The sequence below is a fragment of the Syntrophomonas palmitatica JCM 14374 genome, from assembly GCF_001311885.1.
GTDB lineage: Bacteria > Bacillota > Syntrophomonadia > Syntrophomonadales > Syntrophomonadaceae > Syntrophomonas_A > Syntrophomonas_A palmitatica.
Genome location: NZ_BBCE01000003.1, coordinates 115,343 through 173,013, shown reverse-complemented (window position 1 = coordinate 173,013; position 57,671 = coordinate 115,343). Strand labels below are relative to the sequence as shown.

The 57,671-nt window shown below is 44.1% G+C and carries 46 protein-coding genes, 2 tRNA genes and 4 pseudogenes (2 of these 52 running past the window's edge); 13 read left to right on the top strand and 39 right to left on the bottom strand.

The window, feature by feature from the left end; translation table 11 throughout:
• From JCM14374_RS02995 to JCM14374_RS02935, 16 genes are all read right to left on the bottom strand, one after another.
• Nucleotides 1–1,014, bottom strand: the 5' portion of a protein-coding gene (locus JCM14374_RS02995) for an exonuclease SbcCD subunit D C-terminal domain-containing protein (RefSeq protein ID WP_242848799.1). 267 nt of this gene lie to the left of the window's left edge; 1,014 of the gene's 1,281 nt are visible here — the first part of the coding sequence; the start codon lies at nucleotides 1,012–1,014; its stop codon lies off the left edge, out of view.
• A 367-nt stretch (nucleotides 1,015–1,381) separates the two neighbouring features.
• Complete coding sequence (locus JCM14374_RS02990; RefSeq protein WP_054693287.1) at nucleotides 1,382–3,214, bottom strand: acyl-CoA dehydrogenase family protein; 1,833 nt, start codon at nucleotides 3,212–3,214, stop codon at nucleotides 1,382–1,384.
• 617 nt (nucleotides 3,215–3,831) lie between these two features.
• On the bottom strand, nucleotides 3,832–5,565 hold the full coding sequence (locus JCM14374_RS14390) for a hypothetical protein (RefSeq protein ID WP_242848798.1): 1,734 nt from the start codon (nucleotides 5,563–5,565) through the stop codon (nucleotides 3,832–3,834).
• Nucleotides 5,552–8,119, bottom strand: coding sequence for a hypothetical protein (locus JCM14374_RS14385; RefSeq protein ID WP_242848797.1), 2,568 nt, complete (start codon nucleotides 8,117–8,119; stop codon nucleotides 5,552–5,554). The genes JCM14374_RS14390 and JCM14374_RS14385 overlap by 14 nt, the downstream gene beginning before the upstream one ends.
• Before the next feature lie 15 nt (nucleotides 8,120–8,134).
• Nucleotides 8,135–8,953: a DUF4007 family protein gene (locus tag JCM14374_RS02980; protein ID WP_054693284.1), complete on the bottom strand. Its 819-nt coding sequence runs from the start codon at nucleotides 8,951–8,953 to the stop codon at nucleotides 8,135–8,137.
• An 11-nt stretch (nucleotides 8,954–8,964) separates the two neighbouring features.
• Nucleotides 8,965–11,778: an ATP-binding protein gene (locus tag JCM14374_RS14380; RefSeq protein ID WP_054693281.1), complete on the bottom strand. Its 2,814-nt coding sequence runs from the start codon at nucleotides 11,776–11,778 to the stop codon at nucleotides 8,965–8,967.
• A gap of 128 nt (nucleotides 11,779–11,906) precedes the next feature.
• Nucleotides 11,907–12,236 carry a hypothetical protein gene (locus JCM14374_RS14375; RefSeq protein ID WP_242848796.1) on the bottom strand — a complete coding sequence of 110 codons (330 nt, stop codon included), beginning with the start codon at nucleotides 12,234–12,236 and terminating at the stop codon, nucleotides 11,907–11,909.
• A gap of 181 nt (nucleotides 12,237–12,417) precedes the next feature.
• Nucleotides 12,418–14,250, bottom strand: a complete 1,833-nt coding sequence (locus tag JCM14374_RS14370; protein WP_242848795.1) for a hypothetical protein — start codon at nucleotides 14,248–14,250, stop codon at nucleotides 12,418–12,420.
• The gene (locus JCM14374_RS02960) at nucleotides 14,207–15,559 is read right to left on the bottom strand and encodes a hypothetical protein (protein ID WP_207641572.1); all 1,353 of its coding nucleotides are present in this window, start codon (nucleotides 15,557–15,559) and stop codon (nucleotides 14,207–14,209) included. Before JCM14374_RS02960 ends, JCM14374_RS14370 begins: the two co-directional genes overlap by 44 nt.
• A 56-nt stretch (nucleotides 15,560–15,615) precedes the next feature.
• On the bottom strand, nucleotides 15,616–15,801 hold the full coding sequence (locus JCM14374_RS13960; RefSeq protein WP_207641571.1) for a hypothetical protein: 186 nt from the start codon (nucleotides 15,799–15,801) through the stop codon (nucleotides 15,616–15,618).
• Nucleotides 15,798–17,324, bottom strand: coding sequence for a hypothetical protein (locus JCM14374_RS02955; RefSeq protein ID WP_054693270.1), 1,527 nt, complete (start codon nucleotides 17,322–17,324; stop codon nucleotides 15,798–15,800). Before JCM14374_RS02955 ends, JCM14374_RS13960 begins: the two co-directional genes overlap by 4 nt.
• 53 nt (nucleotides 17,325–17,377) lie before the next feature.
• Nucleotides 17,378–19,978 (bottom strand): protein kinase domain-containing protein, encoded by a 2,601-nt coding sequence (locus JCM14374_RS02950; protein ID WP_172674133.1) that lies wholly within the window; start codon nucleotides 19,976–19,978, stop codon nucleotides 17,378–17,380.
• 319 nt (nucleotides 19,979–20,297) lie between these two features.
• Nucleotides 20,298–21,029 carry a phosphoadenosine phosphosulfate reductase domain-containing protein gene (locus tag JCM14374_RS02945; protein WP_242848794.1) on the bottom strand — a complete coding sequence of 244 codons (732 nt, stop codon included), beginning with the start codon at nucleotides 21,027–21,029 and terminating at the stop codon, nucleotides 20,298–20,300.
• Between the two features lie 72 nt (nucleotides 21,030–21,101).
• On the bottom strand, nucleotides 21,102–22,832 hold the full coding sequence (locus JCM14374_RS13955) for a hypothetical protein (protein WP_207641570.1): 1,731 nt from the start codon (nucleotides 22,830–22,832) through the stop codon (nucleotides 21,102–21,104).
• Nucleotides 22,769–24,493, bottom strand: coding sequence for a hypothetical protein (locus JCM14374_RS13950; RefSeq protein WP_207641569.1), 1,725 nt, complete (start codon nucleotides 24,491–24,493; stop codon nucleotides 22,769–22,771). The genes JCM14374_RS13955 and JCM14374_RS13950 overlap by 64 nt, the downstream gene beginning before the upstream one ends.
• 3 nt (nucleotides 24,494–24,496) lie before the next feature.
• Nucleotides 24,497–25,417 (bottom strand): DUF4007 family protein, encoded by a 921-nt coding sequence (locus JCM14374_RS02935; protein ID WP_054693263.1) that lies wholly within the window; start codon nucleotides 25,415–25,417, stop codon nucleotides 24,497–24,499.
• Between the two features lie 408 nt (nucleotides 25,418–25,825).
• Here JCM14374_RS02935 and JCM14374_RS02930 point away from each other — a divergent pair, with 408 nt between their 5' ends.
• Entirely contained in the window at nucleotides 25,826–26,062 is a 237-nt protein-coding gene (locus tag JCM14374_RS02930) for a hypothetical protein (RefSeq protein ID WP_054693261.1), read from the top strand.
• Nucleotides 26,063–26,069: 7 nt separating this feature from the next.
• The gene (locus tag JCM14374_RS02925; protein WP_207641568.1) at nucleotides 26,070–26,444 is read left to right on the top strand and encodes a type II toxin-antitoxin system VapC family toxin; all 375 of its coding nucleotides are present in this window, start codon (nucleotides 26,070–26,072) and stop codon (nucleotides 26,442–26,444) included.
• Between the two features lie 291 nt (nucleotides 26,445–26,735).
• On the opposite strand, the gene JCM14374_RS02920 is transcribed toward JCM14374_RS02925, so the two are convergent.
• The 14 genes and pseudogenes from JCM14374_RS02920 to JCM14374_RS02875 form a co-directional block, all read right to left on the bottom strand.
• Nucleotides 26,736–26,820 (bottom strand) — tRNA-Leu (locus JCM14374_RS02920).
• 99 nt (nucleotides 26,821–26,919) lie between these two features.
• Nucleotides 26,920–27,099, bottom strand: coding sequence for a hypothetical protein (locus JCM14374_RS02915; RefSeq protein ID WP_054693258.1), 180 nt, complete (start codon nucleotides 27,097–27,099; stop codon nucleotides 26,920–26,922).
• Nucleotides 27,100–27,271: 172 nt separating this feature from the next.
• Nucleotides 27,272–28,786 (bottom strand): ABC transporter substrate-binding protein, encoded by a 1,515-nt coding sequence (locus tag JCM14374_RS02910; RefSeq protein WP_054693257.1) that lies wholly within the window; start codon nucleotides 28,784–28,786, stop codon nucleotides 27,272–27,274.
• Nucleotides 28,787–29,022: 236 nt separating this feature from the next.
• Nucleotides 29,023–29,589: a lytic transglycosylase domain-containing protein gene (locus JCM14374_RS02905; RefSeq protein WP_242848793.1), complete on the bottom strand. Its 567-nt coding sequence runs from the start codon at nucleotides 29,587–29,589 to the stop codon at nucleotides 29,023–29,025.
• Nucleotides 29,590–29,620: 31 nt separating this feature from the next.
• Entirely contained in the window at nucleotides 29,621–30,235 is a 615-nt protein-coding gene (gene coaE / locus JCM14374_RS02900) for a dephospho-CoA kinase (RefSeq protein ID WP_054693251.1), read from the bottom strand.
• 23 nt (nucleotides 30,236–30,258) lie between these two features.
• Nucleotides 30,259–30,390, bottom strand: a complete 132-nt coding sequence (locus JCM14374_RS15110) for a hypothetical protein (RefSeq protein WP_278279221.1) — start codon at nucleotides 30,388–30,390, stop codon at nucleotides 30,259–30,261.
• An 8-nt stretch (nucleotides 30,391–30,398) separates the two neighbouring features.
• Entirely contained in the window at nucleotides 30,399–30,893 is a 495-nt protein-coding gene (locus JCM14374_RS02895) for an MntP/YtaF family protein (RefSeq protein ID WP_054693248.1), read from the bottom strand.
• Between the two features lie 125 nt (nucleotides 30,894–31,018).
• Nucleotides 31,019–31,825, bottom strand: coding sequence for a bifunctional DNA-formamidopyrimidine glycosylase/DNA-(apurinic or apyrimidinic site) lyase (gene mutM, locus JCM14374_RS02890; protein WP_054693245.1), 807 nt, complete (start codon nucleotides 31,823–31,825; stop codon nucleotides 31,019–31,021).
• Nucleotides 31,826–31,981, bottom strand: a complete 156-nt coding sequence (locus tag JCM14374_RS13720; protein WP_172674132.1) for a hypothetical protein — start codon at nucleotides 31,979–31,981, stop codon at nucleotides 31,826–31,828.
• A complete protein-coding gene (gene polA, locus JCM14374_RS14365) occupies nucleotides 31,978–33,225 on the bottom strand; it encodes a DNA polymerase I (protein WP_242848792.1) in 1,248 nt (415 codons plus the stop codon). The genes JCM14374_RS13720 and polA overlap by 4 nt, the downstream gene beginning before the upstream one ends.
• A gap of 173 nt (nucleotides 33,226–33,398) precedes the next feature.
• Nucleotides 33,399–34,061, bottom strand: a pseudogene (locus JCM14374_RS15910) (5'-3' exonuclease H3TH domain-containing protein); the annotation flags it as partial.
• The gene (locus JCM14374_RS14355) at nucleotides 34,061–34,609 is read right to left on the bottom strand and encodes a 5'-3' exonuclease (protein WP_242848791.1); all 549 of its coding nucleotides are present in this window, start codon (nucleotides 34,607–34,609) and stop codon (nucleotides 34,061–34,063) included. The pseudogene JCM14374_RS15910 and the gene JCM14374_RS14355, both read right to left, overlap by 1 nt.
• 112 nt (nucleotides 34,610–34,721) lie before the next feature.
• On the bottom strand, nucleotides 34,722–35,786 hold the full coding sequence (locus tag JCM14374_RS02880; RefSeq protein ID WP_054693241.1) for a zf-HC2 domain-containing protein: 1,065 nt from the start codon (nucleotides 35,784–35,786) through the stop codon (nucleotides 34,722–34,724).
• 33 nt (nucleotides 35,787–35,819) lie between these two features.
• Nucleotides 35,820–36,401, bottom strand: coding sequence for an RNA polymerase sigma factor (locus tag JCM14374_RS02875; protein WP_054693238.1), 582 nt, complete (start codon nucleotides 36,399–36,401; stop codon nucleotides 35,820–35,822).
• A gap of 449 nt (nucleotides 36,402–36,850) precedes the next feature.
• Between JCM14374_RS02875 and JCM14374_RS02870 the strand changes: the two genes are divergently transcribed.
• The 6 genes from JCM14374_RS02870 (at nucleotide 36,851) to JCM14374_RS02845 (ending at nucleotide 42,504) form a co-directional block, all read left to right on the top strand.
• Entirely contained in the window at nucleotides 36,851–37,618 is a 768-nt protein-coding gene (locus tag JCM14374_RS02870) for a 3-hydroxyacyl-CoA dehydrogenase (protein WP_054693235.1), read from the top strand.
• A 231-nt stretch (nucleotides 37,619–37,849) separates the two neighbouring features.
• Nucleotides 37,850–37,934, top strand: a tRNA-Leu gene (locus JCM14374_RS02865).
• A gap of 328 nt (nucleotides 37,935–38,262) precedes the next feature.
• Nucleotides 38,263–38,724, top strand: a complete 462-nt coding sequence (locus JCM14374_RS02860; RefSeq protein WP_054693232.1) for a hypothetical protein — start codon at nucleotides 38,263–38,265, stop codon at nucleotides 38,722–38,724.
• A gap of 78 nt (nucleotides 38,725–38,802) precedes the next feature.
• Nucleotides 38,803–40,464 carry a sigma 54-interacting transcriptional regulator gene (locus JCM14374_RS02855; protein ID WP_054693230.1) on the top strand — a complete coding sequence of 554 codons (1,662 nt, stop codon included), beginning with the start codon at nucleotides 38,803–38,805 and terminating at the stop codon, nucleotides 40,462–40,464.
• A 356-nt stretch (nucleotides 40,465–40,820) separates the two neighbouring features.
• Nucleotides 40,821–41,669: a 3-hydroxyacyl-CoA dehydrogenase family protein gene (locus JCM14374_RS02850; protein WP_054693323.1), complete on the top strand. Its 849-nt coding sequence runs from the start codon at nucleotides 40,821–40,823 to the stop codon at nucleotides 41,667–41,669.
• A gap of 37 nt (nucleotides 41,670–41,706) precedes the next feature.
• Nucleotides 41,707–42,504, top strand: a complete 798-nt coding sequence (locus JCM14374_RS02845) for an enoyl-CoA hydratase/isomerase family protein (RefSeq protein WP_054693227.1) — start codon at nucleotides 41,707–41,709, stop codon at nucleotides 42,502–42,504.
• 124 nt (nucleotides 42,505–42,628) lie between these two features.
• Here the strand turns inward: JCM14374_RS02845 and JCM14374_RS15570 are convergent, their stop codons facing one another.
• The 7 genes and pseudogenes from JCM14374_RS15570 to JCM14374_RS02820 form a co-directional block, all read right to left on the bottom strand.
• Complete coding sequence (locus tag JCM14374_RS15570) at nucleotides 42,629–43,255, bottom strand: pyruvate kinase alpha/beta domain-containing protein (protein ID WP_369397274.1); 627 nt, start codon at nucleotides 43,253–43,255, stop codon at nucleotides 42,629–42,631.
• Nucleotides 43,195–44,406 carry a pyruvate kinase gene (pyk, locus tag JCM14374_RS02840; protein ID WP_369397273.1) on the bottom strand — a complete coding sequence of 404 codons (1,212 nt, stop codon included), beginning with the start codon at nucleotides 44,404–44,406 and terminating at the stop codon, nucleotides 43,195–43,197. The genes JCM14374_RS15570 and pyk overlap by 61 nt, the downstream gene beginning before the upstream one ends.
• 147 nt (nucleotides 44,407–44,553) lie before the next feature.
• A pseudogene (pfkA, locus tag JCM14374_RS02835) lies at nucleotides 44,554–45,509 on the bottom strand (6-phosphofructokinase).
• A gap of 54 nt (nucleotides 45,510–45,563) precedes the next feature.
• Nucleotides 45,564–45,815, bottom strand: a complete 252-nt coding sequence (gene mtrB / locus JCM14374_RS02830) for a trp RNA-binding attenuation protein MtrB (protein WP_054693224.1) — start codon at nucleotides 45,813–45,815, stop codon at nucleotides 45,564–45,566.
• A 191-nt stretch (nucleotides 45,816–46,006) separates the two neighbouring features.
• The gene (locus JCM14374_RS14350; RefSeq protein WP_242848790.1) at nucleotides 46,007–47,281 is read right to left on the bottom strand and encodes a helix-hairpin-helix domain-containing protein; all 1,275 of its coding nucleotides are present in this window, start codon (nucleotides 47,279–47,281) and stop codon (nucleotides 46,007–46,009) included.
• A gap of 18 nt (nucleotides 47,282–47,299) precedes the next feature.
• Nucleotides 47,300–49,328, bottom strand: a pseudogene (locus JCM14374_RS14345) (hypothetical protein); the annotation flags it as partial.
• Nucleotides 49,329–49,404: 76 nt separating this feature from the next.
• Complete coding sequence (locus tag JCM14374_RS02820) at nucleotides 49,405–49,875, bottom strand: YbaK/EbsC family protein (protein ID WP_054693321.1); 471 nt, start codon at nucleotides 49,873–49,875, stop codon at nucleotides 49,405–49,407.
• A gap of 220 nt (nucleotides 49,876–50,095) precedes the next feature.
• Between JCM14374_RS02820 and JCM14374_RS02815 the strand changes: the two genes are divergently transcribed.
• Nucleotides 50,096–51,277, top strand: coding sequence for a hypothetical protein (locus JCM14374_RS02815; RefSeq protein ID WP_054693221.1), 1,182 nt, complete (start codon nucleotides 50,096–50,098; stop codon nucleotides 51,275–51,277).
• A 2-nt stretch (nucleotides 51,278–51,279) separates the two neighbouring features.
• On the opposite strand, the gene JCM14374_RS02810 is transcribed toward JCM14374_RS02815, so the two are convergent.
• Both JCM14374_RS02810 and JCM14374_RS02805 read right to left on the bottom strand, forming a co-directional pair.
• A complete protein-coding gene (locus JCM14374_RS02810) occupies nucleotides 51,280–51,942 on the bottom strand; it encodes a rhomboid family intramembrane serine protease (RefSeq protein WP_054693218.1) in 663 nt (220 codons plus the stop codon).
• A 60-nt stretch (nucleotides 51,943–52,002) separates the two neighbouring features.
• A complete protein-coding gene (locus tag JCM14374_RS02805) occupies nucleotides 52,003–53,781 on the bottom strand; it encodes a hypothetical protein (RefSeq protein ID WP_054693214.1) in 1,779 nt (592 codons plus the stop codon).
• Between the two features lie 779 nt (nucleotides 53,782–54,560).
• Here JCM14374_RS02805 and JCM14374_RS02800 point away from each other — a divergent pair.
• From JCM14374_RS02800 to JCM14374_RS02785, 4 genes and pseudogenes are all read left to right on the top strand, one after another.
• Entirely contained in the window at nucleotides 54,561–55,343 is a 783-nt protein-coding gene (locus tag JCM14374_RS02800) for a short-chain-enoyl-CoA hydratase (RefSeq protein WP_054693211.1), read from the top strand.
• Between the two features lie 30 nt (nucleotides 55,344–55,373).
• On the top strand, nucleotides 55,374–56,213 hold the full coding sequence (locus tag JCM14374_RS02795) for a 3-hydroxybutyryl-CoA dehydrogenase (protein WP_054693208.1): 840 nt from the start codon (nucleotides 55,374–55,376) through the stop codon (nucleotides 56,211–56,213).
• 36 nt (nucleotides 56,214–56,249) lie between these two features.
• Nucleotides 56,250–57,430 (top strand): annotated as a pseudogene (locus JCM14374_RS02790) (acetyl-CoA C-acetyltransferase).
• Between the two features lie 124 nt (nucleotides 57,431–57,554).
• Nucleotides 57,555–57,671, top strand: partial view of a butyryl-CoA:acetate CoA-transferase gene (locus JCM14374_RS02785; protein ID WP_054693206.1) — the 5' end (the start) only. It continues 1,248 nt past the right edge of the window; 117 of the gene's 1,365 nt are visible here — the first part of the coding sequence; its start codon is at nucleotides 57,555–57,557; its stop codon lies beyond the right edge, outside the window.

The window sequence follows — 57,671 nt, the reverse complement described above, 5'->3', positions numbered from 1 at the left end:
TGTTCCTTCATAGACAACTTCCAGCCAGGCCTCTGCCTGCTCTGCTTTCAGCCTTGCCAGTTCAGCCGCAATCTGTTCCCAATCTCCGTGAATACTATATAAAGCTCGGAAAACAGGAACCGGAATATACGTAACCCGCGTCCTACCGTCCGCGAATTCCACCTTTACCACCTGCTTTTCCTGTCCGGCTTCACCAAAACCCATAGGCAGCGGCGCGCCCGAATAACGGTAATTTTCCTGTCTGCCTATTTTCTGAGCGGTATGTAAATGTCCCAGGGCCAGATAGTCTATGGCCGCCGGGAAGACATCCGCTCCCACGTGGGCCAGTGAACCCACATAGAGATCCCTGACCCCGTCTCCCTTTACCGTAGTACCCCCGGAGGCGAACAGATGCCCCATAGCTATTATCGGAACCGGTTTTTCCATCCCGGCCCGAATCTCCTGTGCCCGGTCAACTACCAGAGCATAGTGAGCGCGAATCCCTTCTACCAGCTTACGCTCTTTATCCTCCACGCTCTCGCCGATTTCCACGCCGCGAATGTCACGGTCGCGAAGATAAGGAACCGCGCATACGATCAATCCCGCTTCCCCCGCCTGGTTCTGCAGAACCAGGACTTCATCATCGGGGTTTTCTTCTATGTTTGCCACAACGTAAACCTGCAGATAACGCAGCAGATCTCGCGGAGCATTTAAAAATGAAGGAGAATCGTGGTTTCCCCCTGTAATTACCACATAACGGCAGCATGATGCCGCCGCCTGGCAGAGAAAACGGTAGTACAATTCCTGCGATCTATTACTGGGAGCAGTGTTATCAAAAATATCTCCGGCCACCAGCAGAACATCTATCTCCTCCTGCGTAAGCAGCTTTGCCAGCCAATTCAGAAATGACTCAAATTCTTCATATCTTTTCCGTCCATATAAAGAATGACCGAGATGCCAGTCCGAAGTATGCAATATTCTCATAAACCCGCTCCTTTCCCCAAACCCGTATTTTTCCAGCCAAATAGGCGGCATTAATAGAACTTCACCCGCATTATACCGGGGGCAAGTGACAAATGTATGTCTCAATAATCAGCTGCCAGAAATCGCGCTGGACAAGCAATTCGCCGCCGGTAAGGCTGACTGGGGGTAAGAAGCCCGTGGACATACATGGTAGATAGAGGGTTATTGAAATTCCATATTATTACGGTAAACGCGACTTCATTCTTCTAGGCCCATCAATAATTTTGCGCAATGATCGTTAAGGCACAACCATCCCGCTTAAAACAGATGGTTGTGCCTATTATTTCGGCAGAACTTCTGATTTAACCCTTCAATAACCTCCCTTTGTAATATATACCCCCATTTGTCGACAGGTATTAAATGTGCAAGAAGTTAATTATTATATTAGAAATGCATTTTCCTCCAAATCCAGTGCCGATGTATCCCCTTCTTTAATTATGGCCAGGGTGGTTTCTACTTCGGGCACAATATTCTGCAAAAAGAATCGCGCCGCAGCAACTTTGCCTTTATAGAAACCATAATCATAATGGTCTGTTTCCAGCTCGTCAACCTTCTTTTGTGCAATTAGTGCCATGTCCAGCAACACTTTGCCACAGTATATCTTGCCGGTAGCATGCAGGATGCGGGTGGCATAAAGGCCAATCATGCCTATCTTCCCCTGGGCAAGGTAACCGCCGATAGCCGCTTGGATCTGTCTATAGCTATCGAGTCCTCTTTGCAGAATCTCAAATTCTTTGGCAAAGTTAGGGTTATCCTTGTTCTCATCAATAAAAGCCTGTATTGACTGCAGCCAGCCAGCAAACATGGTTCCCTTACGCCGAGTCCATTTGCGCGCTATAAGGTCCAAGGATTGCAGATAGTTAGTGCCCTCCCATATGCAAAAGATTCTGGAATCACGAAGCATTTGGGATATGGGGTATTCTTCCGTGTAACCATAACCGCCAAAAACCTGCAGTGCTTCATTAATGCACTGAAAAGCCATATCGGAAGCGTAAGCCTTAATAATGGGGGTCGACAGATCTGCTATATCTTTAGCATTTGCCACCAGTTCTTTATCCTGACTCCATTCAGCTATATCCAGCAAATATAATGTGTAAACAATCACCGCCCGCAGAGCCTCGATATGAGATTTTTGGAACATAAGATTACGCCTAATATCCTCATGCCGAATGATTGGAACCCTTTCACCTCTAAGATCAGCCAGCAGCCTCCCCTGAATACGCTGAGCTGCGTAGTGAGCCGCATTGTAATAAGAAACAGCCGCGGCAGCTACCGCCCCATAACCGGTATTAAGACGCTCTTCATTCATCATTTTAAACATTTGATAATTACCCTGACCGGCTCCGTTTTCATCAGGGGGGTCTCCTAAAATATATCCCCGGCAGTTGTTATCTTCGCCAAAATTGATCATACAGGTGGCTGAACCCCGCATTCCCATCTTATCTTCTATTCCAACACAATTAATATCATTGAAAACACCAGCCTCTTCCTGTGCGTCAGGCCAATATTTGGGCACCACGAATACAGATAGGCCTTTCAGTCCGGGAGCGCTTCCTTCAACGCGAGCCAAGACAAGGTGAACGATGTTTTCGGTAATATCCTGTTCAGCTCCGGTAATAAAACACTTGGTCCCCTTGATTTTATAGATCCCCGGTTCATCAGTGGGATACGCCTTGGTCAGAAGATCACCCAAATCTGAGCTTCCGCCCGGTTCGGTTACGGCCATAGTGCCGGACCACTGTCCGCTGAACATTTTAGGTAAAAAAAGGGTTTTTAATTTTTCATCACCAAAACTTTGAATTAAATTACAGGCTCCGGCAGTAAGCACATAATAGGGTGTCAATGCCGGGTTAGCGGCAGCCAGGTATTCCCAAGCGCACCCTAATATGCACAAGGGCAGAGCCGATTCATCATTATGGTTTTTGTTGCTGGACCCCAAACCATTGGATTGGATGAAATGGTACGCCTTCTTTAATGATTCCGGTACTATTACCTTGCCATTTTCAAACCGAGCCTGGATCTTGTCCCCATCTTTATTGGTGGGGGCTATTACCTCCCTGGCTATTCTCAGGGCATTGTTCAGTATGGTATCGATGTCATCTATACTGTAGGTATTCCTGAACCGATCAGTATTAAGAACCTTTGACAAATCCAGCCATTCCTTGAGAAGAAAAATGTGATCCCGGGTGGAGTGAACAAAAGCGGAAACCATTATACCATCTCCCTCTTGAACTTATTTTTAATGAACCAGCAACTCGCTTTGTAGGTCTTAGCGGGCAAACCCTTCGTCTTCCCAAGGTTGATTAGTCTATTGGCTCAACTCTAAGCATTTATCTCACAGTATCCTGTCGACTGTAAAGCAAGTGTGGTTTTGTTGCTCTTCGCTAAAAGGGTTTATTATTCCTGCATGGTATCGCAAGCCAATAAAAATCACGCCGCTGTAAATTACTTAGCCATTCAAACCTTCGATGCGTATGCTCTACGCTTTTATGCTAATCAATGTCAAGGGGACGGTTCTCACAATGTCAAGGGGACGGTTCTCATGACACTTTAATTGTCAAGGGGACGGTTCTCATATCTCTGCGCAGCTGTCAGCAACTGTAACCGCATTTAAGATGATGGACATTGTTAATGAAGCTATTTCAGGTCTAACGGTCATGCCGCAAAAATGTCCTACTGTGAGTGATGAACGCCTTATCCTGACGTCCTTGCGTCACAGGATATGATGCCAATCACGTCTTGTGTAGAGGATTCTTTCAACATCAACGATTTTTGACTTTTAATCTATTGTAAAAAAGACAATATAGTATGCAAAATCCTCAAATAGCTCTAAGCAATGCTATTAAGATAAGCCCGGATTTGATTTTCAATCTTATTTATAAATGCCTTCTTGTTCCGGTCAGACAACTTATCAAACTTGGCAAGTAAACCATCTACCTCTAATTCGTCAATCCGAATCTCGCAGGCGACTATCATCTTCTTGACTTCTTTCACTTGATCGTTTGAAAGTAGTTTGGGCCGTTTTTGAAGGCTAGCTATAGTTTGTAAAGCCTTAGCTGCATCATATTCCTTAATATCTTTGAGTTCGGGCAAATGCGCTTCCATCCATATTTTGGCTAAACTGCTCCTCTTGCCCTGTAATGATTTGCTTATACTAGCATATATTGCATCGTTATCTAATGGCGGATCGTCGCCGTCAAATTGCTCCAGGGTTTCTTGTTCACACTGATGTAATAATCTCAGAAATTCTTTATCATCGAGTTCTGAATCATCCAGGACATGGAAATGTCTTTCCAACAAATCAAGCTGTTTTTGTACTAAGACCAAGTCCTCATTGTCCTTATCGCTTTCGAAAATCTTGATCAGTATATTAACCTCCTGTTTCCAAGCGGTAATTTGTCCTAAACTATCAATCTCTTCGATTTCGTATACCTTCCCAAGGCGCTCTTTATTGCGTTCAACTTGATCCAGGCAACCCTTCTGGAACCTGGCTAGTATACTCTTTGCATCTGCAATATCACGGTCAACAATATCAGTGCGCAAACGAGCTTCATCAAGTTGCTTTACATAGGTCTGCACTTGCTCAAGCCAACTGTTTAAGGTCTGTATCGTAGTAGAATCATTAACTACATTATTGATCGACATCTGTTTAATATTGTTTACTGTTTTCCTGAGTTCATCAATAAACCGTACATTTCTCTCTATCTCTTCCACATATTCAGCTAATAACTTTTGTTCATCATCCAGGCCTAAACTAGTCAAATTCCGCTCTACTGAAATCATTTGGCGTTTGAAGTCACCTAGTTGTTCGATCGTTCGAACCGTTTGGTGCTTATACCAATTTGGAAACATTTCTTGTGTCTTTAATCTGGCATCTGCCAGGTTCTTTTGAACGATTTCAAGTTGTGCCGAGGTCCATTTATAAGCTTCTGATTCCATCAAAGACAGTAAATCTTTTAATATTACTGTTCCCCACGCTAAAATATTTAGCTTATCTCTTTCACTACCATTATGGATTTTACTGGTAGCGTCATCCAATTTATTATTGTATTCATTTATGGCAGCTTGTGCAGCCCTTGCTTTGCTGGCCAAATTTTCATACTTATAATAAAGAAGTTGTGGTATAGGAATTTTACTTTGTAGTTTAAGAGCTTTATCATGAAAGGCCACCTTCCCGCTATACGTATCCTCACTATCCCAGTCTTCCAGCAGCTTCTCCCACTCTGAGATAGTCTCTTGGGATACCAAAACCAAATCAGTACTATCAAGAATCCTAAGATTGAGAAAATTGCCCTGCAAAGCATCGGAAAGCCAGACGTCAATAGATACTACTTGGCTCTCACGGAGTAAATTAAGATTGTTTCGGCGTTTTCCAACAAAAAGAGCTAAAATCAGTCCAGCAGAAGCAATATTGCAACCATACGGTGGTGCGCATAATAAACGCATTACACGTCCGAGGTTTAATGCCTCATGATTGTCTTCGCCCGATTGCAGGAGGTTTTCCAGAAGTTCTATTATTTTTCGAAGTGACTCATCCCGTGGTTTTAACCTAAGATCCGTCATTATCAAATACGCCCCAAGCTTTGTCGAATACCTTTTCTCCACGATTCTTCTGTTGAGCTGCCTGGGTCATCAACCAATTGCGGTCTAAGAAGCCCAAGAAGAACTGTCTAGTAAAAGTTTGACAGTCTTTAGCAGCATTTCCCCGAGAAGTACTAAATCCATCAAAGGGAAACGTAATTCTCTCGCAATAAATGCTGTCAAACAACTGATATAGCATGCTAGTCAGACGGCTGGGTGGAATGGCTTTGATTGTAGCAACAAGGATGTTCCGCTCCTTCTCCAGTTTTGAGACCTGGTTTTCCATATCGAGTTTAATGCTGTTGCTCTTATCCATAATGAAATTATGAAATTTGGCTTTTTCATCATTGTCCATTTGCTCTTCAAGAACCCAATACTCAGCCACTCGCTGACCCAAGTACCCATCAGCATCATATAGCAATACAACTATTATAGGAGCACCCGTCTCCAAATCAACGTTATTTTCGGAGAGACTCTTCCTCAGCATTTGGTCAACCATTTCTTTTATGGTGTCTAGTTTGCTTTCAGCTCCAACATAGCAGTAGATCAGATGTCCCCGTGGTTCGTCAGTCTCTAACGCCTCTAGCCACATCTTCACTGCATAATTGATTTCCGTTTCAATCATGGAAACATTCGAAATATGTATCTTGTAGTCCCATTCGCGGCTAGCAATATTATTTTTAGTTCCAAAATCAGTGTTGAACAGATCAAGCCCGCTCCACTTCCGATAATTCTGCGCAAATATACTAGCCCTTTGGTCAGAATTAATTAGAGCTGCCTTTCGCTCCAAATAATCCAGGAATGTCCTTCTAGGAACAGCTTCGCCGATAATTTCATACTGGCGCAACTGGTCATTCCACTCCAAAACACCGTATTCCATTTCTAGAGAGGTAATGGCTGAAGATAATGTCTCAATATTGTGTCCGCTAAACTGTCCGAGCAATATCAAATAATCGACCTTTAATTCTACTTTAACCCCTATCTTGCTGGCAAGCAGTACTGCCTTCAGAGCCAGTTTTTCTTCTTCCTTAAGTTGATATTGATATTTAGCTATAACATTTTCATAAGCATTGGCCGTAGCCCCCTGTTGTCCGGATCTTTCTGCTGCAAGAAACTCCCCAACCAGTGATTCGTTACAGAAGTCAATAGGTACCAGCATATTGCCTGGCCTAATAGTCCCTTTGCTGAAGCCGTTATATACTTCGGCGAGCAGCGACAGCGCTGATCTTTGTTGCAAAGATTTACCCGCCGAACTTAGTTTATATAGAATCCAGGTTGAAATAGGATGTAGGGGCCAGCATCCCTCGACAACAGTTTTCATGAATCTGTCTTTATCTGTCCACAGAGAATAATTAGCTAAATCTGGAAACCAGGACTGCATATTCTTTTGGATATCTTTGATTCCTTGAATAGCAGCTAGCTGTTCCTGTAAATTAGTATGATCCTTTTTTTCTAGCAAATTAGCAATAAGAGTTTCGAGGTTAGTAGATAGGCGGGCTTTTTTTACCGCATCATATCGTGTGACATATCGATTCAAGTCGTCCCGCAGCTCGGGAGCTATCCGAGATATGTATGCCTTTAGTTCGTATTGGATAAACCCCAATAAAAAGACACCATCTCCGTTGGCTTGAACACATTCAAACAATTGCTGCAAGGCCCCGGACCCAGCCACGTGGGGTTTTTGCACCGAAAACTCTAGATACCTACCGAATTCATCAAAAATGATAAGAATACCGGCAAATGCTTTGTTCGGTCCGCAATATGTTTCCTTGGCTACCCGTATAAAATCGTGCAATGATTCTTGACCAACCGCATAGATGGGTGATCCCATCTTTTGCTCATATATTAAGCTCACCCGGCGGAAGGTATCTTCATCCTGGCATTTTAAGGCTTCGATTATACTATGGAGACTGTTATCCGCACCAAATTGCTTTTGATAATCCTTCTGCAATGATTCATAGAAAGATTCTGTAAACACCTGAGCGGTTCGAAAACGAGGACGCAGGTTATCTAAGACAGATGTATCTATCCCTGCTTGATTAAGAACCCGTAAAACCTGACGAATTATTTCTCCGCTCAAATCAAAGTCCTGCATGCCATTTAAAGCTACTACTAAGAAAGGTTGGGCAGATTTAATCAGGGCTTTGGCTTCTTTACCAATAGCAGCATCAGCCATGCTCAGGTTTTTCAATATTTCTTTAGAAACTGTTGAGTTCGGTTGGGAACACATGCAGGCAAGGGTGACGCCAAGGTGTGATTTTCCGGTTCCATAACCGGCAATAGCTAATTCAAACGGCTCTTCCGCGGAATTACCATAAATCCTCTGTAGTATGTCCAGGGTAAAACTAGCAGTGTCTACTAAGCGATGTCCTCCGTCGAAATCGTTTGCACTGACCCCATGATAGTCAGGACCATGAAAAACATAATGCTGAGCTGCTTTTTGTGCCTGGGGCAAATCATGTTCAAACCATCCGATCTGAACAGCCCCGTTAAATAATAAATCATCTCTGAATGAGACTACATCTTTGTATTTCATTCCTCTCCCCCCGATTTATAGGTCATCCCAAATATGTGGCCATATCTCCTCCGCTCTGCTTAACTTTTCTATTATCCATGGCTGCCTTTGACGATCTATGGTAATATAACCCTTTCTTTCCATCAACAAGCATACCGTTTCGATATCGGCTTCTTTCCAGAAGCATATGTCTAGCCAACCGGTCGCATTTTGCAAATCCGCAAGGGTGACTTGATTCTGTTTTGGAAAATATGATTCCATTAAGTCTAAAACAAAGGCGGAATAGGGTACGGCATAGAAATCCAATAATGGGGCCTTGCTCCTAACAACAGTATCCCCGTTAAGTTCAATGGCTCGTGTTCGTTCCAGTGCAGCATCTTCAAGATACACCCGAAGCAAGGGTCCAGTTCTGTCATTACCCGGTCCGCAGATTCCCACTAAGTAATCCTCTAATTGCTGCTTGTCAAAATGCCCTCCCAGCATACTTCTGCCATTATTGAAAACAGCATTCCAGGCTAACGCCCCTATATCGGAGCGGCAAAGGTTCATATGCACTATCCATTGAGTTACTGCTTCTCCCAGATATTTGTCTTCCATATATACCGCTCTGCCCAAACTTGTCAGTTTCGGAACCTTGACTCCTTTTTCCGATCCGGTATGTACTTCTATTAAACCCATACCACGAGCATAATCTAGGATAGCTGGGACTTTCCCATTGGTCTTTCCCATGGGAATTCCGGTGTCAGCAGCTATCTCTTGCAGTGTGCCACCTTTCCCCAAGGCAGTATAATCCAATAAAGCAGCGATAAAATGCCGTTCTGGAATAAAGGTTTTATGAAAATTTATGGGCAACACCTTTTCACTTCCTAACTCTCGACTCGGTTCTCGATGTCATTAATCTTGATTTTGAACCACTTGTTAGGTTCCAGGGTTCCGCTTCTGTCATTTAAGGCAAATCCGAGTGAATAGCATTCCCCTCTCTTTAATGAAGCTAGCCTGGTCACCCATTCATCGCTTTTTTCTCCCGTAGCATCAGCCAATATGCCGGCATACGATCTAATTTCAGTATCAGCCGGTTTGAAGAAAAGCTTGTGACTAGCTTGGAATAGTCTATCCCGTTCGTCTTTCCCTAAATTACTAAGGGTCTGGGTTGCCAGTACCAGTGAAATGCCAAATTTTCGGCCTTCAGTTAGAAACTGTCCCAGCGGACTCTCCAAACGGTGATCAAGATTCTGAATTTCATCTAGCACTACTACCTTAGGTCTATTCTTATCGCCTTGCGCCCGGTAATATCTATAGAGATCAATCAAAGCAAACTCTGTAATGAGGCGGGCAAACTCCTTCATAAAACCCGCTAATTGAATTATATGACAGCGGGAATTATCATCAGAAAATATACGTTCCCAGCTTTGCGGATCTTCCATCCCGAATGGTTTTGTATCTACAAATGGTTGAATTTTGGTCATTACACTAGCTGCCGATGCTGCGATTGGCCCACCGCTATCACTAATCACATCCAAACGCTGCATTAAGGCAGCCATATTAAACTTGTCCCCCGATTCATTAACCCCATCCCGAATTGCCGTATATAGCGCTGATTTTTGTTGATCTCCGAGTTGATATATCTCGGAAAATACCCCGCTGACCCTCTGAGCGGTAGTAGCCGGATCCTCTGGTAATTCAAAATCTTCTATTACATCACACTGCTGTCGGAAAGGATTGATCGGCAGAGGTTCCCTACGTACAATGTGCTGTTTGGGTTTTAGCGCCTCTTTTACTATCATTTCTAATTGATTGGTAATAAACCCATTGGTGTAATCTACAATCAAGCTATTCTGTTTACACTTGGCCAATTCAAAAATGATGGATTGTACGGTATAAGTTTTTCCGGTACCTGATGCTCCAAAAATTAATAGATGCCTGTTAGGAAGATCCTTATGACCAAACTCCCAATAAATATCGCGATTCGTATTGATCGCTCTACCCAGCATTATCCTTTCGGGAATTTTCGGTTTTTCGTTCTCCGGTTCAACTACCATTTCCTTATCATCTCCGCTGCTGATCACAGGTGAAAAATTATCCTGATCAGGTTCACCAACCAACGCGATTTTAACGGCTATTCCTTCACAATCCGCATCATTACCAGGTATTTCCGCTGGTGGTGTAAATTCAAATTTAATTCGTTTCTCGCTTACAAAAATCTCTCCCGACTGTTTTTCCAGACAGGCCTTTTGTAAAAATTCTTTCCCAATCTGGACAACGCAAACATCTAAAGACTGCCCTTCATAGCTGTATTCCCAATCCGCTCTTGACGCACATTCATCACTATCCAAGTCAGTCCAAATCGCGGCTATTGCCGCCTGCCAACTGATATTGAAACATCCTTCACTTAATCTTTCCAAAGCCAGCAACGTGTCGTTATATTGGGCCATATTAGTCTCACCCTTACTGGCGATTAAGCGGTGCAATTGCATCCACCAATAGCGTTGATTAGGCGGATCATAAATGCCAATCGGTCCCTCTCCCAGCCGGGGTTTGAATTTCCATACTAACTGTTTTAAACCATTTTCAATTTGTTCCCTGGCCTCCTGGAGATATCCCTCTGACTGTTGCGCCAGTTTACACTCAACTAACTGCGCCTCAATGTTAAAATAACCATTTACTATGGATGATTTTATTCTTAACAAATCAGGACGCCGATTATTATAGGGATCGTCAAACCAGTGAATAAAAGCATCCAGAGAAAATATTTCATCACAGAAGACACCTGATTCCCGAGGCAATAGTTTTCGTACCAAAGCATTAGCGATAAACTCCCGGACAAACTTGATGGGACCTGTAGCCTTAACGACTGATAGGCCAGCAATATGCAAGGTTTCTCTACCTAAGCTTTCAGCGATCGCATCCGTTTTCTCCTTCTCAATGGGTGCAAACAGCGCTGCCGTATACGAACTGATCTTTTTGCTGATATCCAACATAGAAAAATGCTCAGTTGAAACCGTAAAATTATTCTCACCATGAGCCCCTACACCGGAACCAAAACCCACAATCTCTCTCTTAACTTGTCCTTTGTTGTTTCCCATTAGCAATAATTGTTCATCAACAGACGGATCGATACATACTACCCAGCTGCTATGAGCATGGGCTTCATTAACGATTTTCACCCAGGGATGAAAATCACTATAACTTATCACAACATGTCGTTCCTGCGAGTTGGCGTGTCTATTATTAAGCCTCGCCATCACTTCGGCGTAAGCGGATCCCAACTGGAATCGTTGATTGCTTAGAATCCTTTCCCGCTTATAATCCTGTCCTCCGCCGCTTTTCTTACAACAGGCCTTTTCTAGTACCGGGAAGCGGCGATAGTCATTTCCGATGTATAATTCACCAATGACCGGTTCAAATCTGCTCCCCTTCAGGTCGACAAAGTCAGAAAAAAACATGATATCCATTTCCGTCTGTTTCAGAAGCCGTTTAAACTGTTCCGCATCATTTTCCCTTGAAACAACACGGTAAGCAATCGATATGCGACAATTAGCATAATGCTTCATACTGGTAGACAGCTCGGCCTGCTGCCAGCGATCCTTCCAGGCATTAACCCACCGCATAACTGCGCTGTCGTCTTTACTGTCAGAAAAAATATTAATCCGCAGGGCAAACGGTTCTTCCCTATTTTTCAATAGACCAGCCAGATGGCTATCAAGGCCTGCAATGATCGGTTGAATCTCCAGACCACAATAAGCCCCGATGGTCAAGCCATCGTGGGCGAAAGGATGCAGCGACTGATAATCATCAAGTATCTGTTTGATCAGGCAGAAGCCTGTGTCTCACGGAAGAGTTCCTCATCAGCTACATCTTCCTCGTCATCTTCATATTCGAATAGTAATCGTGAATTAAGAAAGGAGCTAACCTGGTCAGCGACACCAACTAAGTGAATATAGCCGAAACTCTTCACATTGGTGTTCATAGTCTGGTTGTAGTCAGTTATGGTTCCCAATACTGGCCACTGCATGGTTGACAAATCAACTACTCGATACCAATACCTCTCAGCAAACGGCTTCTCATTCGAAGCCTGTAAGGCCTCTTCCGCGTAAAAGCAGAAGCTGTCGCAAAGGAAGCTATATTGGTGCATCATCATTTCTAATAGCACTGGATGTAACGGTGTTACAATCGCGGCATCCATATACGGCTCCCAGGCCCACTGTTGAGAAGCTAGTTTTTCGTTGCCTACTACCATGAAGCTTTCCAGAGTAATGGCCCGGCTACGCTTTGAGTACTATGGTTAATATAAGTTTTATATGTCTCATTGACCTCCCGGGTTAATGCAATACCGCTATTGTATAAAGCAGTAAAGAAGCCCTGCTACATATTTCGCCTATAAATTCCTGATAATTATGTGATATTCTAAGCAGACCATTTTTCAAGATGTCAGTGCTGCCAAGCCCTTCAATATTCAACAGATCAATGATATTACATTGTTTTTGAAACGCGCTTTGCAGCAATCGGGTACATTCTTCCTCATCCCGCGCCATGAACACTTCCGATAAATAGGGAACGGCAAAGACCGGCAACGAATTGCCGCACCTCAAATATTTCTCCCGCGCCAAGTTAAATATGTCGACCAGCAAACGCGTCTGATGATGCTCCGGTAACAACCATATAAATTCTCGCTTAAATGACTCAGACTCCATATAGCTGATTGTTATATCAAACTTGAGATTGGGTTCCCCGGTTCGAATTTGCTGGCATTTCAAATCATTATTAGTTGTTGGCGATAGGCGCCATTCAAAGTTCACCGGCAACCAGTTCTTATCTTCTTCGCAATCCTGCCGCGGGATCCGAACATTATTACCGAGGTATTCGTCTATACCTCCTAACGCTTGGATAAGGAATTCCCGAGCTATTTCATGTTCATCGTCATCTTTGCCGGCATCAAAATCGTGCTTGAACAAGATGCTGCGAATAGTAATCTTCGTAATACTTTCAAGCAGAATTATTCCGGTTTGTTTGGTCTCTTTACGCAAATCACCCAGAGCTAGCCAGAGAGCATGCAAAAACACCTCGGGAGCTACTCCTTTGATTTTGCGAACTTTAGACTTCGCAGGAGGCGGATATTTCTTAGGTTTGTAACCTAAAACCTTTTCATAAAGGTAAATAAAATCAACCGAATATAGCTTTTGCCGTGAGACTTCCGAGCGGTTTTTGATATAATCTTGCAAGGCATCCATGAATTCGTTAACGCTGTCAAATTCACCTAGTTCCTCTCTGTAAGGTTCCGGATGTTGAGTATCTTTTTGGTAGTGGTTCAGGCGTTCTATAACTTTTTCTCGTTCACTAACATTCAAAAAGGAATTGTAATTAAAGAATCGCAGAGCCGCTGATTGATACACTGAAAAGGCCTTGCGGGTACTTTTTAAACCGATCATTTTAGGTAACATAAAGGGCTTCAAGTCTTCCAGAATTATGCCATAGGCTTCGCTGCCGCTGCTAACACCGGAAAAACTATGGTTTTGCAGATACCGGCTTATTGATAATAAATCAGCCAAACCCGTATTGTATAACGAACAAAACAAATCATCCATGGCCTTTATGTAAGCAGCATGATCTTCCAGGTTGATCCAGTCCTTTAGAGATTCACCTAGCCACGATTCAAACGACTTTTTCAGGCATATCTCCCATAAGGAAGCCTGGTCCATATGGAAAAAATCGCCCAGACCTCCCTGGTCATCAATATCTTCATAGCCGGCTAATACCGCTACCAGAGTATCGACTTCGGGGGACTTGATTTCGTTGCGTAAGACGGTTAAGTTGTTGTCCTGGTTATACCAGCCTTTTTGACAAATAAACCTGAAATCGGATTGCTCGTTTGGATCTGCTCCAACCTGCCAGCGTTCCCCTAAGCGATAAGCAATACCGTATATAAATTTAATCCGCTGGTCAATCACACTGCCAAAAGACTTTTCCAGAGTATTGCCAACATCCACCAGTACACAAGACGGATATGAGGGTAGGATAAACCTGTAAGTACCCGGTTTATTACACTCGTTGAAGATATATTTTGCTATAGTCTGTGCCAAATACTGCATAATCTCTATCTCCCTGCCATTATCATTGACTGTCGCCAAAGGGATTTCTGACCACTGACCAGGCATCGGATAATTCGGTTAGAAATCCGCCTGCCCGCAGCATTCCTGTAAACCCCGATCCCTTAATTTCCTGCATAGCGTTATTGGGCGGCAGTTCACTCCACCGCATAGCATTGGCCAGTTCAACCCCTTCTATGGCCAGTCCATAGTGCAGGTACATGCGGTGTAAAAAATCCTGATAGGTTACCCTCTCGCCAGGCTGCAAAAGAGCTATAACCAGATAACGCATCAACTTATCGGTCATGACAAAATGGGCCCCAGGGCCGGTGTAGGGAACTATTATGCCCAGTTTCTTACCCAGTGATAACAGGAGCTTGAACCCGTATTTAGTATCAGCCTCCTTGTAGAGAGCTTGCTTGGTTTTTCGGGGATTATTCTCGGCATTAGCCTGCAGGTCGTCTTGCCAGAGCGCCTTTTGTATAACCCCCTGAATATACTCCAAACTGCGTTGTGCGGTTTGCCGCTGTTGCATCGGTGATCCAGGCGTACACAGTATCCACTCATAGCCAAGAGGCGTCTCACTGATTCTGACGCTGCCACCATAGCGAATACTCTGGGCACATATCGTCCGCAAGACCTGCATAGCGCAGCCGGTAATAAGCAGATCCAACCGCTCTATGGGATCGAGAGTCGCACTAAATAAACGCTTCAATTCTATTGCACAGAGATAACCTTCCGGCCAGGATTCCTCCGGACACCATCCCGCCTCCAACCAATAGTTTTCATTATTGGTTTTCTCATGAGTTCGCCTATCCAATGTTTCCAGGAAATCGACCAAATGATCCAAGGGCGAGATATAGCTATTTTTAAATGATTGGAAAGCTCTTGTAATCTGCTTATACAACTCTTCCAGATCTCTCTCGTCACCCTTAAGCTCAAATTTATCCGCCCATTCCTGTTGAGTTGCCTTGTCCATGCGGAAAATATTACATAATTGGAGATATAGAACCTCTCCCCCCCGGGCCATGAAACGATGTTTAGAAACACTAAAATATTTTTTAAACCTATCCAACATCTCTTCCCAGGTATTAGGATGATCTTTAAATGCAATTGTCTCGTTCCAAATAGTTTCCTGTGTCAGCAAGCTGGGTGAAATCGGATAAAAAGTCTGTGCACACCAGGCTCTATTAAACCCGGCTCCTTGAAAACCCCGCAGAAAATCATCTAAATAGGCTAAAACCTGGTCGCTTTTCCCGCGATTGAAGATTATAGCATTGTTCAATTTGCTAATTAGATGTCGATAGTGCTGCTCATGTACTTCATGTTTGCCATCAACTCGGGATATTCCGAAAAAAGAAAATAATTTGAGGCCCAACTTGATGGGGGGCTTATACCTTAACTTCTGCTTAGACGGCCAAAGCATCAATTTATCTATCGGGGGCAGCGGTCCGTCTGTCTTTTCTCCCGCAATATCTTTTTGGCTAAACACAACTGCCAAAACTCTGAAGTGTATTCGAGAATTGTCTGTTCAGAGATTAAACGGTTGCCGAATAACCGGATAGCAGGATTAAAATCATCGGAAGTATCAATATCAGGAAATGGGTTGGGCAATGTCACATTATCACCTCCAGGCGCTCACCATCTATCTTGATGCTAATATTCTCAAAGCTTCGGCTTCCAGCCATGCTTAAAAGCTCGAACTGTCCTTCTCGGGATGTGTTCCTAAAATTCTCTAAAAGCATTACCTTAAATCTCTGCAAACGGTCTATGTAGAATACCGACAATTCCTCGGCAACTTCACCCTGATATCTTCGAGCCACATAATCCAGGAATGGAAGATCCAGTTCCAATTCGGCCTGACCGTTTTTGTAACACAGGGTAAGTACTCGGTGGGTTATTTCCCCGGTATCATAGATGTTTTTCCTGCTCAGCGAAAAATCTTCAACATGGATCTTGCCCAGGATCATCTGGGTAGTGCTGTAACCAGGCGGTCTTAATGTAATATATAAATCTCGCGGACGGTATTCATCCTCTGGCAGCCTTACTCCGGCAAAACACTCTTGTAATACCTGTATAAGAAGTTGCAGATGCCTTTCTTCCTGCAACCTGGTAAAAGGCTGGTTTTCCTCTACATGCCGCAGATAGGTTAACAGCATGGGAGAGCGGAGAAAACATGCCAGGTATGTCTGAGCGCCGTTTTCCTCGGATGATAGCAAGAAATAGAGCAGGCGTCTTATTTGTATTCTCTCTTCATTCCGGCTGTTCTCGGTATTCTCGCGAATATGGCGAACTAACTCGGTCGCCCCCGTCAAAAGTCGCAGTTCCTCGGGTTGTATCTTCCAAATGGTTCTTTCTATGAAGGGATCCAGGTATATCCCCAGTTCCGCCTGGCGAATCTTGCGTACAGGTTGTAACTGCATGGCTTCTGGTATTTCAACCTTGCCATCATCGCCGAAAAAGCGATTAAAAAACAGATAATGGGAATATTGCTGTTCTAAGGCGAGTTTGGACATCCCCATAACATCTTCACAATACAATCCAGCCGTAATTATGTAAGCCAAATGACCAGTCATCTGCCGCATGGTCAGGCGGTTTCCGTACTCATACAGCCGCCGGTATACCAAACCGATACGTTCTACAATCAATTCCCTGTTCTCCTGTATTAGGCCTACATTAACCCGTATCGGACAATCCTGAGAACGGGAGCATGTCCTGCATGATTGCCAGTTATCAGCTTCCAACATTCTTTTAAAAACCGACAGCGCAGCGGTTATGCAATTGATCCGGCCAACATTCACGATGAGGAACTTGTCATCTCCTACCAGTAGCGGATGATCTGCCTCCAGGGCGGTAAGCAGCTGGCTTTTATCTATGTTGCTCCCCTCTAGCTGAGCCTTACTTAAATTCTCCAGCAAGGTGCCGGTATTGGATACTATTAGATAGGATTTTTCCGGATGCTGGACCGCCTCGCGGAAGATATCTTTTCTCTCTTCCTCCGGCACTTCACTCAGGTCCTTAATTATTACTAGTCCAGCATGTTCTTCTCGGGGCATTAACGGTCTATATTGACCAAAATGGTTTCGGTATACCTCAGCTGCAATCGTGGTTTTGCCATCACCCGCATTACCTGTGAGAATCACATGTTTCTTTTTTTCAAATAATTGCCGGTAAATAAAGTGTAAAGCCGGGTGTTCTACCCGAATGTTCGCAAAGAATATGTTACTGATTTGGGCTTCTGCATGGCATTTTCATTACCGGCCGAAGCATTAGATAAAGAATTGAGATAATGTACAAAAGGATTCATGTCGCCAGTGCTGATAACCCCCTTATCTGCAAAGGGAGCTACTTCGTTGGGGGGAAGTGCCCATACGCTCTTCGGCTTTTCTTCCTCCTTTATCCCTGTAAAGTCTGCTATCATATCTTCGACCTTAAGATAACGATGCTCTCGCTCAGTAGAAATTGCTTTCAAAAGGCAATCTCTCAAGTTTTCCGGCATTCTCGCCAGGCAGTCCGGGCTGAAGAAAGGCTGTTCTCCTGGCGCCGGTTGCTCGTAGGGACGCTTTCCGCAAAACCATTCCCAGAGGCTTATGCCCAGTGCAAATAAATCCCCATCTGCGGAAAACTGCATATCGGCCCCACTCAAATTATCAGGGGGAATATAGGCCAGTGTACCTTGAAAAATATCTACTCGCGGCGGTCCGGCTATTCCGCAGTCAATCAAAACGGCTTTGCCGTCTTTAGTGATAATAATGTTATCTGGTTTGATATCGCAATGCAGGATGGTTTTTATCTCGCCATTTTCGCCGACATGATTGTGGAAGGCCTGTACACCCTGCAGCAAACACAGGGCAACATTACGGAATTCTTCTACCTGGGGACTTATTTGTCTGTTTATTAATTCTCGCATGGATTCCCCTTCAATGTAATCCATTACCAGAAAATATCTATCCTCTTTCCAATGCCCAATGTTGTTGTTGCAGCCGACCACATAAGCCGATTTAACTGCTGCGGTATAATCCCCTTCACGAAAAATACGTTCACGTTCAATTTCTCGGTTGAATAATTTCAGTGCGACTATTTCTGATCGTCCATTGCGGGCTTTGTAAATCTGTGCTTCTCTGCCCTCGCCGATGAATTCTATAATTTCATACATATCATAAGTTTCGCCAACTTTCAGTCGAGCATTTTGTATCATTGCAACTGGCTGGTCAATACTGATTTGATCTGCCGAAAATGCTGTCAAAATCCTGTTCACATCGCTAATCCGATGGCGGCGGTCAGCTTGAATTAGCGCTTCAATAAGCTCGATGGTCTCTGATGGAGTACCTTTTTCTCTCAATCTCAATAATTCCGATTCGCCTAGCCTGCCACCTGTGGTTACAAACTGCCTGACCTTCTGAAATGGCCGGGAGCCAGTTATCAGTTCATAAGCTATTACCCCCAGCGCAAAAAAATCAGTGGATTCATCGATATCATGTCCCTGCAGTACCTCCGGAGCCATATAACCGTCATCGGTCAAGGCTTCAATATCCGTGATAACAGTAAGATGATTATCTTCCATTTGATAAGCCAAATCAAAATTCATCAGCTTGGGAACACCATTTAACAGCAGGATGTTTTCGGGGCAGACCGCTCGGTGAATGATATTATTCTGGTGGGCGGCGTTTAGGCCTTGCGTTATTCCGTAGCATATGGCATTGATCTCATTGATATCCAACGTCCCTTTATGAGTGTGGATATAATCTCGTAATGTACCAGTTTCCGACCAATCCGAACCTTCAATAATATCCCCGTAATTGTTCGGCACCAGCCATACCTTAAGTATGTTGGGATGCTCGTTTAATTGGGATACTGCGTTAATCGTATTAAAGGCTCTCCGTTTATATCTCTCCCGCTCTTGGCCGGTTAAGTAATCAGGAATGCGAAAGACCCTGAAGCGGTTCAAGCCTCTAGCTACTGGTCCAATAGGCCTGGCTAAAAGTTCAATGCCTTCCGGGCGTTGTAATAGGTATTGTACTGTTTCATAACCTGGTATGGCATATTTATTACTTGGCCTGGGTTGATTGAGGCCCTGTAAATAATCTGCGATATGCTGAATCTGTTCATTATTAAGCAGAGGTTTATCTGCTGCAGCTCGTTTTTTCACATAGGTTAGAAGATCCCCAATCGATGAGAAGGTAAGGTTATGCTTGGCTTCTTTGACAGCGCTCGCCGGAGAATCAGCCCCCTCCACCTCTACCTCTGGATTGGTCAAAACCACTATTGATTCAACCCAAATGTTGGGGTAGGTTCTGAAGTGATGCTGATAAATACCCTTGAGTATCTTGCATTTAAATCCATTATTCTTATGGGGATCAGCTCTAAAATGGGCATCACGTATTAACCAATTATGTGGGGCTACCTGTATTCTCCCCGACCAATGCTTGAGTTCTATAACATATAACCTTGAATGCCCTATTAGAATAATGTCATATTCAAAATAACTATTTGTTTGTTCCTCATAAAGATAAATGTTATTTAATAGCTGTCCATAAGCTTTTGAGCTATTCCTTATAATCTGAATTGCATTTTCTTCATGTTGAAAAAGAGACTTGTTTAATGTTTGTGCTTTATACGATTCTATATTTTCTTGTATTTCATCATTCCAATATATTTCTCCTAAACAAAGTTTATAAAGAGTATCTTTAATAATTCCTGATAGATCGGGATTTAATAGCATTTGGTAGACTGAATCTTCAAGAAATGCATATTCAACATTATCCAGGAGTTCTTGAGGTCCACCAATAGAAACCATAGTTTTAAGATGTTCTTGTTTATCTGGTTTAGGACAAAGAAACCAAAACCCAGAAGTCCTCAAATGAAAAAATGGATTGTATGGTCTATTTCTATCATTATCCCGGGCAAGCTTTTTAAAATAATCTGTAAATACCGCTTTTAAATTTTCATCATAATAAATTTGATTATTATGTATTTGTCCTGTCTCTATCATTTGTATTACTGCAAGCAATAATATAAACTTATGTGGTTTTGACCCTGATATAGTATTAATCTTTTTAAGTTTTTCTAAAAAATCCTGTAATTCCAACAAATCCACCCCTTTAATATGGCGATAATCATATAATATATGCTAATATCGCCGATAATTTGTCAGGTGTCTTTCCACTGTTGTCCTCTACCAACGGTTCTTTCAAAATTGCTTCACGTAATACAAGTAATTCCTGTAGGCTAATATCCTCGTTCCATGTATATTTAATTCCTTTTTCTGGAATTATCGTTTCGTAGCTCATTGCTTTTTGATATAAATCAGGATGGTTATCATACAATCCTAACCACTCTCTTTTAGTTTGATAGAAACAAAAGTAGCATCCAGATCTCTTTCGCCATTTATAATATTTAGGAAATCCTAAACCTGAATCTAGCAACAGGTTTTTAATATCCTGGAATACCAAACCGTTTTCAATGAAGGGGTGATGCTGTATTACATTACCTTTGATAGAAGTAAACCCAGAACGATCCCTCTTTTCATCTGCTCTAAGTCCTACATAGCTATGAATAGTGTAATCTGGATAGTTGGTCTGTAACCAATTTTCATACGGTATTAATTTTAGAACTTCAGTACACCATCTTTGTTTTGGCGAGGGAAGGTAAGTATAATGCCCCTGGTGAGTTGATTTTGTTTTCCATACAGACCAGTATGATTCCCAGTCTCGTTCTGATTTAATTACAGTAATAGAAATATTTAATACAGCCCTAATGCGGTCTAAAAACTCATAGGTCTCTGGCAGTTCGCAACCACTGTCAGTAAATACATATTCCAACTCCAGGTCGGGGTATTTGTCGCGCATATAACTGCTAAAGCCGCGCTGTCCTTACCGCCGGATAAGGCTAAAATGTGACGTTCCTTTTTTTTGGCATCATTATTCATGGTCCTCGGCCCCCTCTTCCAGCAAGCTACTAATCAATGCCAACATTATCTGGCGCGCCTCGTCTTTGGGCAATGCCAGGATCTCTTTTATTTTGGCGTCCACTAACACGTCTTTTTTATGAGAACGACTAAGAACCTCTCTCTTGAGTTTTCCGTTGGAACCCATAATACTCAAGACTATATTATCGTTAGCTGAATCCGATCCAAGTGCACTGAGAGCCTCTAATTGCTCAATACGGTCAGCATAGTCCCGTAATTTAGCCACAAAGGGTATAAAATCTTTGTCATTCCAAGAATCTACCGGTTTTTTCACCACTATCCCAGCAATGCCCTTAACCCACTCGGACGGATTGGCGGCCGGCCGAATCATAGACTGCAGAATTGGTTTCAGTTCACTGTCGCTACACACCTCTACCAGCGGACTGATCCGCTTAACCTGTATTTCTTTGAGTTGCTCTATATCAAAATGGTTGAAGATCTCTAGCAATGCTTGCTGAACCCGTAGGTTAAGCTTGGGATATGCCTGGTCTAACTCATTCAGGGCTTTACGCAATCTTATCTGTAGTTCTTCCTGCCAATTGGCTTCCTTTTGCTTTTCATTCAGATCTATTCCTACGGCCAACGGTATGTCTTCAAATAGTAACTGCAGAGGTTCGCTCGAATTCATTATGGCAGCCCTAATTCTTTGCGCCTCTAGAGATATTTCCCTGGTATTGCGGCTATATGGCGGAAGAGCTTCTATGTACTTGACTAGCGGTCCTACTACGCCTAGCATAGTAGCATTGCGGAGTTTCACGTTACCTTCTAGATTTGCAATATTGATTAGCTTGCGGTAGATATTAAAAACCTTCTGCTCGATTCCAGTAGAGATGAAATGTTTAAGTGTAAATAAATCCGGACGTTTAAGCAGCAAAGCTATAGATCCTTCGGTTAGATAAGGAATGTAACTACCCTCACGGAAGACTGCTATATCATCAGCATTAACCAATATATATAGACAAATATAGATAGGGGCTGGACCTTGGCGCAATCCGAATGGCGGCTGTTGCAGAATATTCAGTATAGCAGCTACACTAACCCCTTTTTCCCCAGTATTAGTTATACACTCATCGATCTGGTTCCACAGCGCAGCAAGTCTATTGTTTTCATAGGAGAGGTTTAACCGCCAGCCATCCTGATCTTTGATATGTAAGCCATCAGCCAAGAGAATAGAACGGTAAGCTGCCACTTCCGGTCCAAACCCGGTTAGGCCTAAAGATTCTTGCTCTTCTTTGGTTGCCATAGCTTCCACTAATTCTCGCCTCGCACGGGCAGCCGCGCTGGACAATTTATCATAGTTGACCATCTCATTACCTAGGCGCGGGCATCTATGATAGCACTGATCGCAGAGCCTAGAGATTTCTTCCGACAATTTTTTAGAACTGCTAATCCTGACGGGTTGTCCATTTGAATACCAGAGGATGTCCTCTGATAATGGTGAGTAGAGTTGGCTCAAGTAGTTGCGGAATTGTTGTTCCGATATATTCACCCTAAAGCTAACTTCTTTGCGGGCTACTCTATCATGTTCCAGTTCTGGACTAGTCTCAAAAACGTATCGCGAAGCAGCTACTTCCAAGGCTAACTCAACCAGCGTGGTTTGTGACGAAACATAGGCAACAATTAGCGGACGCCCATCGGCACATATAGGTGTATATAATCCGGTTGATGCGAAGTTCCGAAGCAATGAACAAACAGCCCATCAAATCCTGGAGCGGGTATCAGATTATCATTAATTGACTCGGCACTCAACCAACGACGCTCAAAACGGCGAACAGTTCCAGTCTCAAAGGCGTGACGTGAAGCAATAAATGGACTAAGCGGAAGATATTCCTGGAGTAATTTATCCAGCGAGTTAATAGCCATTTTGGCCTTTTGTGTCCGGATGGTGCCATAAACATCGAAATCGGAACCTTCCCATAGGCGTAGTTCTCGAGCAAATTCACGGTAAAATAGAACTTTTGATTTGATCAGGTCATCCAACCACTTTTTTACCGCATTGGTATCATAGCCTTTGGAGTATCTCATTATAGAATAAATGGTTTCATAATCGGCAGATATGCCTATAACTCCCGATAGCAGGTTTAGCACACCAATGCTTTTCAGCAGTGCTGTTTTTGACTCAAGTACATTCCCAGCCTCTGATATAATGTGGTGAATCTCCAACCATCTTTGGGACTCGGCCTGGTAACTAGGTGCGTTAGCACTTATGCTGAAGAAGTAGTCGTACAAATAGTCCAACCCTACAACAGGCATATAACTGTCCGAAAGTATTTCTCTATCCAAAAAAGCCGGAAGTGCTCCCCAATCACCACTGCAGAGAAAGGATAGCAATGTCCGATCATTTTGGGCAAATCGCCGGCAAAGCTCGATCAGGGCAATAGCCGTGACTGGGTGTAAGGGATATATATCCTTAATCTTTTCCAAGGTGAAGTATTCCTTATGAGACAGTTTTGAATTGCGGATAGAATCATAAGCTTCTTCAGCCCAGCAGGATAGGTTTTGTTGGAAATATGGCTCTGCTGATTGTTTCAAAGACCGGGTTATCATTTCTAACATTTGCCCGGTTGATTCAACAAAGGATATGTCTTCAAAACGTCCCTGGATTTTACGCCATTCTTGCCGCTGCGCAGTGGAAAGCCCGGCAGCATATTCATCAAAGGCCTGATGTAAACATACCCAAAGATAAACTGAATCTATTTCGGCTAATTGCTGTAGTAGGAATATATCTCCCTTATGCGGATGATGAGACATGAAGTCCAGATTCTTTCCAAACTCATCGATTACGATAATTACCGGCTTCTTGATTAATGTCATGATTTCTTTGATTATGTCTAATAAGAATTGCGAATCAATACCTTTATTTCCCTTAATCTTGTTCACTCGGGATTGCAGCTTTTCCTTTTTGGGGATATCAGCTAAATTCAGAGCATTTTTTATGGCTCTCAACACCGAGTTATTGACTGGTTCGTATGAGGCAGTAACCGGTATCTGAAGAAATCCTTGACCATCCACATTGTTAATACCCTCTATTAATTTATCAAAAAGCCTTTGATCGGCTTCCTGTAGCTTTTGCCGAGCATTAATAGCCAGAATGGTCTTCGGGTTTGCCGTTAGAGCAAGCAGGTAATTGATAAACGATGACTTACCCATTCCGTATGGTCCAGTCAGCGACCAGGCGGAAATTTTTTCCCCCAGCAGAGCATCCCCGAAACGGCTTAGGGCTTCCCTGGTCTTGTCGGTAATCTGGTAATCGTTGATTATATTTATTGACCCGGCATCTCTCTCCAGGTTTATCGAGCGGGCAGCTTCCATATCCGGCTTTACATATTCGCTAATTCTATTCATCGATTATTGCTCCTTATAATATGTAGCTAATGCTTGCCAAAATAACTCCATTGGTTCCTTTTCTAAATGAATTTGTATACCACCCGTTTGTTCAACCAGTGAAAACCCGGTCACAATTTCTGCCGCCAGTCGCAGGTTTTCCCCGCTGGCGGTCTCGGACAACTTAAATGCTACCCCGGGAGAATTGAAATCAAAAGTTAAGCGATTTAGCGATATCGCCTTTTGTTTTGAACCAGCATAATTAGCTATGTATGAAAAACAGGCAGCGGCATATATCAATGGCGGAAGACTAGTTTTTTCACTATTATCGAAACAAAACTGGTTCTTCTCTTCGGCCCGGCGAATAATCTCTAACTGAGTAAACGGACAGTCGATTTCCGATTCCGTATCATTAGAGCTGTCAGCATACATGCGTAGAATGCACGAAGCATCTTTTTCAAAGGTTCCTTCGGCCAGATTGGCTAAGTGGGGATACTTTTTTGATGCATTAATAAGTGTCTTGGCGAGATTCTTACTATCAAAAGAAAAGAGATGATTACGGTTAAACGCAAAACACCAATTTACTGCCTCTAACTTAGGAATGAACAGCTGCCAATGTAGAAGCCATAAAGATGCAATATCTTCGAGATAGGGGTCCCAACCCTCCCTATCTAACAGACATCGTCCAAATTCGGTAACACTTACGAATCCGGTCCGGTCAGCTTGAATAATTTTAAAAGCTTGACACCAAAAACGGATAGACCGGACCATGTTTTTTCCTACCCCTAACTTTTCTATGGCGTCAGGGGCTTTAAAAACATTTCCATCCAACAATGTAGCATCATATCCCTTTTTAAGCCATCCGTACCGAGGTGTAAAGGTCTCATGACGACCTATACTGCTGTGCTCAATATAGTCTTCGAGATTCTGCGTTTCGGTTAGCATGATTTAGCTTCGTTCCTTTCGAAATATTTTACCTAATTAATATAACAAATCAGACAATTGACATATATCTGTCACTTGTAAATTTACTTAACATGATTTTCTTATATTCTATAAACTTCTAAAATATCTCTCTGTTTCCTTTCTTCAACCATCCCCTTTTTCCTGCCAAATACTACAAATTATTTTACTAAAAAATTACCTAACTAAGTATCACTTGTTTTTTCACGGACACTCGTCCCACCCCGTTCCTGCTGGCGTTATTGGCGTTATTTTTTCCTCCAGCAGACCCAGAAAAACAGGGTTTTATAATCTCTTGTCCGAAAATTGCCCAGGGTTGTTCACAGAAGGCAATCTGGTTTATTGAATTGCATAAACGGCTGCTGATATAATTATATTGAGGTGATTATTATGCCAACCGCCAAAACTGAGAATAGCATTGTGCAAGATCAAATAATGAATAGGTTAAACCAACTCCCGCTAGATATGCAAAAGAAGGTGCTTGGATTTATAAATTCGTTATCTCCCAAAGGGGTAAATGGTAAAGAATTATTAAGGTTTGCCGGTATTATTACCCAAGAAGAGGCTACCGAGTTATTAAATATTATAGACAAGGATTGTGGAACAATTGACATCTCAGAATGGTAGATACCTTTTGGACACCAATATTATTATTCATTTGCTTAATGGTGAACAGCAGATAATAGAAAAGATAAGTTCAGCATCTGAAGTTTTTATATCAAGTATCGTTGTTGGGGAATTATATTACGGGGCATATAAATCACGCAAACAGAAGCAGAACATTGAGAGGCTTAATGAGCTAGTAAAAGCATTACCGGTTTTACCATGCGATACTGACGTGGCCCTTGAATATGGTGTGATTAAAGCCCAACTTTTAGGAAAAGGAAAACCTATTCCTGAAAATGATATTTGGATTGCAGCAATTGCTAAAAAACATAATTTAATATTGGTTTCCCGAGATGAACATATGGGCTATTTGGACGAAATAATTACCGAAAGATGGCAATAACCAGCGATAAATAACCCCTCTTTTTGAGGGGTTATTTCTTTTTCTGAACCCCTATATATGGTTAATGAACTAGGCCAACAAAAAGAAGCTTTGCTGCAAAAACCAAATCAAAGACTATCACTGTTTGAGTCCATCACTAAACGCGAGGTAATTCAATTCTGAAAGGACCAGCAGGAGTTCGATAGAGATAACTCAGACGACTGTAAAAAAATAATAGCCGCTAATGAAAGCGGCTATTCTCTCTGAAAAATTTGATATTATACTGAAGTACCAATTTGGTACGTCTAATCTTGGTGTCGGAGGCGGGACTTGAACCCGCACCCAGTTACGGATACGCCCCTCAAACGTACGTGTCTGCCCATTCCACCACTCCGACACAGCTACATATCCTAGCTGTGTAATTATACAATAGCTGTCTGCAGGCTGTCAACGCATCCTAACTGGTTTGTTAGACTGAAATTAGGGCTATAATCTGCTATTTATTTAAACGATGATATCTCATATCCATATCTTCATCATCTTGCGTTACAGTGCTGTTGGTCGACTGGGATTTACTAAAATCCATCTTGGTTTTATTGCCCTTGCAGCCTATTAAGGAGAACATTAATACAAAGAGCAAAAGTGACACCAATAACACCTTCAGCATCTTCTTCATACCATGACCCCCTCCCGATAATTAAAACCTCACTCCTAATCCTAGTTTATGATTGCATATAATCTTTCTGTTATATTTATCGTAATAAATTGGCAAAATAATTGGAACCAGACTTTAGTCCTGATTATTATGGTCTGTTATTCCAATTTTCGGTCTGGTGCTAATAACCTGGTTATACTTGAGGTAGTGATTTTCCCTCATGGTTTTCATCCAAAGATGGATTATGCAGTTCTACTTTAGACCAATCAATTAGTTCCAGCTTATCTATCTCCAGGCATTCCACCCCGGGGCCTGTCAGCTTTGCAGCCTTCTTCTGAAACAGCCACAAACACGGAGCATCATCTATAATTATCTTTTCAGCACGTTTTAACAAAGCGGCTCTTTTCTCGCTGTCTGCCGGTTCGCAGCGGCTTTGGTCCAAAATTTTGTCCAGCTGCGGGTTGTTATAGGCGTAATAGTTGCTGATCCCCAAACGGGAACTGTGGTAGAGGCTGTACAGGAAAGCATCGGCTTCCGGGTAATCGGCCTGCCATCCTACCCTGAAACAGCTCATCTCCATTTTTCCGATTTCTTTTTTGTAGTAATCCCAATCCATGGGCTGAAGCTGTACGCGAACACCGATTTGCTCTAATTGTTCTGCCAGCATTTCCAGTACCGCCTGGTGACCTTCATCCTGGTCATAACCGATAACCAAGGGGGGCAGCCCTTTGCCATCCGGATAACCAGCCTCATCCATCAGCTGCCTGGCCTTTTCCGGGCTGAAGCTGTAACCGCGCACATGGCGATCATAACCGTTTATACCGGGAAGCAGGACCCTGTTTAGGGGAATGCCGTTTTCCCCTAAAACCTTCTCGGCAATGGTTTTGCGATCTATAGCGTAGTTTAAAGCCCGGCGCAGCAAATAATTGTTTAAAAACGGCTGCCGATTCAGGTTAAATCCTAAGCTGTATGTTTCAAGCACTGGTTTTTGAATCAGTTTGCAGTCGGTTCCTTTACTCTGGCGCAGTTCTTTTATTTCCTCCATGGGCGCCTGATCCAAATAATCAAGTTTTCCGGCCTTAAAATCTTCTGCCGCCCTGGTCATGTCTTCATAGATTTCAAACTTAATTGCGCTCAGGGGAGGTTTGCCGCGATGATATTCTTCATTGCGCAGCAAAGTAAACTGTCGGTTATTCTGATTGTTTTTCAATATAAAGGGACCAGTGCCTGAAAGGTTTACAGGATCGGTCTGGCAGTCATACACCCAAAACATAGGGTTGGCCAGGGTATAGATGAAACTGGTATTAGGATGCTGAAAACCTATTTTTAAGGTATGATCGTTTATGACCCTAATGCCATAAATCTCGGGACTCTGGCCTTCGAGCCGCTCCCTCGTTCCGGCAATAGACAGAAACAGACCGGTATTGGTCCAATCTTTACACGATGACAGGCTGTGTTCCCAGGCGGATTTAACATAAGCAGCCGTGAGTTTTTTGCCGTTATGAAATTTGATATCTCTTTTAAGTTTAATGGTCAGAATGCGTCCATCTTGAGAATAATCCCAGCTTTTTGCCAGGAGCGGCTTCATTTCTCGTTTTTCTTCATCATAACAAACCAGTCCTTCATAAATCGCAGCCCCCAGCAAGCGTTCTTCATGTTCCCCTAACATATAGGGTTCCAGGGACTCGATTTTACCTACCAGCGGCATTAAAAGGGCGGGTAGCGAGACTGGCTGTGTAAGCGGCCATTCTTTGATAGTAGATTATACCTCCTATTAAACAGCCTAAAATAATCAGATAGATGAGCATGATTTTGCGGCGTGGATTATACAACGGTATGTCCCCCTCTCGGATAGATTTATCCGGGGACATTATATGAAATGGCAAAACAGGTTATGACAAAAAGAAAGGTATCAGTCTCAGTACAACGGTGGCTATTTTACTGTTAACGGCTGGCGTAAATGGCACGGTAGGCGCGATAATTGGCCAGCACATTCTTTACATACAGCCTGGTTTCTTCATAGGGAATATTATCGATTTTCTCCGGGTCACCGTCCCATTTCTGCTCTATCACCCATTCCCTGGTTTTGCCCCTACCCGCGTTATAAGCGGCGATTACCAAAGGCATGCGACCTTCAAATTCCTTGTTCAGGCTGGCCAGATACCAGCAGCCTAAACGGATATTGGTTTCCGGTTCATGCAGTTTTTCCGGAGTAATGTCCTCAATCCCTTGCTGTTCCGCTATCCATTTTGCGGTATCGGGCATAATCTGCATCAAACCCCGCGCCCCGGCCGAAGACTGAGCACCGGTCTGGTACTTGCTTTCAGCCCTGATGACTGCAAACACCAGGTAAGGATCGATATTATTCTCATAGGCCGCGCTTAAGACCAGATCCCGGTGCGGCTGGGGATAGAAAAATCCAATCCAGCGGGGAAAGGTAATCAGAACTATAAGAAATATGAGTATGCTGATCCATAGAATCCTGGGGAATCTGGTTTTTCTGTTGGGCAACATCAATACCTCCAGTCAGGAGATGCTTATTCTAATTAATACTTGAATCTCGCTGCTTTATTTCTATGTAATATCTGGTGGCTAAAACTTTTGTTTCCTCTACGCTGAGCATATTGTCAATTACACGGTCAGCGCGGGCAGCTTTTTCATCCAGAGGCATCTGCGAATCAATGCGTTTGACTGCGTCCTCGTAATTTATTTGATCACGGTTCATTAAACGTTTAATCTGGGTCTCACGGTCCACCCATACCACCCATACTTCATTGCAAAGCCTGTCCATATGGGTTTCATAAAGCAGCGGTATTTCCATAACCACAATGGCATCGGGATTTTTTTGACGTATGGCGTCCAGTTCAAATCGCAAACGTTCCATTACTCTGGGGTGCGTAATATGATTAAGCTCCTGCAGACGAGCCGGGTCGCTGAAAACGATAGCGCCCAGAGCCGCCCGGTTTATGCTGAGATCTTCATTCAGCACCTCTTTTCCGAAAGAGGCTGCGATATCCTGCCAGGCGGGCTGATCGGGTTCGATAATACGGTGGGATATTTCATCGGCATTGATGATTTCTGCTCCCAGTTCCCTTAAGGCTATGGTAATCGTGCTCTTGCCGCTGGCAATTCCGCCGGTTAACCCTATGATATACATAAGTTCACCCACCTGTCATATTCCTAACCAATCTCAATTATACCGATGGCCAGGAGAATTATACCGGGAATCCACATAAAAACTGCTTTCAGCGCTTCCCCTTTTACGGCTTTTCCCAAAATAATTCCGCCGTTGATTAGAATAAATTTTAACACAGCAACGGTCAGTGCAGTAAATAAAATATTAAAACCTGCCATGCGACGCCTATTCCAGCCCCCAGGGCATCCATGGCCAGGGCCAGGCCCAGAAAAAATGCTTCCTTCAGGTTGATTTCCCCCGAACTATCCATATCCGCTTTGGAAGGCTCTTTCAATATCTGTACGATCACACCCATAGGTTTGATATTAAAAGCCAGAATAGGCTCTTCCTCGTCCACAGCCAGCGCTTCCAGCCTGAACCGGCAAGCCTGCATTAAAAAATACAGGGCTACGGCTATGATAAACATAGCTCCAACTCGTGCGGCTGATTCCGGAGGAATTAAAACCGCCATTCCTTTGCCTAATAACATGGATACTGATACCGCCAGACCTGAAGCCGCCGAAATTATCAAAAGTGGCAGCAAAGGTACCTTTATCTTATTGACACCGTAAGACATACCGGCTACAAAACCATCATTGCTTACCGCCAGGGCAAAGAATAAAATGGCCAGGTACTCCAAGCTTAACACTCCCATCCCGCTAAACACTTTATAGCTACTATATGGACAGAAGTGTTAAATGGTTACCCGGCTAGTCAGAGATATTAGCAAATATTTACATTCATAAGCAGATGCTTAGACTTCTGTTATTTCTGGCATGTTTCGCAATAATGGCTGCTGCGTCCCCCTATGGTATCAACGATTATGGGCGAACCGCAGCATATACAAGCACTGCCCTTCTTCCCGTACACGGCCAGGTGATGCTGAAAGGTACCGGCCTGGTTGTTTTCATCCCGGTAATCACGGAAAGTGGTACCCCGCGCCGCTATGCCTTCATTTAGCACCTGACGGATAGCCTGCCAAAGACTTTCTATTTCCGGCGGCGCTAAAGATGAAGCGGGGCGCTGCGGCCTTATCCCTGCTTTAAATAAGGCTTCATCAGCATAGATATTGCCGATTCCGCAGATAAGCCGCTGGTTCAGAAGTAAATTCTTAATAGCCGTCCGGCGTCCGGCAAGGGTTTGTGCGAGGTACTCAGGAGTAAAATCTTTTCCCAGGGGTTCGACCCCCATGCGGCAAAAGAAATCATCCAGGTCATGGACCAGCCATATCCCGCCAAAACGGCGCGCATCCTGATATACTATTTTTTTATGTTTATCAAGGTGCATTATCATATGGACGTGTTTTTCATTGGCTTTTGCCGTTTCAGGCAGGGAATACAAACGCCCGCTCATACCCAGATGCACGATGAGATGATGTCGGCGCGCAAAAGCAAAGACCATGTACTTGCCGCGCCGCTGTATTTGTTTAACACGTTGGCCCTCCAGCAGATTCACAGCAAAATCATACCGGCGGATAATATCCTTGCGCAGTATTTCTATATTTTTTACCCTCACCCCACAGTTGTCTTGCAGTCCGCGAACTATGGTCTCTACTTCTGGAAGTTCAGGCACCTACTTACCTCCGTTCCCGCCTTTGCCCAGTTCTTTTTGATACGCTTTCCAGCCCGGACACCAGCGGGTATGCCAGCGCCATATTTTAGCTGTTATGCTTTTAGGATTCTGTTCGGCTGCCAAGCGCATTTTGCAATTATCACAATTACTCTTCATATATCTAATCCCCCCTGAATAAGATTTCTGTATTCCCGCAGCTCATACCAATCGCGGCCGGTTTTTATTGAAGCAATCAGAGGAACTTTCAGCGTATAGGCCGATTCCATGCAGTTTTTAACCAGCCCGGCCACTTCAGGTAATTCTTTTTCAGGGACTTCCAGGACCAGATCATCATGAACCTGCAGCAATATCCTGGACTTCAACCCCCGGCGGATTAATTCCTGGTAAGTTTTTATCATAGCCAGTTTTATAATATCGGCCGAGGTTCCCTGTATAGGGGTATTTAAAGCCATACGCCGGGCAAAAGCCTGGACAGTTTTATTTTTAGCGTTTAAATCAGGCAGGTAGCGGCGGCGTTTTAAAATGGTTTCCACATAGCCGTTTTTCCTGCCGAAATCAACTATTTCTTCCATATAGCGCCTCACTCCGGGATAGCTGTCCAGGTAATTATCGATATAGTATCGCGCTTCCTGGCGGCTGACTCCGGTATCGCGCGAAAGCCCAAAATCGCTGATGCCATAGATTATGCCAAAGTTTACCGCTTTGGCCCGGCGGCGCAGTTCTTCATCGACCTTTTCCATAGGTACACCGAAAATCTCCGCGGCAGTGCGGGTATGAATATCCACTCCGCGCAGGAAGGTGTCAATCAGGGTTTCGTCACCACTGATGTGGGCCAGGGAACGCAGGTCTATCTGGGAATAATCCGCTGACAATATATAGCACCCTTCGCGAGCTACAAAGGCCTTGCGTATCCTGCGGCCTTCTTCCATGCGTATGGGAATATTCTGCAGGTTGGGCTCGACACTGGACAACCTGCCGGTAGCCGTCTGGGCCTGTTTGAATATTGTATGCACCCTCCCGCTCTCTGCATGCACCATCCCCTGCAGGGCGTCAACATAAGTGGATTTTAGCTTGCTTAACTGGCGGTAATCCAGAATATATGGTATGATTTCATGTTCATCATATAGTTCCTCCAGGATTTCTGCGCCTGTAGCGTAACCGGTTTTTGTTTTCTTAACCACCCGCAGGCCTAATTCTTCGAAAAGAACCTGGCCCAGCTGCCGGGGTGAATTAATATTAAAATCAGTCCCGGCCAGTTCATAAATGCGGTTCTGGTCGCGTATAATGCCGGTCTCCAGTTCCCGGCCGATGACTGCCAGAGTAGACGGTTCGATTTTAATGCCCTCGAATTCCATAGCCGCCAGGACCCGTGACAGGGGCATTTCCACCTCTGAGAGCAAACTTGCCTGCTCAGGTCCGAGCCTGGCTGCGATATTTTCGTATAGATCCAACAGCCTGGCGGTGATGACATCATGATTATCTCGCTGACAGCCAGATTCATGTATTTCAAAAAGGCCGAGCTGACAGCTTCCCCTTCAAAAGCGGGATCATCCACATAAGCCGCCAGCAGGGTATCCCCGGCTACCCCTTCTAATTTCACTCCGAACCTGAGCAAGAGGACTTCCGCAAACTTGGCGTTGTGAAGATATTTAGGAACCAGCGGGTTCTCCAGCAGTTCTTTTATCCAGTACAGCCGGTCCTGTTTATCCGGACCCATTTCCAGGAGATGCACCTTATCATCGATGGCCAGATATATCCCCAGCAATTGGCACCACATAGGATGATGATAGTCAGTATGAATATGCAGGGAGATTTTCTGTCCGGGATTTATAGAGGCCAAAAAGGCTCTCGCCGCATCAGGACTGTTAATTAGGAACAAATCAGGGATTTTCTCAGTACTTTGAGCGTGAGGTTTATCATCCTTTGTCAAAGCTGCCAGGAGGCTGTTAAACTCCAGCCTGCGGTAGAGTTCCGTTATTTCGTTTCTATCCATTTCTTTTACCCGGAAATCATCGAGTTCATAATCCAGATCCACATCGCGGACAATTGTGGCCAATGAACGGCTGGTGAAAGCCAGCTCCCGGTTTTTTTTAAGGTTTTCGACCAGTTTGGCCCCTTTGACTTCATGCAGGTGCTCGTACAGGTTTTCCAGGCTTTCGTATTCCTTGATGAGCTTCACCGCGGTTTTAGGACCTACCCCGGGAACTCCGGGTATATTATCGGAAGCGTCCCCCATCAAGCCCTTAATCTCAATAAGTTTGTCCGGTTCAACCTCCCATTTCTTTTTGACCTGCTCTGGATCGTATAACTCGATGTCGCTGATGCCTTGCGGGTCATAAGCACATTTACCTGCGGAGAAACGAGCTGCAGGCTGTCTCCATCCCCGGTTACGATTACCGTAGGAATCTCTGCTTCTTCAGCCCGGCGGCTCAAGGTACCGATAATATCATCGGCTTCATATCCGGCCTGTTCCACGTATACTATGCCCAGTGCCGACAAAACCTCCCGCAGCACAGCGAACTGACCCTGCAATTCATCGGGCGGGGCAGAGCGGTTGGCTTTATAGGCGTCATAAACATCGTTGCGGAAAGTCTGTTTGCTCATATCGAAGGCCACTACAATGTGACTGGGCTTTTGTTCCGCCACCACCCGGTTGAACATAGTTAAAAAACCATATACTCCATTGGTGTACAAGCCCTGGCTGTTCTTTAAAAGGGGCAGGGCATAGAAAGCCCGGTATAAAAGGCTGTTGCCGTCAATTAACATCAGTTTCTGCGAATCCAATACCGCACCACCGTTCTCACATAAATGTTCTGCAACTATTATAACAAAGGGGCAGGACAAACAAAAAAAGGAAAGCATCCGCTTTCCTCTTTGTTTTCAATTTTATAATCACTTAGGGATTAACTTCTTCTACAAAGTATATATTTATATTAACCAGGCTGGCTTCTTTTTCTAAATCAGCTTTCTGCTGCAGCAGTTTTTCCATGTTGCTGTTTAAATCATTCAACCGGGCTTGTTCCTCAGGAGATATTACCGGCCTGGCCGCCAGGGCGTCACGTTCTTGTTTAACTGCGGCCGTCTGTTTTTCCAGTTCGTTAAATTTATCAGTGATATCCTCCTGACCATCCAGCGGAATCGTCGCTTTTCCCACTGAAGATAACTGACTAATAACCCTGTTAACATCTTCTGGTTTAACCTTCAGGGATATCCCCTGAGCACCCTGAGCGGACATATAAATGGCACCGTTCGAATTATAACTGTATTTGATACCGTCAGCTGCTGCCATCTGCCTGATCTGTTCCAGGGAACTGGCGGCATCTTTAACTATCAACCTGGTGGCTATTGTATTAACAAAATGCTGCTGGACAGTTTGAACATTGCTGACAGGCTTATTATCATCAGTGGCTGCTGCGCCGTCTTTGGCTGGAGTGGAATCGGTTTTACCCGCTTTAGCTGCTGCCTTCTGAGCGCTATCTGCCACTTTGAGCGGGGTGTCACCATATTTATTGACTGCCAGTTTTTCACGCGAGACAACCCGATCCAAAACCTTGTTGATAGCAACATTCGGTTTGTTAGTATCCTGATTAATCCGGTCCTGCCAGGAAGCAACCATGGAGCCAACCGGCAAAACACTGCTGGCAAAAACCCCGCCAGCCAAGGCCAGAGCTGCCAGTGCAGCTGCTATCCATCCCTGTTTTACAGGTTTCTTTATTTCCGGCGGTCTGAATATCAGCACCTTTTCATCGGCCAGTCTGCGATGCAGATCCTCAGCAAAACCTGCAGGCAAAGCAGGCATATCCAGACTGCTCATAAGCTTTAAGACATGACGCAGCTGTTCAGCTTCCTCACGGCAAGCCGAACATGATGCCAGGTGAGATTCTACTATCTTATGTTCTTTTTCGCTGCATACCTCATCAATGTAAGGCGACAGCAAATCTCTCACTTGCTCACATCTCATAGCACGAGCCTCCTTGTGTTTTTAGACGAGACTCTAAGGCAGAAGTTCCCTCTCCATCAACTTTTTTCTCAGAATTTCTCGCGCTCTGCTTATGCGCGATTTTACAGTTCCGAGGGAGCAATTGAGCGATTCCGCTATCTCTTCATAACTAAGTTCCATTACGTCTCGTAAGACAATAGCGCTCTTGTGCTCCGGCTTCATTTCATCTAGTAAGCTTTGTATGTATTGAGAGAATTCCTTTTGTTCATATAATATGTCGGCGCCTGGGGAATGATCAGCAATCTCTTTTTCCATCTCATCGCCATCCTGGGTAGCCAGCGGCTCATCCAGCGACAGCGGGGCAATTCGTCGTTTTCGCCGCCTTAGTTCATCCAGGCATACATTTGTAGTCACACGATACAGCCAGGTGCCAAAACTGGAATTGCCCTTAAACGAACGCAGGGAACGAAAAGCCTTTAAAAAAGCTTCCTGGGCCATGTCATAGGCGTCATCCTCATTACCCATGTAACGATAAGCCAGAGCGTAAACTTTATTTTGATATTGGACCACCAGTTCCTCAAATGAACCGGTATCACCCTGAATACTTCGCTGCAGCAGAATTTCTTCAGAAGTCATTAAATTGCTCCTTTGCAGAAGTTGAAGCCAGGCAACGCAAAACCTATCTCTAATTAAGCCGAATATTTTTAAAACCTATCAGCATGCGTTTCCTGCTTCTGTGCCTCTGACAAGAGGCTCGCAAAATTAAGGCATTGTGAATTTAACTATTTTAAAACAACCGTGCAGAATTTATCAATGTTATAAACTTATTTACAGTCTAATCTTTCAACAACACTATGCCAAAATCCTTTTATATGCAATCTCCTAGTTATATCATTACAGGTTTTTCTTTCCTTAAAACCTTGGTTATATGGATTAATGGATGATGTTCCCTGTGTCATTTTCTGAAAATTTTATATTTTCTATATATTATATCTATTCCCATATATTAAAACAGGGGTTAACAGCTGCCATATTTGTCTGTTATAATTTGTACAGTATATCAAAAACTTTAAGGAGGAATGGTAATGGATATTAAGGGTTCAGTAGCACTGGTTACCGGCGGAGCATCCGGCCTGGGTGCAGCAGCAGTTGAAATGCTGGTCGACAAGGGAGCCAAAGTCGTTGTGGCCGATCTGAATGAGGAAAAAGGGAAAGAATTCGCGGCCAAATTTGGTGACAACGCAGTATTTGTAAAATGTAATGTAACCTCCACCCCCGACAACGAAGCGGCAGTAAAGACTGCCATAGACAAATTCGGCAAACTGGACATCCTGGTAAATGCCGCCGGCATCGGCAGCGCTTCCAAGATCATCGGCAAGGATGGCCCCACCAATCTTGACTGGTTCAAGATGGTTATCGACATCAACCTGACCGGCGGTTTCGATATTATGAGATTGGCAGCTTGGGAAATGTCCAAGAACACCCCCAATGATAAAGGCGAAAGAGGCTGCTTGATTAATGTCGCTTCCGTAGCTGCTTTTGACGGTCAAATGGGACAAGCTGCTTATGCGGCATCCAAAGGCGGCGTAGTTTCCATGACCCTGCCTATCGCCCGTGACCTTTCCAGAGAAGGCATCCGCTGCAACACCATCGCCCCCGGTATATTCGATACTCCGATGATGCAGCTTCTGCCGCAGGCAGCTCGCGATTCCCTGGGCGCTCAGGTTCCCTTCCCGAAACGTATGGGCGATCCCCCTGAATTTGCTCACCTGGTTTGCGCTATTGTTGAGAACCCCTATCTTAATGCTCAAGCAATCCGCCTGGATGGCGCTATCCGCATGGGCATAAAATAGGAGCATTTATAGATATAATATAATTAATATCCATGGGGGTAAGATTTTAAACAGCCGGTCACTCTTAGGTGGTCGCTGTTTTACGTATATTAAAAACAGCCATAGATATAGCCGCAAATTTTTCAACTGTGGGATTATACAAAAAAATGTTGAAGACGCATCAAGCTCCGACTCAACCTTGACAAGGCTAAAAGAGGCATTTATAATTAGGTTTGCTAAATAAATATGTAAGCCAGAGTGTCGGAATTGGCAGACGAGCGCGACTCAAAATCGTGTGCTGCGAGGCGTGTGGGTTCGAGTCCCACCTCTGGCACCACTCCTTGTACCTTGTAACCATATGGGCAATCCTTATGGTTCTTTTATTTGGTTTTGCTATTACGTTTAATTTCGTTTACATATGATGGGAATTTATGGAGCATCTTTGTAAGACTTTAAAATCCTTGCTACTATTTGGGGAGATCTGGGATTACATGATCTGGACGCGGACTCCGCGCAGATGTTTTATCAATATCTCAAAAAACTATAGAAGCTCTAAAGCGTCAGTAGAATATTTGCAGGCGCTTTTTCCTGTTTTTCTGCCTATCATTGAAAAAAAAATCAAAATATTTTAGAATTAGATTATCTATTGCGGGGGAGGAATGGATTTGAGAAAAGATTATTTATTCTTTTTTGTCCTCGTTCTCGCAGCGGCTGTAGTTGCTGGCTCTGCTGTCGGTTTCATCAGCAATTTTGATATTGTTGTGCAGCACTTAAAAAACGTTAACTCACAATCAACCCACTCTTCTGCGCTTGAACCCATAAACACAGCTGATAATGCTAAAGCAATAAGTTTAGAAGAACAAAAGGACGATCAAATATCAGTTCCGGTACAGTCTTTTACAGCCTTAACCAATGGCTCTGAGGAATTAATGGTAATAACCGACCAGGAAAAGGAACAGGTCCTCGCTATGCTGCAAATGCTGGGTATGCCCCAAGGCGGGGATTATAACCAGTTTATCAGTCAGTTTCAGAGCGCTCACTCCCTGCCTTCTACAGGTTGTCTGGATTCCCGGACTTTGCGTGTAATTATAAATGAAACCACTCGTTCTAGAGCTGCGGCTTTTTAACACGTTTATTTGAGCCATGGGGCTCTATTTTTTTCTTCTGAAACCTGCTGTCATTATGGACAGGAGATGGTTTAAAAAATGTCTCTAAATATTGAACTTCATTCTAAAGAGCTATTATTATACCCAATTCTGCAAAACATAGACCAGGGTATTTTGATCACGGATACATCTTTTAATGTGATTTTCTTTAACGAAAAGGCTGAACAGATTTTTCAGCTTAAAGCGGAAGATATTCTGGGTAAATCGGCAGATACCCTTAAACCATCGCTTCTATTTAACCGTATGATCGAAAATCATCAGCGTTTAGTATACGACCAGGTATTCGTTGACGGTGAACAGTATGTTCTAACTAAAGGGCTGCTGGAACTTTCTCCGGATACGTTTGCGGCTTACGCTATAGCCAAACCTGTGGATAACATAGAAGATTCCCATTTTAACTCACTCATGCAGAGTCCATATGAAGGCATTTTGGTATTTGATGAAAACCTACGTTTGATTTATGCTAATCAGACTTGTTATCAGTTTTTCAAAAGTAAATCACAAAATGAACTCTATGATGAAATCGCGCCAATACTTTTAAATACTCGGATTGAAGATGCTCTGCTTAAGGCGAAACCCATGACCGGTGACAGTGTCTCAGTTAAAGGGCATTATTTTGATTTGGTTTATCTGCCGATTATTCGCCACGGACACCCAGTAGGAATAATCGCTAAAAGCTTGCCATTATTCAGAAATGAAAGAACCTGGGGACAGCTTGTAGAAGAATACAATCAAGGCACCGCAAATTACTATTTTCAAAATATCGTCGGAGACAATGCTTCCCTGGTAGAACAAAAAGAATTGGCCACCCGTGCCGCCAAGACCATTTCCACGGTCCTCATTACCGGAGAAAGCGGTACTGGCAAAGAAATATTTGCGCATGCGATTCATAATATGAGTCCCAGAAGAAAAGGTCCCTTTATTAAGGTGAACTGTGCAGCCGTACCTGAGACTTTACTGGAATCGGAACTCTTCGGTTATGCGGAAGGCGCCTTTACCGGGGCTAGAAAAGAAGGCAAACCGGGCAAGTTTGAACTGGCCAATCATGGAACCATCTTTCTTGATGAAATTGGGGACATGTCTTTTGCCATGCAGGCCAAATTGCTGCGGGTACTGCAGGAAAAAGAACTGGAACGGGTCGGAGCAGTTCATACCACGAAAGTTGATGTACGGGTTATTGCGGCTACAAATCAAAACCTGGACCAACTGGTAGCCGCAAACAAGTTCCGGCAGGATTTATATTACCGTTTAAATGTGATTGTTCTGTATCTTCCTCCTCTGCGCGAGAGAAAAGATGACATCGCCCAGGTAAGTCGAGCGCTCTTGCAGCGTTTGAACCAGCAATTAGGAACCAGGGTCAATAAAATCAGCAATGAAGTACTGGAATATTTTAAAGCCTACGCCTGGCCCGGTAATATTCGTGAACTGGAAAATACTTTAGAAAGAGCTATAAATTTCTGTGATAGTGATACAATTAACATAGAACACATTCCGCCACATATTATTAATAACGGCAAAGCAGTTGGCGGCGCTCCAGCCGGCGCCACTTTAGAAACCATATTGGAACAGCATGAAAGAGAAGTGATACTTAATACCCTGCAGCGCTGCGGGGGTAATAGAAGCCAGGCAGCAAGATCCTTAAACATCCATCGTTCAGTTCTTTACCGTAAAATGAACAAATATCAAATTGGTTCCAATTAACTGTCGCTATTTTGCAACAGTGTGGCTAATATGTCTCATCGTGATAAACAGTTTATTTTGGTTTTTTGTGTTGTGCTGTTGCAAAAACGAGACAGCCTATGTTGGCAAGCTGAATATGGATCAAACAGGGAAAACCAAGCTCAGTACAGATGGGACTTGCTTTGATCCGCCTTTTGCGACCGGGTTGGTATGCTTATTGCATATTCATTATGCAATCCCGTGTCGACATTAGTCTGGTAAAGGAGGTGAATTATAACCGACAATTTTTGCAAAAAAGGATTACCTTAATTGTGCATTTGATTAGAAAACATCCATAAAAACAGTTAAAAGATATAAGGGGGTTACTATTAATGGAAATCAATAAAATCGCAGTATTGGGCGCAGGAACTATGGGAATGGGCATTGCCTGGGCAGTTGCCGGAGCAGGCAAGAAAGTCGTTCTCTATGATATTAAGCAGGAAATAGTTGATAAAACTATCGCTCGTATAGGCAAAGGCCTGGCCAAAGCTGAAGAAAAGGGACAGGCTCCCGCAGGCGCCAAGGATTTTGTAACAGGCAATATCACCGGAACCGCTGTTCTCGACGATATCAAGGATGTTGATTTCGTAATTGAAACCGTTTTCGAAAACATGGATGTCAAAAAGGACGTCTACACTAAACTGTCCGGAATCCTGAAAGACGAAATCATTGTTGCTACTAACACCTCATCACTGTCTATCACTGAAATTGCAGCTAAATATAAAGATCCCAGCAAGGTTATCGGCATGCACTTCTTCAACCCCGCTATGGTTATGAAGCTGATTGAGGTCATTCCTTGTCTGCAGACCTCTCAGGAAACCGTCGACACTGTTATGGAACTTTCTAAAGCCCTCGGCAAAAAACCGGTACTCGTCAAAGAAGGCCCTGGCTTTGTTGTTAACAGAATACTCCTGCCCGGTATGAATGAAGCTGCTTTCATTCTTCAGGAAGGTCTGGCCACCGTTGAAGATATCGATAAAGCTATGAAACTGGGCGCAGGCTGGCCGATGGGTCCCTTCACCCTCTGTGACATGGTTGGTATCGACATCGCTCTGGAAGTCTGCAACACTCTCTATCATGAGACTGGCGACTCCAAATACCGCCCCGCTCTGCCTCTGAAGCAGTATGTCCGGGCTGGCTGGCTGGGAAGAAAGACTGGCAAGGGCTGGTACGACTACAGCAAATAATATGTTTTCCCGAAATGGATAGTAGGAGGGTTTAGTAATGTCATATAGAGATAAAGAATATAAGACTATGTTAGTAAGCTTTGAGGACCCGGGGATTTTGACCGTTACCTTTAACCGCCCCAAGGCTTTTAATGCGGTTAATTCCACATTCCTTGATGAAATCTGGGAAATCACCGTAGCGGCCCAGGAAGATCCCGAAGTTAAGGTTCTCGTTTATACCGGCGCAGGACAGGCTTTTGCTGCTGGTGCTGACCTGAAAGCCGTAGCCAATTACACCGCTTTTGAAGCTCGTGACTTCCTGGACAAGGTGCACAGAGCTATTTTCGCGGTAGAAGACAACCACAAACCGGCTATTGCGGCGGTTAACGGCCTGGCTCTGGGCGGCGGCCTGGAAATCGTTATGGCCTGTGACATTCGTATAGTAGCCGATAATGCAACCCTGGGCCTGCCCGAAATTAATCTGGGCATCTATCCCGGCGGCGGCGCTACTCAGAGAATGCCGCGCAACACCTCCATTTGCCTGGCCAAGCAGTATATCTTCACTGGAGATTTCTTCGATGCAGCTACAGCAGAGAAGATGGGCATCGTAAACATGGTTGTTCCCCAGGCAGAAGTAGTGGATGCTGCCAAGAAAATGGCCAGAAAACTCGCCCGCAAATCTCCTCTGGCCTTAAGAGAAGCCAAACAGGCTATTAATATGTCCATGAATATGGATATTAAGTCCGGCTGCCGCATTGAGCAGGTTGGCTGGTCTATGCTGTTTGCCAGCGGAGATCAGAAGGAAGGCATGTCTGCATTCCTGGAGAACCGGAAAGCTGAGTTTAAGGGTAAATAATCATTTACGGTTACTGCCTGTTAGGCACTGTGACCTGTCAGCAGGGAATAGACCACTCACACCGTTTATTCTGACGTTGCCATGCAGGAAACAGTTAATGACAGGAGAACAATAGAGCGGAATCTTAACCGGGGAGTACAAGCTGCTCCCCGGTTTTTATATTACTCTGGCTATGCCTGGTAAACCTTGCCGCGAGGTGTATCATGGTAATCAGGAGTCCGTCTTCTATTATTTTGCTTGCGTCAGGTGCTCCAACAATAACTGGTATACCGGCATTTAGACCAATAATAGCCGCGTTGGACGTAAGCCCGCCTTCTTCAGCTATTAATCCGCCGATACGATCCAGGTATGGCGCCAGGTCACGATGGGCACTGGGGGTTACTATTATATCTCCAGGCTCGATTTTATTCAGATCTCCTTCGTGGTATATAATCCTGGCCTTGCCGCTAACCGGCTGTTTGCCGATTCCCATGCCGTGAACTATTATCTTGCCTGCCACATGAACTTTCATCATGTTGGTCCCGCCGGCTGCGCTGCTGGGCACCCCCGCCGTCAGGATTAAGAGATCGCCATATTCTATAAATCCCGCTTCTAAAGCGGCTTTAATTGATTCTTCCAATAATTCATCCGTACCTGAAGTTTCCGGTATTAAAACCGGTTTGACACCCCAAACCATGGATAACTTTCGCATTACTTCCGGATAACGGGTAGCGGCAATAATAGTGGCCTGGGGCCGGTATTTGGCAACCATCCTGCTGTACGCCCGCCGCGGCTGGCGCTTATAATGGCCGAGGCTTTGAGATTTATAGCCGCAGTACAGGTAGCGTAACTGATAGCATCAGTTACCGACAGGGTTCCTTGCAGGCGGCGTAACCGCAGTATTTCCGCATAAGGCAAGGCCTGTTCGGTTCTTAAGGCGATGCGGGCCATGGTTTCAACGACTCCCACCGGGTATTTACCGGCGGCGGTTTCACCAGACAGCATTATAGCGTCTGCGCCTTCAAAAATAGCGTTGGCCACATCGGAAACCTCGGCCCGGGTGGGACGGGGATTCACTATCATCGAATCCAGCATCTGAGTGGCAATGATTACTATCTTGCCTTCAGCGCTGCATTTTTCCACTACTTTTTTCTGTACCAGGGGTACTTCTTCAGCGGGTATCTCTACTCCCAGATCCCCCCTGGCTACCATGATTCCGTCGGCCACATTGATTATGGCTTCCAGGTTATCTACGCCTCCCTGGCTTTCAATCTTGGCTATAATGTCTATATCGGCTCCGCGTTGTTCTAAAATTCGTCTGATCTCTAAGACATCTTCGGCGCTTCTCACAAAAGAAGCAGCAATGAAATCCACCCGCTGGTCAATACCGAAATTGATGTCATCTCGGTCTTTATCACTCAGAAAAGCCAGGTTAATTCTTACCCCGGGTACATTAACCCCTTTTTTTTCCCCCAATTCACCCCCATTGACAACCTGGCAAATTATATCGGTTTCATTAATGCTTTCTACCAGAAGATCAATAAGTCCGTCTGCCAGCAGAATATGTTTGCCGATTTCCATTTCCTGCGGCAGATTGTCATAGCTTATCTTGACTTCGTTTTCATCACCAGGGACATCCCGGGTGGTAAGGATGAAGGTCTGTCCGCTCTTTAAATTAACCTTTTTATCGCGAAGATTTCCGGTTCTGATTTCCGGTCCTTTGGTGTCCAGCATAATAGCAACCGGCTGCCCGAATTGAGCCGATGCCTCCCGCACATTATCTATACGTTTTTTATGTTCCTCATAAGACCCGTGTGAGAAATTTAAGCGGGCCACGTTCATGCCATTCTGCATCATCTGCAGCAAAACCGGCACTTCCTCACTGGCCGGCCCGATTGTGCATATAATCTTGGTCTTTCTCATAATATTCACCTCGTTTATGAATTAACCACAGATGGACACAGATTGTTCACAGATACACACAGATGATTTTAACAACTATTATAGTGCTTCGCTGCGCTAATGAAATCTGTGTTCATCAGTGTTAAATCTGTATTTATCTGTGGTGAATCAAATTGACAGCATGCGAGCGATTTCCAGCATATTAAGATCCAGGGTGCGGGTGCCTTTTACAACTTCGCCCAGGGGAATAGCATGAATTTTTTCATCAACACCTGCGATCATCATATTGCGGTGTCCGTCTAAAATAGCATCCACCGCCGCTTTTCCCATCCAGGAAGCCAGAATCCGATCAACGGCTGTGGGGGTTCCGCCTCTTTGGGTATGTCCAAGGATAGTTATACGTGTATCCTGACCGGTTCTTTTCTCCAGCGTTTCTTTGAGATCCATTATAGGATAAGCTCCCTCGGCCACTACTATTATGCTGTGTAATTTTCCTCTTTTAATGCCTTTTTCTATTTTGCTAACAATCTGGTCAAAATCCGGTTCTATTTCCGGTATGAGAATAGATTCCGCTCCGCCGGCCACACCGGCATAAAGCGCTATTTCACCGCAGCGCCTGCCCATTACCTCAATAATAAAAACCCGTCCGTGCTGGTGGCGGTATCACGGATACGATTAATGGCTTCCAGGGCCGTGTTTACCGCGGTATCAAAACCTATGGAACGGGTGTACACTACATCGTTATCAATAGTTGCCGGTATACCTATATTATTAATGCCCAGGCGTGACAATTCCATGGCTCCGCGCAGGCTGCCATTTCCTCCAATAACCACCAGGTGTTCTATTCCTTTTTGCCGCAGGTTATTATAGGCCTTTTGCCTTCCTTCTTCAGTCATGAAAGCCCGTGAACGGGAAGTACGTAATATCGTGCCCCCGCGGTGTATAATGTCTGCTACCGAACCAAGAGACATTTCAAAAAGTTGTCCGGCAATAAGGCCCTCAAAACCCTGGTATATTCCAAAGACTTTACAGTCATGATAAATGCCGGCTCTAACTACGGCCCGAATGGCCGCGTTCATTCCCGGGGCATCTCCACCACTCGTAAGCACCGCTATACTCTGCAAGAGACTCCTCCTGAACAACCACGAAAAAGCGGCATGCGCCTTAACCGGTTCTTATTATGATGTGGCTTTGCCTCCTGGAGAACCTTCGCTGGTAATTACCCCATGCTGGCTGTAAATCTCGGCCTTGCCCCGAATTTTTATGGCTGAGGTATGTTCCGTAAACTGGAGCACGATTACCTCACCCCGGTCCAGCTTTTCGGTATGGTGAAACCGGGTATCCCTGCCTCTGGTGAGACCCATTATGGTTACCCCATTCTCCAGCGCTTTAACCACAATATAGTCTTCTCCCGAATATTCCTCGTTCATGCATACACCCCCACAATAAAATTAACCACAAATTAACAGATATTTTTCTGTAATAACACCAAAAGAACAAATTTGCCCTCGGGCGGCCAGCGGTGGCGTTTTAGATTGCTTCTTAACAACAATTTAGATTGGTCCTTATTCTGTTAAAAAACATCCGTGTTTAATCTGTGCGTATCTGTGGCTATTTACTTTTAGTTGTACCATACGTTGCTTTGGCCGCAGATGGCAGCCAGTTCCTTTTTTAAAGCCAGGCTGGCCTGGACGTTAAAGCTTTCGTTCAAAGCAATTACACGGCGGGGAGGCAGGTGCAGGTACACCTCAATGTCGCCGGGGTTATTAGCGATAAGTTCCATAATACCCCTTTTTTTATCCTCATCTTCATAATCATCGCCCGCCAGGCGCAGGTGCAGTTCCCGCAAACGACGAGGCAGGTTTTGAAGCCGTCTTAAAGACAATTTGGGAGTCTCATCCCTGGTATCAAGAAATCCCTCCACAATTACAGCCTGATCCGCGTTCAAGCGCTCCATATTCTGGCGAAACGCTGAGGGAAAAACCATTACTTCCATGCGCCCGCTCAGATCTTCCAGGTCAAAACGGGCATAACTATCACCTTTGCGGCTCACGCGGCGATTCAGGTTTAATACTGTGCCTGCCACTCTTACATATTCATCCTCCGTAATATTTTGCAAATCAGCCAGTTGATGAGTCGTGATACAACTTAGTATGTCCCGATAGGCATCAAGCGGATTAGCCGAAACGTAGAAACCCAGAACTTCTTTTTCCCGTCGCAGCTTCTCCTGATTGTCCAGCTCACCCTTGACCGCCACCTGCGGTTCTTCTACCAATTCGCTGACCTCACCGAAAAGCGACATCTGCTGGCTGGATTCACTTTCTTTTATTTTCAAAGCCAGGTTCAAACATTCATCCATTATGGATAAGGCCTGTTTGCGGGTGATGCCCAGGGAATCAAAACAGCCCGCCACGATTAAATTTTCCAGCATACGTTTGTTAAGCTGCCCCGGGTCAACCCGGCGGCAGAAATCAAACAGAGAACTAAAAGGACCGGTTTTTCTAATTTCCACAACCTGTTTTACAGCGTTAATGCCTATATTTTTTATGGCTCCCAGGCCAAAACGGATTCCTCCCGCAGCAACTGAAAAATTTTCGTAGCTTTCATTAATATCTGGCGGCAGAACATTTATACCCAGCCGCTGGCATTCTTTCAGGTAATATACCACCCTGTCCTGATTGTCTATAACGCTGCTTAAAAATGCACACATGTATTCTAAGGGATAATGGGTTTTTAAATAAGCTGTCTGGTAAGAAATCATAGCGTATGCCGCTGAATGGCTTTTATTAAAACCATAGCCGGCGAAACTTTCCATGATATCAAAAAGCCGGGCGGCCACCGCGCCATCAATGCCCTTCCCCACAGCTCCATTAACGAATTTATCCCTTTGCGCCATTAACACGTCGGGTTTCTTTTTCCCCATAGCCCGCCGCAGTTCATCGCTTCGCCCATAGTAAAATCCGCCAGTTTGCTGGCCACCTGCATAACCTGTTCCTGATACAGGATCACCCCATAGGTTTCCTGCAAAATATCCTCCAGCATAGGATGCAGGTATTCGATTTTGCGCCGCTTATGTTTGCAGTTAATAAAATCCTCTACCATACCGCTGCCCAGGGGACCGGGACGATAAAGGGCGATTACCGCGATCAGGTCCTCAAAGCGATTGGGCCTCATCTCAGTCAATAATCTTCGTAATCCTTCGCTTTCCAGTTGGAAAACCGCTACGGTATTGCCCGAGCTAAGCAGTTCATACACCGCCGGGTCATCCAGGGGAATATGGTTTATATCCAGTGCCAATCCCCTGGTTCTGTTAATTATCTCTACGGCACGGTCAATAACCGTCAGGGTTCTAAGCCCCAGTATATCCATTTTTAACAGGCCGATATCCTCTACAGTTTCTTTGGTAAACTGGGTGACCACATGTCCTTCCGGGGTCTTCTGCAAAGGCAGGAGGGTACTCAAAGAATCCTTTCCTATCACTACTCCCGCGGCATGTATGGAAGCATGTCTGGGCATGCCTTCCAAACCCCGTGCCAGATCCAGCAGCTTGCGGGCATTGGGATCGTTATTATAAGCCATCATCAGTTCAGGAGATATCTCCAATGCTCGATTCAGGGTAACCCCAAGTTCAGCCGGCACCATCTTGGCGATCTTGTCCACTTCGGCATAGGGAATATCCATCACCCGGCCGACATCCCGAATAGCGGCCCGGGCAGCCATTGTGCCGAAGGTTATGATCTGGCCACTTTATCAGCGCCATATTTTCTAACTATATAATCAATTACCCGGTCGCGTTTCTCAAAACAAAAATCTATATCAATATCGGGCATACTTACCCTTTCGGGGTTTAAAAAGCGTTCAAACAGGAGCCCGTAACGCAGGGGATCAATGGTGGTTATATTCAAAACATAAGAAACCAGACTTCCGGCAGCCGAACCGCGACCTGGCCCCACCGGTATTCCGTTCTCCCGTGACCAGTTGATTAAATCCTGTACGATAAGGAAATAGGCCGCAAAACCCATGCGCTTAATAATATCCAGTTCATAATCGAGGCGCTGCTTCAGCTCTTGACTGGCGGCGGGGTATTTTAACGCAAACTTTTCCCGGGTCAGTTTATCAAGGTAGGTTTCTGCGGTATATCCAGGGGGCAAATCAAAAGCCGGAAGATGAAATTCATCAAAACGAAAATCCACCTGGCATTGTTCGGCAATGACCAGGCTGTTAGCAATCAGGTCCGGCCGGTCGGGAAAAAGCTCTTTCATTTCCGCTGCGCTTTTCATGTAGAATTCGCTGCCAGGAAAACGCATGCGGGAGGGATCACTTAATACGGTAGCGGTTTGAATACAGAGCAAGACATCATGCAGGGTATAATCCTGACGGTTTATGTAATGAAGGTCATTGGTAGCTACCAAGGGAATACCGGTTTCATCAGCCAGTTTTAACATGGCGGGATAAACCTGTTTTTCTTCGTAAATGCCATGATCCTGGACTTCGAGATAAAAATTATCTCTGCCAAACAGATCCCTGAACCAGCAGGCCGTCTGTTTAGCCTCCTCATATTTATTAGCCAATAAAAGACTGGGGATTTCCCCGGCAATACATCCTGACAAAGCAATAATTCCTTCATGATAAAGCTCTAACAATTCCCGGTCTACCCGAGGCTTATAATAAAACCCTTCCAAATGTGCTCGGCTGACAAGCTGTACCAGATTCTTGTATCCAATATTGTTTTTGCATAACAGGGTAAGATGATAGGGATTATCATCCAGGGATTTGTCCTTATCCAGACGGCTGCGCGGGGCTGCATACACTTCACAGCCGATAATCGGTTTTATACCCTGTTTAACGGCTTCACGGTAAAAATCAATTACGCCGTATAATACTCCATGATCGGTAATAGCCACCGCCGACATATCCAGTTCCACGGCGCGGGCCACCAGGGCTTTAACCCTACAGGCTCCGTCAAGCAGGCTGTATTCGGAATGATTATGCAGATGGACAAAACCCGACGCCATATTCTTATCCTCTCTGAGCTACATCACATGGTTTCCCGCCGGTGATGGCACATAATTGTTCATAACTGATGGGCAGAGCGGTGTTGCTGCCTCCGGCGGCAGCATATACGATCTCATAACGTTTGAGACTCTCATCCAGAAAAACCGGCACCGCAGTACGCAAAGCAAAGGGACAGACACCCCCCACATGAAATCCGGTAACCTCCGCTACTTCATCCGCTGTGGCCATGCGGGCTTTAGTCCCGGCTAATTGACGAATAGCCTTGCTGTCAATTCGGATATCTCCCGCAGATACAATCATAAAATAATCTTCATTTTTGGTTTTAAAAAGAATAGATTTAGCGATCTGCCCAACTTCGGTGCCTAATGCCTCTGCCGCCAGGACAGCCGTGCTGGTATCCTGCTCAAAAATAATAATCTGTAAATCAGGGTCTCTTTCCTGCAGATACGTTCGTACCCTTGCTATAGCTTCCAACTTTTTCAACCTTTCGCAAACTCTAATTCACTATACATTATAGCTTTATTTTCCTTGTGAAAACAGACGGTGAGTGCTCTGTTATCTCACCCCACAGCTAATAAATTTAACCCCAAGAGTTTTTACCATTTATATAAATTTTTTCTATTATAAAGCAGGAATTTTTGTTATCATATAGAAAATACCAATTACTGGAATTTATTAAGGGGGATGGATAAAGGTGTTTTTTAGTTTTCTGCACAAAGATAATCCCTGGGGGCTTGATATTTCACTGCTCCAAAATAACAATCCCGATGAGGTTTTAGGTTATTTTTATAGCTCCTATTTAAAGCTGCCTATTAATACCTATTTAGAAGTAAAACGGCTGGCAGCCCAAGAACCAAACCAGGAAGCCCCGCTGCATAAGTGGATGGATTTTATCGATAGAGATTTGGGAGCTGTGCCTGACCTGGAGGCTATGATCACTAATGAATATCTGGAAACGATAGGCCCTTTCTACTACCCGTTTACCAACACCCGTTTTTATTTAACCCGGACACAGATACCACAGCAAAATTTGCTTACCGCTCAGGATATGGGAATCCTTGCGGATATGAAAAATCAACCGGAAGCCAACCAGGAATTGCATGCCTATTATAAAACCAGAAAAAACGCAAAAAAGACCGCGCGGACCGAAAGTGAACTCATCAAAGACATAAATATGTGTTTGTCTGCGCTGCGGGAAGTGGAAAAACTAAATCGCCATATGAACTTTATCAATAAAATGCTGCAAAACCGAAAAGCTCTCGTAGAGCAGAAGGACTTGCTGCCCCTGGAACCGGACTGTCTGCCCGATAAACCGCAAAAAGATGAACCCGAGACGGCTATCAGCAGCAACCTGATTCCCTTTAATTTCATTAACCGCAAGAAAAAAAGCGGCGAGAAGGAGAACAATTACAACCATCACATGAAAGTGTACATCATCCGCTATCGGGAATATGAAAAGGCCTGTGACCGTTACAAAACGGTTTTGGAACACTGGAGCACCTATTACAGGGTATTTCTCGATCATTGTTACGAAGATATCAGGTATTTTGAAGAACAATTACGGGAAGCTGAGGCCAAGCTCCACATCTATAATTCTATTCTGGTTAAATCTTTTATTAACTCCAATTACCATGATATTAAAACCCTGAGCACTTTTCGCTATTACCTGGAAACGGGCCGGTCTCATACTGTGCAGGATTGCATGAATCTTTATGAGGAAGAAACCCGTTGGCTGGAAATAAAGGCCAGTCAGGAAAGGATTGAAAACACCATTTATTTTATGCAGACCGGCAATGAAAACTTGCTGAAGGCCGGAGAGCAGGTAGACCAGATATTGAAACGGGTAAATGATAAATTGGAGGAAAAAAGGGCTTAGTGTTACAACTGGTATGACTCCTTATCATCGCGCAGGAATAATTTGAATAATACCATTCCGCCGGCAAAACCGCCCACATGAGCCCAAAAGGCTATTTGTCCGCCGCCGTCGGTTAAAAGACCGGCGGTACCGCTGTATAATTGCGATAAAGCCCAGAATCCCAGAAAAACCCAGGCGGGAATGGTTATTAAAAAAAAGGGGGGGATAAAAGTTAAGACACGCGCTTGCCGAAACATGATAAAATAAGCCCCCATTATACCGGCTACCGCGCCAGATGCACCTACTACCGGAACATTCGAGCCGGGGTTTACCAGATAATGGGCCAGGGCGGCAATGACTCCGCAAATTAAATAAAAGAGCAGGAAACGTCCCTTGCCCATTTGGTCCTCCACATTATCCCCGAAAAGCCATAATGTCCACATATTGCCTATGACATGCATCCAGCTTCCATGCAGAAACATTGAACTAAGAAAGGGCAGATAGCTGAATATATCATAAGGATACTTTTCTATCCGCGCCGGCACCAGGCCAAAAACACTCAGGGCTGAATCCAGGGCCGGTCCCAGCATAACTTCCTGATAAAAAATGTATAAATTAATTAAAATGAGCAATACGGTAATCACCGGAAAGTGGCGGCTGGGCGTGCTGTCCCGAAGCGGAATCATAATTTTCTCCTTTGATCATTAATTAGTCCATGGCTGATAAACAATATCGTTCATCTGTGGCTAATTTTCCCCTTTGGCAGATTTAAAATTCAGGCGGGTCAATCCTTTGAAATTGTGGTTGAGCATAATGGCCACCGCTTTCAAGGCTGCAAAGCGAACAATTTCGATATCATCGGTATCTTCGATTTCCAGAGGAGTATTTTTTAAAGGATGTATGTATTTGTTTCTCAATTTATGTAATACCAGCAGCAACGCTACCAGCAGGTAGATATCATCATTATGATTATGGTTGCTGGTTAATTCAACAAATACCGACCAAGCAGCCTGGCTGAGGTTATCCGGTCTTTGTTTTATGTAAGGATAAGCACAAAACGCATAAAAACCGCGTGGATAAGGTTCATCCAAATACGCCAAAAGCTGTGAATTTACATTCTGAGCAGCGGACAATACCTTCTGGAATTCTTCATTATATTCTCCGGATTTCACTTCATTTTTTATATCCTTGCATCTTCTGATCCCGCCCTCACTGAGACGAATTCCCCGCGCCGCAATCGATTCAACCGGCCTGATAAACTCCAGCAGAACATATACTCCATTCTCAATAACATCCATCATCTTATCGTTTTGATACAATTGGTATATAATTTCGCTGTCCATTATGGCCTTATAAAAAACCGCACTGTCCACACTTTCCGCCAGGGCGGTAAAACCTGGTATCTGATCGGCTAATTTAGTGTTTATTATTGATATAAGAGACTCATCCATTTCATTAGCAACCTGTTGGCGAATAGTAAATAGGCGATCATTCATTTCCAGCCAGCGTTTTTCCACCAGGATATCCTGCCAGGCCAGAGTGAGCATAATCTCCTCAGACCTTTCCGTTAACTGTATTCCAGTATTATACATTTCGTTGAGCTGTCTGATTGATAAGCTGGTTCCATCCCAGTTCTCCTGTTTCATTTTGCCTAAAAGCTCTTCCAGATCCTTGAATACGCTATGTAAACGCATAGTGTTCCTCTGCATTTTGCCCACAACATCAGCCGATAGATTTTCGAGTTCACGGATTATCCCGTCTTGAAAACCCGCCAGACGTGATTCAACCGCTTTGCCTAACATGACTCTAAATTGCTGGCTGATCTTATCAACATCGAAATATTCATCAACATCAATATTTTCCTGGTTTTCGAGCAAGCGCATTAAAAGACGCTTAATATAATCGTAGAAAACATCTTTTTCCCTGGCCATTTCATTCTGCAGAGCTGACAGCTGACTTTGCAGAAAGTCGTCCAAGTCCAATAAATCAGAATTTTTGTCTTTGCGCATATCCTCAAGGATAATGTTTAACATTTCCTGCTTCGTTATTACTTCCTGGATAAGTTTGCTCTTGCCTTCACTCAGCGAATCCCCGGCGTTAATAATATAACGGAAACGGCCGATTACACCCTCCACTTGATTTATGAATTCATCACAATCTTCCCTTAACCAGGCGATGCTGGTAATAAAATCTGTCTTAACCGTATTCAATATAGGGCTGGTGAGTTCATTAATTTCATCTGTAAAAACATCATCGCAAATTGGTTTAATTTCTGTCATCAATTCATCGACTCTAGGATTTTGCTCAATATTAACTTCCTCACGATTTGTGCTGATGGATGATATCCTTTTAATTATTAATATCCCAATAGAACCTGTAATTAAAAACACAAGCAAAGACCAGATTGAAAAACCCTGGCTTAATAATAAAAAACAGTAGAAGTTTATGAGCACCAATAACCACAATGCCATCCACAGGTAATTGTTGTTGCTTATGCTTTCTTTAATTCCGCGTGTAAAACTCATATCAGATTTATATTCCACCTTATAAATTATTTAATAGGCTTTCTTCATATTTCATCGTCATCATTGGCCAAAAACTTGACTCCAATTCAAATGACGCATAACTAATATATATTTCAAGATTTTTTTCGTCATTATTTAGCATTTTTTAATCCTATACTACATATCCAATAACCCCTTAATGCGTTTTCGCATCAGTTAATAACTCAATCCTTTTTTATTAAGAATTGTTTGACAATTTGTTGGACTCTGGCGCATACACTCCGTCTAATGCTCTATTGCATTATATGTAATGCTTTTTCGCATTTTTGACGTGTTTGTTTTCCAATATTAGTTATATTCAGCTTCATTTACGGCCAAATTAAGGGCTTAGATGAAATAAAAATAATCATTTTGCTGGCATATAATTTGCAACTTCTGTTCAACATAATACATCATCATGTAACCCCCTTAAATGTTTTAATTATATATTTGCTGCTATTCATTCTGGTGAAAGTGACACTCACAACTTCATTGTAACCCGGCACTCCATCTCATGAATAGCAGCCTCCCCTTCTTTTTATTAGCAAATTATTAGCAATGATTTCGGTTCAAAATAGATAATTTCATAATTTTTGCCTGAACACGCACCAGATTTTACCCGGCACGCAGCAATAATGCAGCTCAGTTCCGGGGAATCTGTGTTTTTTCCAAATTTTTTAAGAAAGGGGGACCAATTAACAAGGATATCAGCTTTTTAATTGAACAAACTAGTTTTATTAAATGAATGGAGGGAGGTTTATATGATTTACCAGAACCTGCTTTTGGAAAAAGAGGATCGTATTGCTGTTTTGAGTATTAATCGCCCTAAAGCTTTGAATGCATTGAATCAAGATACTTTAATCGAACTCAAGGCCGCTGTCAATGAGATAAAAGATGACCCGGGTATTGATGTTCTAATAATAACCGGTGCAGGAGACAAAGCTTTTGTGGCAGGCGCTGATATCGCCTTTATGCAGCCCCTGTCGGGAGTGGAAGGCCGGGCTTTTGGGGCTCTGGGACAGGAAGTATTTCGTTTAATTGAAGCTATGGAAAAACCCGTAATCGCAGCCGTGAACGGTTTCGCCCTTGGAGGAGGATGTGAACTGGCCATGTGCTGCGATTTTCGTATTGCTTCCGCCAGTGCTAAATTTGGACAGCCTGAAGTTGGCCTGGGGATTACTCCTGGTTTTGGCGGCACCCAGCGCTTACCCCGTATCGTAGGGCCGGGAATGGCCAAGCAGCTCCTGTTTACCGCTGAAGTTATAGATGCTAATGAAGCTTTACGGATCGGGTTGGTTAACAAGGTTGTTGCCCCCGAGGAACTTATGGATACTGTGAAAAAAATCGCCGGCAAGATTATCAAAAATGGGCAAATTGCGGTTCGTTTAAGCAAAGCCGCTGCTAATGAGGGATGCCAGACTGATATTGACCGGGCGATGACTATAGAAGCCGATCTATTCGGCTTATGTTTCTCAACTTTAGATCAAAAGGAGGGGATGCAGGCTTTTATTGAAAAACGCAAAGCTACCTTTACAGGAAAATAAATACTAAATATTGAGGAGGTAATTATAAGCATGAAGATAATGGTACTTGGTGCAGGTACTATGGGAGCCGGTATCGTGCAAACCGCTGCCCAGGCTGGATTTGAAGTAATCGTACGTGATATTAAACAGGAATTTGTAGATAAAGGTATTGCCGGTATCGACAAGCTTTTAGGCAAAAATGTTGAAAAAGGCAAAATGAGCGCAGAAGATAAAGCGGCTGTAATGGGCAGAATTTCCGGTACGGTTGATATGGCTGCCGCCGCAGACTGTGATTTGGTTATCGAAGCTGCCCTTGAAGTTATGGACATCAAAAAATCTATCTTCAAGGAACTGGACGCTATTTGCAAACCCGAATGTATTCTGGCCACCAATACCTCAGCATTAAGCGTTACCGAAATCGCTGCCGCCACCAACAGATCTGACAAGGTTATCGGCATGCATTTCTTCAATCCGGTTCCGGCAATGAAACTGGTCGAGGTTATCCGCGGCGCTAATACCAGCCAGGAAACCTATGACACTATTAAAGCTATGTCTGAAAAAATGGGCAAGTCACCGGTTGAAATCAATGAAGCTCCTGGCTTTGTTGTAAATCGACTTTTAATTCCTATGCTGAATGAAGGTATGTACTGCTTAATGGAAGGCGTAGCTAATGCGGCTGATATTGATACTTCCATGAAGTTCGGCGCCGGACATCCGATGGGACCTCTGGCATTAGCGGACATGATCGGACTGGATATCTGCCTGAAAATCATGGAAACCCTTTACAAAGAATTTGGCGATCCCAAATATCGTCCCTGCCCGCTGCTGGTTAAGATGGTCCGCGCTAATAAACTAGGCCGCAAGACCGGCGAAGGCTTCTTTAAGTATTAAAAATTGAAAAATTTAATATATAGGAGGATGTAATTAATGTCAAGAGAAGTTGTAATCGTATCCGCTTGCCGTACACCGGTTGGAAATTTTGGCGGCACCCTGAAAGATACCCCGGCAGTTCAATTGGGCAGCGTCGTCATGGCTGAAGCTGTAAAACGGGCTGGGATTAATGCCAATCAGTTAGATGAAGTTATTTTTGGCTGCGTACTGCAAGCCGCTCAAGGACAGAACGTAGCTCGTCAAGCTATGATAAAGGCCGGCATTCCCCAGGAAGTTACCGCTTTCACCATTAATAAAGTTTGCGGTTCCGGTTTGAAGGCTGTCAGCCTGGCCGCTCAGGTTATTAAAGCCGGAGATGCTGATATAATCCTGGCTGGTGGTATGGAAAGCATGAGCATGGCTCCTTATGCTCTGGATAAGGCCCGCTACGGTTATCGTATGGGTCCCGGCACCCTGATTGACTGCATGATTAAAGACGGACTCTGGGAAGCTTTCAATAATTACCATATGGGTATTACCGCTGAAAATATCAACGAACAGTGGGGCATAACCAGAGAAGAACAGGATGCTTTTGGTCTTAGAAGTCAGGAGTTGGCTCTCAAGGCTATCGCAGAAGGTAAATTCAAAGAGGAAATCGTTCCTGTAGTTATTCCCGGCAAAAAAGGTGACATCGTATTTGATACCGATGAATTCCCCAAAGCTACAACGGCGGATAAATTAGCCGGACTGAAACCAGCCTTTAAGAAAGACGGCAGTGTAACCGCCGGTAATGCTTCCGGTATTAACGACGGCGCTGCAGGTTTCATTGTTATGAGCAAGGAAAAAGCTGATGAACTGGGTATCAAGCCCCTGGCTAAAATCGTCAGCTATGCTTCCGGCGGCGTAGATCCTAAGATTATGGGTATCGGACCTGTACCCGCCAGCAAGAAGGCTCTGCAGAAAGCCGGTTTAACCGTAGACGATTTGGATTTGATTGAAGCCAATGAGCCTTTGCGGCACAATCTATTGCTGTGGCTCGTGACATGGGCTGGGCCGATAAAATGGATAAGGTAAATGTAAATGGCGGCGCTATTGCTATCGGACATCCTATTGGCGCTTCCGGCGGTCGTATCCTCTGCACCCTGCTCTTTGAAATGAAGAGAAGAGGTTCAAAATACGGTTTGGCCACCCTGTGTATCGGCGGCGGCATGGGTACTGCCTTGATAGTTGAAATGTAATTGCGGCGCATGATTCTATAAAAGTTCTAAAAATCAACATGCCTGTGCGAAGTTCCTATTTGGATTTCGCACAGGGTTTATTAATAAGTTGTAGGGTTTGAATGGAGAAGGAGGGTTAGTAATCATGGCCAGCACATTTATGGAAGAATACAAAAACAAGCTTATAAGTGCTGAAGAAGCAGCAAAGCTGGTAAAATCAGGTGACTGGATTGACTATGGTTGGTGTGTGGGACATGCTCGT

Bases quoted from the DNA above. Each gene is read 5' to 3' on its own strand.
- JCM14374_RS02990 (WP_054693287.1), bottom strand. From the start codon at position 3,214: ATGGTTTCCGCTTTTGTTCACTCCACCCGGGATCACATTTTTCTTCTC.
- JCM14374_RS14390 (WP_242848798.1), bottom strand. From the start codon at position 5,565: ATGACGGATCTTAGGTTAAAACCACGGGATGAGTCACTTCGAAAAATA.
- JCM14374_RS14385 (WP_242848797.1), bottom strand. From the start codon at position 8,119: ATGAAATACAAAGATGTAGTCTCATTCAGAGATGATTTATTATTTAAC.
- JCM14374_RS14375 (WP_242848796.1), bottom strand. From the start codon at position 12,236: ATGATGATGCACCAATATAGCTTCCTTTGCGACAGCTTCTGCTTTTAC.
- JCM14374_RS14370 (WP_242848795.1), bottom strand. From the start codon at position 14,250: ATGCCTGGTCAGTGGTCAGAAATCCCTTTGGCGACAGTCAATGATAAT.
- JCM14374_RS02950 (WP_172674133.1), bottom strand. From the start codon at position 19,978: ATGGTTTCTATTGGTGGACCTCAAGAACTCCTGGATAATGTTGAATAT.
- JCM14374_RS02945 (WP_242848794.1), bottom strand. From the start codon at position 21,029: ATGCGCGACAAATACCCCGACCTGGAGTTGGAATATGTATTTACTGAC.
- JCM14374_RS13950 (WP_207641569.1), bottom strand. From the start codon at position 24,493: ATGAATAGAATTAGCGAATATGTAAAGCCGGATATGGAAGCTGCCCGC.
- JCM14374_RS02935 (WP_054693263.1), bottom strand. From the start codon at position 25,417: ATGCTAACCGAAACGCAGAATCTCGAAGACTATATTGAGCACAGCAGT.
- JCM14374_RS02930 (WP_054693261.1), top strand. From the start codon at position 25,826: ATGCCAACCGCCAAAACTGAGAATAGCATTGTGCAAGATCAAATAATG.
- JCM14374_RS02915 (WP_054693258.1), bottom strand. From the start codon at position 27,099: ATGAAGAAGATGCTGAAGGTGTTATTGGTGTCACTTTTGCTCTTTGTA.
- JCM14374_RS02910 (WP_054693257.1), bottom strand. From the start codon at position 28,786: ATGCCGCTGGTAGGTAAAATCGAGTCCCTGGAACCCTATATGTTAGGG.
- coaE (WP_054693251.1), bottom strand. From the start codon at position 30,235: ATGTATATCATAGGGTTAACCGGCGGAATTGCCAGCGGCAAGAGCACG.
- JCM14374_RS13720 (WP_172674132.1), bottom strand. From the start codon at position 31,981: ATGAAGAGTAATTGTGATAATTGCAAAATGCGCTTGGCAGCCGAACAG.
- JCM14374_RS02880 (WP_054693241.1), bottom strand. From the start codon at position 35,786: ATGAGATGTGAGCAAGTGAGAGATTTGCTGTCGCCTTACATTGATGAG.
- JCM14374_RS02875 (WP_054693238.1), bottom strand. From the start codon at position 36,401: ATGACTTCTGAAGAAATTCTGCTGCAGCGAAGTATTCAGGGTGATACC.
- JCM14374_RS02870 (WP_054693235.1), top strand. From the start codon at position 36,851: ATGGATATTAAGGGTTCAGTAGCACTGGTTACCGGCGGAGCATCCGGC.
- JCM14374_RS02855 (WP_054693230.1), top strand. From the start codon at position 38,803: ATGTCTCTAAATATTGAACTTCATTCTAAAGAGCTATTATTATACCCA.
- JCM14374_RS02845 (WP_054693227.1), top strand. From the start codon at position 41,707: ATGTCATATAGAGATAAAGAATATAAGACTATGTTAGTAAGCTTTGAG.
- JCM14374_RS15570 (WP_369397274.1), bottom strand. From the start codon at position 43,255: ATGGTTGCCAAATACCGGCCCCAGGCCACTATTATTGCCGCTACCCGT.
- pyk (WP_369397273.1), bottom strand. From the start codon at position 44,406: ATGAGAAAGACCAAGATTATATGCACAATCGGGCCGGCCAGTGAGGAA.
- mtrB (WP_054693224.1), bottom strand. From the start codon at position 45,815: ATGAACGAGGAATATTCGGGAGAAGACTATATTGTGGTTAAAGCGCTG.
- JCM14374_RS14350 (WP_242848790.1), bottom strand. From the start codon at position 47,281: ATGGCGCAAAGGGATAAATTCGTTAATGGAGCTGTGGGGAAGGGCATT.
- JCM14374_RS02810 (WP_054693218.1), bottom strand. From the start codon at position 51,942: ATGATTCCGCTTCGGGACAGCACGCCCAGCCGCCACTTTCCGGTGATT.
- JCM14374_RS02805 (WP_054693214.1), bottom strand. From the start codon at position 53,781: ATGAGTTTTACACGCGGAATTAAAGAAAGCATAAGCAACAACAATTAC.
- JCM14374_RS02800 (WP_054693211.1), top strand. From the start codon at position 54,561: ATGATTTACCAGAACCTGCTTTTGGAAAAAGAGGATCGTATTGCTGTT.
- JCM14374_RS02795 (WP_054693208.1), top strand. From the start codon at position 55,374: ATGAAGATAATGGTACTTGGTGCAGGTACTATGGGAGCCGGTATCGTG.